General features: G+C 66.1%; 40 protein-coding genes (1 of these 40 running past the window's edge). 27 read left to right on the top strand and 13 right to left on the bottom strand.

Translation table 11 applies throughout. From position 1 onward, the window contains the following. The first annotated feature begins 94 nt into the window (after positions 1-94). The 4 genes from ACTHNZ_RS12185 to aroG all read left to right on the top strand — a co-directional run bounded on the left by ACTHNZ_RS12185 (position 95) and on the right by aroG (position 8,142). Positions 95-4,342, top strand: a complete 4,248-nt coding sequence (locus ACTHNZ_RS12185; RefSeq protein ID WP_440542739.1) for a YhdP family phospholipid transporter — start codon at positions 95-97, stop codon at positions 4,340-4,342. A 55-nt stretch (positions 4,343-4,397) separates the two neighbouring features. Beyond that, positions 4,398-5,234, top strand: a complete 837-nt coding sequence (locus ACTHNZ_RS12180) for a carbon-nitrogen hydrolase family protein (protein ID WP_440542738.1) — start codon at positions 4,398-4,400, stop codon at positions 5,232-5,234. A gap of 37 nt (positions 5,235-5,271) precedes the next feature. After that, positions 5,272-6,738 carry a metalloprotease TldD gene (tldD, locus tag ACTHNZ_RS12175; protein ID WP_440542737.1) on the top strand — a complete coding sequence of 489 codons (1,467 nt, stop codon included), beginning with the start codon at positions 5,272-5,274 and terminating at the stop codon, positions 6,736-6,738. Between the two features lie 330 nt (positions 6,739-7,068). After that, positions 7,069-8,142, top strand: coding sequence for a 3-deoxy-7-phosphoheptulonate synthase AroG (gene aroG, locus ACTHNZ_RS12170; protein WP_440542736.1), 1,074 nt, complete (start codon positions 7,069-7,071; stop codon positions 8,140-8,142). Positions 8,143-8,309: 167 nt separating this feature from the next. Here the strand turns inward: aroG and hmpA are convergent, their stop codons facing one another. Beyond that, positions 8,310-9,518, bottom strand: coding sequence for an NO-inducible flavohemoprotein (hmpA, locus tag ACTHNZ_RS12165; RefSeq protein ID WP_440542735.1), 1,209 nt, complete (start codon positions 9,516-9,518; stop codon positions 8,310-8,312). A gap of 169 nt (positions 9,519-9,687) precedes the next feature. Continuing rightward, positions 9,688-10,242, bottom strand: a complete 555-nt coding sequence (locus ACTHNZ_RS12160; RefSeq protein ID WP_440542734.1) for a cob(I)yrinic acid a,c-diamide adenosyltransferase — start codon at positions 10,240-10,242, stop codon at positions 9,688-9,690. Between the two features lie 303 nt (positions 10,243-10,545). Here ACTHNZ_RS12160 and ACTHNZ_RS12155 point away from each other — a divergent pair, with 303 nt between their 5' ends. From ACTHNZ_RS12155 to proC, 6 genes are all read left to right on the top strand, one after another. Beyond that, complete coding sequence (locus ACTHNZ_RS12155; RefSeq protein WP_440542733.1) at positions 10,546-11,967, top strand: FAD-binding oxidoreductase; 1,422 nt, start codon at positions 10,546-10,548, stop codon at positions 11,965-11,967. 21 nt (positions 11,968-11,988) lie between these two features. Then, the gene (locus ACTHNZ_RS12150) at positions 11,989-13,482 is read left to right on the top strand and encodes an FAD-linked oxidase C-terminal domain-containing protein (protein ID WP_440542732.1); all 1,494 of its coding nucleotides are present in this window, start codon (positions 11,989-11,991) and stop codon (positions 13,480-13,482) included. Positions 13,483-13,646: 164 nt separating this feature from the next. Then, positions 13,647-14,735, top strand: coding sequence for a glycolate oxidase subunit GlcE (glcE, locus tag ACTHNZ_RS12145; protein ID WP_440542751.1), 1,089 nt, complete (start codon positions 13,647-13,649; stop codon positions 14,733-14,735). 81 nt (positions 14,736-14,816) lie between these two features. Continuing rightward, the gene (gene glcF / locus ACTHNZ_RS12140; protein ID WP_440542731.1) at positions 14,817-16,088 is read left to right on the top strand and encodes a glycolate oxidase subunit GlcF; all 1,272 of its coding nucleotides are present in this window, start codon (positions 14,817-14,819) and stop codon (positions 16,086-16,088) included. A 35-nt stretch (positions 16,089-16,123) separates the two neighbouring features. After that, positions 16,124-16,834 carry a YggS family pyridoxal phosphate-dependent enzyme gene (locus ACTHNZ_RS12135; RefSeq protein WP_440542730.1) on the top strand — a complete coding sequence of 237 codons (711 nt, stop codon included), beginning with the start codon at positions 16,124-16,126 and terminating at the stop codon, positions 16,832-16,834. A gap of 83 nt (positions 16,835-16,917) precedes the next feature. Then, positions 16,918-17,730, top strand: coding sequence for a pyrroline-5-carboxylate reductase (gene proC / locus ACTHNZ_RS12130; protein WP_440542729.1), 813 nt, complete (start codon positions 16,918-16,920; stop codon positions 17,728-17,730). A gap of 102 nt (positions 17,731-17,832) precedes the next feature. Here the strand turns inward: proC and ubiA are convergent, their stop codons facing one another. From ubiA to recG, 4 genes are all read right to left on the bottom strand, one after another. Next, positions 17,833-18,696: a 4-hydroxybenzoate octaprenyltransferase gene (ubiA, locus tag ACTHNZ_RS12125; protein ID WP_440542750.1), complete on the bottom strand. Its 864-nt coding sequence runs from the start codon at positions 18,694-18,696 to the stop codon at positions 17,833-17,835. A gap of 195 nt (positions 18,697-18,891) precedes the next feature. Continuing rightward, on the bottom strand, positions 18,892-19,380 hold the full coding sequence (locus ACTHNZ_RS12120; RefSeq protein ID WP_440542728.1) for a Dps family protein: 489 nt from the start codon (positions 19,378-19,380) through the stop codon (positions 18,892-18,894). A 35-nt stretch (positions 19,381-19,415) separates the two neighbouring features. Continuing rightward, positions 19,416-20,375, bottom strand: coding sequence for a LysR substrate-binding domain-containing protein (locus ACTHNZ_RS12115; protein ID WP_440542727.1), 960 nt, complete (start codon positions 20,373-20,375; stop codon positions 19,416-19,418). Between the two features lie 133 nt (positions 20,376-20,508). Continuing rightward, on the bottom strand, positions 20,509-22,803 hold the full coding sequence (gene recG / locus ACTHNZ_RS12110) for an ATP-dependent DNA helicase RecG (protein ID WP_440542726.1): 2,295 nt from the start codon (positions 22,801-22,803) through the stop codon (positions 20,509-20,511). 127 nt (positions 22,804-22,930) lie between these two features. Here recG and queA point away from each other — a divergent pair, with 127 nt between their 5' ends. From queA to secF, 5 genes are all read left to right on the top strand, one after another. Beyond that, a complete protein-coding gene (gene queA, locus ACTHNZ_RS12105; protein WP_440542725.1) occupies positions 22,931-23,980 on the top strand; it encodes a tRNA preQ1(34) S-adenosylmethionine ribosyltransferase-isomerase QueA in 1,050 nt (349 codons plus the stop codon). 189 nt (positions 23,981-24,169) lie between these two features. Beyond that, the gene (tgt, locus tag ACTHNZ_RS12100; protein ID WP_440542724.1) at positions 24,170-25,354 is read left to right on the top strand and encodes a tRNA guanosine(34) transglycosylase Tgt; all 1,185 of its coding nucleotides are present in this window, start codon (positions 24,170-24,172) and stop codon (positions 25,352-25,354) included. A 177-nt stretch (positions 25,355-25,531) separates the two neighbouring features. Further along, positions 25,532-25,861, top strand: coding sequence for a preprotein translocase subunit YajC (gene yajC, locus ACTHNZ_RS12095; RefSeq protein ID WP_440542723.1), 330 nt, complete (start codon positions 25,532-25,534; stop codon positions 25,859-25,861). Between the two features lie 121 nt (positions 25,862-25,982). Further along, entirely contained in the window at positions 25,983-28,019 is a 2,037-nt protein-coding gene (gene secD, locus ACTHNZ_RS12090; RefSeq protein WP_440542722.1) for a protein translocase subunit SecD, read from the top strand. Positions 28,020-28,061: 42 nt separating this feature from the next. Further along, the gene (secF, locus tag ACTHNZ_RS12085) at positions 28,062-29,012 is read left to right on the top strand and encodes a protein translocase subunit SecF (RefSeq protein ID WP_440542721.1); all 951 of its coding nucleotides are present in this window, start codon (positions 28,062-28,064) and stop codon (positions 29,010-29,012) included. Positions 29,013-29,199: 187 nt separating this feature from the next. Here the strand turns inward: secF and ACTHNZ_RS12080 are convergent, their stop codons facing one another. From ACTHNZ_RS12080 to ACTHNZ_RS12070, 3 genes are read right to left on the bottom strand one after another with little or no spacing between them, the layout of a single operon-like run. Continuing rightward, positions 29,200-29,784 (bottom strand): YceI family protein, encoded by a 585-nt coding sequence (locus ACTHNZ_RS12080; protein ID WP_440542720.1) that lies wholly within the window; start codon positions 29,782-29,784, stop codon positions 29,200-29,202. A 25-nt stretch (positions 29,785-29,809) separates the two neighbouring features. Then, entirely contained in the window at positions 29,810-30,376 is a 567-nt protein-coding gene (locus tag ACTHNZ_RS12075; protein WP_440542719.1) for a YceI family protein, read from the bottom strand. A 32-nt stretch (positions 30,377-30,408) separates the two neighbouring features. Further along, on the bottom strand, positions 30,409-31,014 hold the full coding sequence (locus ACTHNZ_RS12070) for a cytochrome b (RefSeq protein WP_440542718.1): 606 nt from the start codon (positions 31,012-31,014) through the stop codon (positions 30,409-30,411). A gap of 277 nt (positions 31,015-31,291) precedes the next feature. On the opposite strand from ACTHNZ_RS12070, the gene ACTHNZ_RS12065 reads away from it, so the two are divergent. The 9 genes from ACTHNZ_RS12065 (at position 31,292) to ACTHNZ_RS12025 (ending at position 38,448) form a co-directional block, all read left to right on the top strand. Next, positions 31,292-31,969 carry a paraquat-inducible protein A gene (locus ACTHNZ_RS12065; RefSeq protein ID WP_440542717.1) on the top strand — a complete coding sequence of 226 codons (678 nt, stop codon included), beginning with the start codon at positions 31,292-31,294 and terminating at the stop codon, positions 31,967-31,969. Next, positions 31,966-32,649 carry a paraquat-inducible protein A gene (locus ACTHNZ_RS12060; RefSeq protein WP_440542716.1) on the top strand — a complete coding sequence of 228 codons (684 nt, stop codon included), beginning with the start codon at positions 31,966-31,968 and terminating at the stop codon, positions 32,647-32,649. The genes ACTHNZ_RS12065 and ACTHNZ_RS12060 overlap by 4 nt, the downstream gene beginning before the upstream one ends. Next, on the top strand, positions 32,642-34,306 hold the full coding sequence (locus ACTHNZ_RS12055; RefSeq protein ID WP_440542715.1) for a PqiB family protein: 1,665 nt from the start codon (positions 32,642-32,644) through the stop codon (positions 34,304-34,306). The genes ACTHNZ_RS12060 and ACTHNZ_RS12055 overlap by 8 nt, the downstream gene beginning before the upstream one ends. Continuing rightward, positions 34,303-35,016, top strand: a complete 714-nt coding sequence (locus tag ACTHNZ_RS12050) for a PqiC family protein (RefSeq protein WP_440542714.1) — start codon at positions 34,303-34,305, stop codon at positions 35,014-35,016. Before ACTHNZ_RS12055 ends, ACTHNZ_RS12050 begins: the two co-directional genes overlap by 4 nt. Positions 35,017-35,072: 56 nt before the next feature. Then, a complete protein-coding gene (locus ACTHNZ_RS12045; RefSeq protein ID WP_440542713.1) occupies positions 35,073-36,386 on the top strand; it encodes a THUMP domain-containing class I SAM-dependent RNA methyltransferase in 1,314 nt (437 codons plus the stop codon). Between the two features lie 237 nt (positions 36,387-36,623). Then, positions 36,624-37,025, top strand: a complete 402-nt coding sequence (locus tag ACTHNZ_RS12040) for a VOC family protein (RefSeq protein ID WP_440542712.1) — start codon at positions 36,624-36,626, stop codon at positions 37,023-37,025. A gap of 12 nt (positions 37,026-37,037) precedes the next feature. After that, positions 37,038-37,748 (top strand): helix-turn-helix transcriptional regulator, encoded by a 711-nt coding sequence (locus ACTHNZ_RS12035; protein WP_440542711.1) that lies wholly within the window; start codon positions 37,038-37,040, stop codon positions 37,746-37,748. 107 nt (positions 37,749-37,855) lie between these two features. After that, a complete protein-coding gene (locus ACTHNZ_RS12030) occupies positions 37,856-38,179 on the top strand; it encodes a transcriptional regulator (RefSeq protein ID WP_440542749.1) in 324 nt (107 codons plus the stop codon). Then, positions 38,164-38,448, top strand: coding sequence for a helix-turn-helix domain-containing protein (locus tag ACTHNZ_RS12025; protein WP_440542710.1), 285 nt, complete (start codon positions 38,164-38,166; stop codon positions 38,446-38,448). The genes ACTHNZ_RS12030 and ACTHNZ_RS12025 overlap by 16 nt, the downstream gene beginning before the upstream one ends. Positions 38,449-38,528: 80 nt before the next feature. On the opposite strand, the gene ACTHNZ_RS12020 is transcribed toward ACTHNZ_RS12025, so the two are convergent. The 3 genes from ACTHNZ_RS12020 to ACTHNZ_RS12010 are packed head-to-tail and all read right to left on the bottom strand — an operon-like array spanning position 38,529 to position 41,476. After that, positions 38,529-39,983, bottom strand: a complete 1,455-nt coding sequence (locus tag ACTHNZ_RS12020) for an NAD(P)(+) transhydrogenase (Re/Si-specific) subunit beta (protein ID WP_440542709.1) — start codon at positions 39,981-39,983, stop codon at positions 38,529-38,531. Next, positions 39,984-40,304: a proton-translocating transhydrogenase family protein gene (locus ACTHNZ_RS12015; protein ID WP_440542708.1), complete on the bottom strand. Its 321-nt coding sequence runs from the start codon at positions 40,302-40,304 to the stop codon at positions 39,984-39,986. Positions 40,305-40,321: 17 nt separating this feature from the next. Beyond that, positions 40,322-41,476, bottom strand: coding sequence for a Re/Si-specific NAD(P)(+) transhydrogenase subunit alpha (locus ACTHNZ_RS12010; RefSeq protein WP_440542707.1), 1,155 nt, complete (start codon positions 41,474-41,476; stop codon positions 40,322-40,324). Positions 41,477-41,823: 347 nt separating this feature from the next. On the opposite strand from ACTHNZ_RS12010, the gene ACTHNZ_RS12005 reads away from it, so the two are divergent. From ACTHNZ_RS12005 to ACTHNZ_RS11995, 3 genes are all read left to right on the top strand, one after another. Continuing rightward, positions 41,824-42,315, top strand: a complete 492-nt coding sequence (locus tag ACTHNZ_RS12005; protein ID WP_440542706.1) for an NUDIX hydrolase — start codon at positions 41,824-41,826, stop codon at positions 42,313-42,315. A 22-nt stretch (positions 42,316-42,337) separates the two neighbouring features. Continuing rightward, complete coding sequence (mnmA, locus tag ACTHNZ_RS12000; RefSeq protein ID WP_440542705.1) at positions 42,338-43,519, top strand: tRNA 2-thiouridine(34) synthase MnmA; 1,182 nt, start codon at positions 42,338-42,340, stop codon at positions 43,517-43,519. Between the two features lie 69 nt (positions 43,520-43,588). Continuing rightward, positions 43,589-45,205, top strand: coding sequence for an FMN-binding glutamate synthase family protein (locus ACTHNZ_RS11995; protein ID WP_440542704.1), 1,617 nt, complete (start codon positions 43,589-43,591; stop codon positions 45,203-45,205). Positions 45,206-45,265: 60 nt separating this feature from the next. Here ACTHNZ_RS11995 and ACTHNZ_RS11990 read toward each other — a convergent pair whose 3' ends face one another. Then, positions 45,266-45,795, bottom strand: partial view of a glutathione S-transferase C-terminal domain-containing protein gene (locus ACTHNZ_RS11990; protein WP_440542703.1) — the 3' portion only. The gene runs 82 nt beyond the window's last position; only the last 530 of its 612 coding nucleotides appear in the window; the start codon falls outside the window, past its right edge; its stop codon occupies positions 45,266-45,268.

Raw genomic sequence — 45,795 nt, 5'->3', positions numbered from 1 at the left:
TCTCGCGCGCGGGAGCGTTCGGCCGCCGTGATACCGCTGTGATACATTTCGTCGTCCGAGACGCCAAACTACCACATCCCCGATTCGCCGCAGTATGTCCGACAGCAAGGAATCCGCCGAAACCGCCGTTGCCGGACACGCGCGTCACGACCATCGGCGGCTGCGCCGCATTCTGAAATTCGCGCTCGCCGTCGCGTTCTTCGTCTACCTGGCGGCTGCCGCCCTGTTCATCGGGTTTCGCTACGTCCTGCTGCCCCGAATCGACGATTTTCGTCCGCGCATCGAGGCGCTCGCCGCACAGCGGCTGCATGCGGACGTCCGAATCGGCAAGCTGGCGCCCTACTGGTCCGGCCTCGAGCCCGGGGTGGACGTGACGGGGCTCGTCATCCGCGACGAGCAAGGCAACCCTGTGCTGTCGGTCCCGCATGCCACGGCCAACTTGTCGTGGGGCTCCCTGCTGCGCGGCAAGCCGGCCCTCTCGAGCCTCGTCATCGAGCAACCCGACGTGGTCGCCGCCCGCAAGCGCGACGGCTCGCTGTGGATCGGCGGCGTGCAAGTGCCCACGACCCATACGGGCAACGACACGTTCTCGAGCTGGCTTCTTTCGCAGCAGGCGATCGTCCTGCGCGGCGGCACGCTGCACTGGCGCGATGGCTTGCGCAACGCGCCCGAACTCGCGCTGCACGACGTGCGCCTCGCCATCTTGAACGACGGCCTCGTCCACCGCGTCGCACTGCAGGCCCCAGCCGACGGCACGCTGCTGAAGGGTCCACTCGATTTCCGCGCGCGTTTTCGCCATACCCCGCTGATGTCCGTCGGCAAGCCGCAGAATTGGACCGGCAACGCGTACCTATCGACGGGCCTCGTCGAGTTGCCGATGCTCGCGCGCTACGTCAAGCTGCCTCTCGCCACCTACGCGGGCCGCGTCGAGAACGCGATCTGGGCGCATTTCACCGGCGGACACATCCGCTCGGCGCACGGCACGCTCGATGGCGCGGACATCGCGCTGCGCGTACGTCCGACGCAGCCGCAGCTCGACATGCCCGTCGCCCGCTTCGGCTGGACCCTCGACATCGACCCGCAGCGCGACTACCGCTTGCAGCTCACGAATCTGCGCGCCGAGCTCGGCCAGCCGCCGCTCGCTGACGGCACCCCCGTTTCGCGCACGCTGACGCTTTCGACGCTCACGGGCCGCTACCGCGTGCCAACCGTCGAACACGGGCAATTGATGAGCGTGACAGGCGATCGCGTCGATCTGGGCATCCTCGCCGAATTCACGCGTGCGCTGCCCGTGCCGCGCCGCTTCCTCGACGAACTCGTGCGCTTCGACCCGCGCGGCATGGTCACGAACTACACGATCGCCATCGAGCGCGCCCGTCCGACGTCCGCCCTCGCCGCGAGCGAGGAGCGCGTCGGCGGCACGGCACCGATCGTGCGCTACCGCTTCAAGGCCGATCTGGAAGGCATCAGCTTGGCCGCGCAGGAACCGCCGCCCGGCCTGTCCGCGGCCGGCCATCCGCGGGCCGGTTTGCCGGGGTTCGAGAATCTCTGGGGCAGCATCGATGCCGACGAGCGCCACGGCTCGCTCGCGCTCGACACCGTCAACGCGGCCGTCACGATCCCCGGCGAATTCGACGATCCGCGGCTCACTTTCGACCGCCTGCGCATGCGCGGAAGTTGGACGGTCAGCGCGACGCGCGCGCCGGGCGATGCGCACAAGGCGTTCTCGGTCTCCGTGCCCGAGCTCAGCCTCGCCAATGCCGACACGGCCGGCTCGCTCGCGGCGACCTATACGAATCCGGGCCACGGGCGCGGCGCGCTCGACCTCGAAGCGAAGATCGCACGTGTCAAGGTGCCGTCGATCCCGCGCTATCTGCCGACGAGCATCGGCGAGCATCTGCGCCACTATTTGGGCCATGGCCTGCAGGACGGCATCGCGCGCGACGCGACGATCGAGGTGCACGGCGGCCTCGATAAATTCCCCTACTCGCGCGAGCCCAATGCCGGCATTTTCCGCATCGTCGCACCGTTCACGGGCGGCAAGTACGATCCTTCGCCGTACCCGCCGCGGACGCTGAAGAACGGCACGCCGGACGTCTGGCCGGCACTCGAGGGCATCGACGGCGTCTTCACGCTGAAGGAAAACGTGCTGCGCTTCGACATCGCGCGCGCTCACTACAAACGCGTCGCGCTGGCCCATGTCGCGGGACGCATCGACGACCTCGGCAACCACGGCTCGCCGCTCGTCGTCGACGGCGAAGCGCGGGGCCCGCTCGCCGATCTGCTCGATTACGTCAACCGAAGCGCCATCGCCGGCGCGACGGGGCATGCGGGCGACGCACTGCGCGCGAGCGGCCCCGCCGGACTCGCGCTGACGCTGACGGTGCCGCGCACGCACGAGCCGCAAGTCGGCGTCGCAGGCACGGTCTCGCTCGAAGGCAACACGTTGTCCGCGCCGCAGTTGCCGCCGCTCGAAGCGCTCGCAGGCCAGGTGCATTTCACGAAAAGCTCGCTGTCCCTCGAGCGCGTCGCGGGGCGCTGGCTCGGCGGCGACGTGCGTGCCGAGGGCGCGCTGCAGGAAAACGGCAGCTACGCGTTCGGCGTCAGCGGGCGCGTCGCGGCCGACAGCGCGCGCCGGCTCGATCTCGAGGGGCCGGCCGCCAAAGTGCTCGGCCACCTATCCGGCGACGCACCGTATTCGGTCCGCGTGCGCGGCAAGAAGGGGGGGTGGCCGACGATCTCGGCGACCTCGGATCTGACCGGTCTCGCCCTCGATCTGCCCGCGCCGCTCGGCAAACCGCTCGGCACCCCCATGCCGTTTTCGCTCGAGCTGCGGCCGCTCGCATCGAGCGAACGGTCGGGCGCGGCCGAGAACGAAGGCACGCGGGCGCGCGCCGACGTGCGGCTCGGCCCGCTGCAAGCCGCCTATGTCGTCGAGCGCGGCAGCAGCCCTGCGGATGACGGCGCCTTGTCCGTCGTGCGCGGGGCGATCGGCTTGAACGAACCCGCGCAGCTTCCGCAGCAAGGCGTCACCGCGAGCGTGAGCGCGGACGCGTTCGACGCCGATGCTTGGCGCGCGCTCGCCGGCGAGCTGCGCCAGCCGCCACAGCCGCCACAGCAGACGCAACGCGGGGCAGGCGCGCCGGGGCAGTCGCGGCCGGACTCGAATCCGCCCTCGCAGGCCATGCAGTTTTTGCCGAGCCGTATTGCCGCACGGTTCCGAACGCTGACGCTCATGAATCGCCAGTGGTCGAACGTCGTTCTCGACGTGACTCACGAGGCACCGAACTGGCACGCCGACGTCGGCTCGGACGAAGTAGCGGGCAACCTGTCCTGGCAGCCCGGCACGGCGGCAACGCCCGGCGGTCAGTTGCGCGCACGGCTGACGAAGGCGTCGATTCCGGTGGCCGTCGGCCACGATCTGCTCGGGCAGCTCACGCCGAACGAGAACGCGCCGATGCCAGCCATCGATCTCGTCATCGACGATTTGACGATGCGCGGGCACGACGTCGGCCGCCTCGCCGTCAATGCCCGCAATTTCGAGGAAGACGGCGTGCCGGTCTGGCAGGTCGACAAGCTCGAGGTCACGAATCCGGCCGCGCACCTCGTCGCGACAGCCAATTGGCGGACTTCGCGCCGTCTGGGCAGCGCGGCCGACGCCGGTACGCCGCGCCGCACTATCGTCGATTTCACGCTCGACGTCACCGATGCGGGCGCCCTGCTCGATCGCTTCGGCCTGCCGCGTACCGTGAAGGGCGGATCGGGCTCGCTCGCGGGCAAGGCCGTCTGGCTCGGCGGCCCAACCGCCATCGACTATCCGACGCTCGACGGCCATCTGACGATGGATCTGCATCACGGCCAAATCCTGAAAGTCGATCCGGCCGTCGCCAAACTGCTCGGCGTGCTGAGCCTGCAGAGCATCACGCGCGTGCTCGCGCTGAACTTTCGAGACGTCATCGGCGGCGAAGGGCTGCCGTTCAAGAGCGTGACGGGCACCGCGCGCGTGCGTAGCGGCATTGCCCGCACCGACGATTTCAGGGTCGTGACGGCGCCGATGCGGGCCGACTTGTCGGGCAGCGTCGACCTCGCGCACGAGACGCAGGATCTCCACGTGGTGCTCACGCCGACGCTCTCCGCGGGCTCGGCCGTGATCGCTGCCACGGTCGTCAATCCGCTGCTCGGCCTCGGCGCCCTCGTCGCGAACGTGGCCCTCTCGCAATCGATCTCGCGCGCCTTCGCGCACGACTACGCGGTGACGGGATCGTGGGCGCATCCGCTCGTCGAGCGGGTCGCGTCCGATCGGGGTAAGATGGCTGCTCCAGCCGAGGCAACCGACAAGTAGCCCGGGCTGGGCCCAGCGCCCGGCTAGGCACTCGGCAGCATCCGACACCGAATTCATGAGCGATCGACCTGCCCACACGACGCCGTTTCGCGTCGCCGCGCTTCAGATGGTCAGCACGCCCGAGCGCGAACGCAACCTCGCTGAGGCCGAGCGGCTCATCGGCGAAGCCGCGGCCGACGGCGCGCAACTCGTCCTGCTACCCGAGTATTTTTGCTTCATGGGCTACAAGGACGCGGATAAGCTCACCGTTCGCGAAGCCTATGGCGACGGCCCGATTCAGCGGTTTCTGGCCGATAGCGCGCGCCGTTACGGGGTCTGGGTAATCGGCGGCACGTTGCCTTTGGCCGTGACCGATCCCGCGGATGGGGCGCGCGTGCTCAACACGACGCTCGTGTTCGACCCGAGCGGCGCCGAGCGAGCGCGCTACGACAAAATCCACCTGTTCAATTTCGAAAAGGGTGCCGAATCGTTCGACGAGGCGCGCACGATCCGTCCGGGCAGCGAGGTCCGCACGTTCGATGCGCCGTTCGGCCGCGTGGGCCTGTCCGTCTGCTACGATTTGCGCTTCCCGGAGCTGTACCGGCGCATGGGCGATTGCGCGTTGATCGTCGTGCCGTCGGCGTTCACGTACACGACGGGCCGCGCGCATTGGGAGATGCTGCTGCGTGCCCGCGCCGTCGAAAATCAATGCTACGTGCTGGCCGCGGCGCAAGGCGGCTCGCACGAAAACGGCCGCCGCACGTGGGGCCACAGTATGCTGATCGACCCGTGGGGCGAGATCGTGGCCGTGCTGGACGAGGGCCCCGGCGTCGTCGCCGGCGACATCGACCGCGCGCGCATCGACGAAGTGCGGCGCAGCCTGCCGGCGTGGCGCCACCGCGTGCTTGCGTAATGTCCGTTTAACCCTTTTGCATCGAAGAACCGACCGCATGAATCTGATCGAACCTGGCATCCGCAATCTCGCGACCGCGAAAGACGTCCTGCTCACGCCCTACGGGCTCGACGAAGCGCGCTTGACCCGCACGCTCGCCGACATCTTCACGCATCGCGTCGACTACGCGGATCTGTACTTTCAAGCGACGCGCAGCGAAGCGTGGAGCCTCGAGGAAGGCATCGTGAAGTCGGGCAGCTTCAGCATCGACAAGGGTGTCGGCGTCCGTGCGGGCGCCGGCGACCGCACGGCCTTCGCCTATTCCGACGACCTCTCCGTCGAAGCGCTGACGCAAGCCGCGCAAGCCACGCGCTCGATCGCGAAGGCGGGCGGCGGCAAGCAAAAGATCAAGGTGGCCAGCGCACTGAAAGGCGTGGCGGGACGCGATCTCTATCTGGCCGCCGATCCGCTGGCCTCGCTCGACGCCACGGAAAAGGTCAAGCTGCTCGAGCGCATCGAGCAGATGGCGCGCAGCCGCGACACGCGCATCACCCAGGTCATGGCCGGGCTCGCGGGCGAATACGACGTCGTGCTCGTTGCCCGCAGCGACGGCGTACTCGCGGCGGACGTTCGCCCGCTCGTGCGCGTCTCGGTCACGGTCATCGCCGAGCAAGGCGGCCGGCGCGAGATCGGCAGCGGCGGCGGCGGCGGACGTTTCGATTACGGCTACTTCACCGACGACATCTTGGCCCGCTACGTGGACGATGCCGTCAAGGCGGCGCTCGTCAACCTCGAAGCGCGGCCCGCGCCCGCTGGTGCAATGACGGTCGTGCTCGGCCCGGGCTGGCCCGGCGTGCTGCTGCACGAAGCGATCGGGCATGGGCTCGAAGGCGACTTCAACCGCAAGGGATCATCGGCGTTCGCGGGCCGCATGGGCGAGCGCGTCGCGGCCAAGGGCGTGACCGTGGTGGACGACGGCACGCTGCCGAACCGACGCGGTTCGCTGAACATCGACGACGAAGGCAACCCGACCCAATGCACGACGCTGATCGAGGACGGCGTGCTCAAGGGCTACATTCAGGACACGCTGAACGCGCGGCTGATGAAGATGCCCGTCACGGGCAACGCACGACGCGAGTCGTACGCGGCCCTGCCGATGCCGCGCATGACGAACACCTACATGCTCGCCGGCGACAAGGCCCCGCAGGAAATCATCGAATCGGTCAAGCACGGCCTTTACGCCGTCAACTTCGGCGGCGGCCAAGTCGACATCACGAACGGCAAGTTCGTGTTCTCGGCGTCCGAGGCCTACATGATCGAGAACGGCAAGGTGACCTACCCGGTCAAGGGCGCCACGCTGATCGGCAGCGGCCCCGAGTCGCTGAAGTACGTCAGCATGATCGGCAACGACATGGCGCTCGATACGGGTGTGGGCGTATGCGGCAAGGAAGGCCAGAGCGTGCCGGTCGGCGTCGGCCAGCCGACGCTGCGCATCGATAATTTGACCGTTGGCGGAACGGTCTGATCGGCGAGTTGATGCAGTTTTTCTGCACGGATCATCGGTTCGGCGCGGATTGTCCGCATTGTAAAGGCGCCTCGCTTGCGGGCCGCGCTTAACCGGCGTATAAAGTGGAACGCACTTTTTTGACGAGCCTCACCCCGATCATGTCGACGAAGTTTTACTTTTACTTCTTTTGGCATCTCAGTCCGCTGGCGGATCGAGAGGGGTGTTAGCGCGCAAGCGAACCCGAATTCCCGAAAAACCGCCGGCTAGCCTGGCGGTTTTTTTTCGCCTCGGCCACCGCAAGTCGATCGTTCGCCGGCGAGACCCGTACCCGATGAGGAGAAGCGCAACATGCCCCCGCACAATACCGATGACGTCCGTATCCGCGAGTTGAAGGAACTCACGCCGCCCGCGCACTTGATTCGCGAATTCGCCTGCAGCGAAGCAGCGTCCGATCTGATCTTCCGCACGCGCAGCGCGCTGCATCGGATTCTGCACGGCATGGACGATCGCCTCATCGTCATCATCGGCCCCTGCTCGATTCACGACCCGAAGGCTGCGCTCGAATATGCGGGCCGGCTCCTCGAACAACGCAAGCGCTTCGCCGGCGAGCTCGAGATCGTCATGCGCGTCTATTTCGAAAAGCCGCGGACGACCGTGGGCTGGAAGGGACTCATCAACGATCCGTATCTCGACAACAGCTTCAAGATCAACGATGGCCTGCGCGCCGCACGCGAGCTGCTCGTCGGCATCAATGAGCTCGGCCTGCCGGCCGGCACCGAATACCTCGACATGATCAGCCCGCAGTACATCGCGGATCTCGTCTCGTGGGGCGCGATCGGCGCGCGCACGACCGAATCGCAGGTGCACCGTGAGCTGGCCTCGGGGCTGTCGTGCCCCGTGGGCTTCAAGAACGGCACCGACGGCAACGTCAAGATCGCCGTCGATGCGATCAAGGCCGCCTCGCAACCGCACCACTTCCTCTCGGTCACGAAGGGCGGCCACTCGGCCATCGTCTCGACGGCCGGCAACGAGGATTGCCACGTCATCCTGCGCGGCGGCAAGACGCCGAACTACGATGCGGCGAGCGTCGATGCGGCCTGCGCGGACATCGGCCGCGCAGGCCTCGCCGCACGGCTGATGATCGACGCGAGCCACGCGAACAGTTCGAAGAAGCACGAGAACCAGATTCCCGTCTGCGCGGACATCGGCCGTCAAGTGGCCGGCGGCGACGAGCGCATCGTCGGCGTCATGGTCGAATCGCATCTCGTCGCGGGCCGCCAAGACCTGCAACCCGGATGCGCGCTCACATACGGCCAAAGCATCACGGACGCATGCATCGGCTGGGACGAAAGCATTGCCGTTCTCGAAGGGCTGGCCGAGAGCGTCAAGCAGCGGCGCATTGCACGCGGCAGCGGTAATTGAGCGTGTAGGCGATCGGTGCCGGCGGCCGCTGCAAGTCGGCTGCCGCACGGCGGCCTACGCAGCGGCTCCCCGCGTAGCCGCAAGAACGAACGAAAACGGGCCGCCCGGCCTCGGAGCATCGCTTCCGAGGCCGGGCGGCCCGTTGCGGCTTGCGCGCAGGTAGCGGGTTACGCCAACGCGCCCGTTCCGAATACTTCGCTGTGAATACGCGCCGGGGCCACGCCGAGCGCCACGAGTGCGTCGCGCTGCGCTTGCATGAAGGCCATCGGCCCGCACAGGTAGTAGTCGGCATCGGGCAGCACGGCTTGCTCGGCGATACGCGAGAAATCGATGCGGCCTTCGAAATCGTAATCGACGCCTTGCCGGTCGGCCGCGCCCACTTCTTCGTAGAACACCGCACGCGACACGTTGGCGTGCGTCGCCACCGTTTCGGCGAGCCATTCCTTGAACGCGTGCACGTTGCCGTTGCGGCAGGCGTGGACGAACGCGACGCGACGCGCGCTGCCTTCGGCGGCCAACGTCGAGAGCATCGAGACCATCGGCGTGATGCCCACGCCGCCCGACACGAGCACGACCGGCGAAGACTTCGTTCGATCAAGGCGGAAATCGCCCATCGGCGCGGTCACTTCGACGACGACGCCCTCTTCCACGCCATCGTGCAACAGCGTCGAGAGGCGTCCCGCGGGCACTGCCTCGTTCCCGCCTTCGCGCTTGACCGAGATGCGCAGCCATTGGCCGTGCGGCGCGTCCGACATGCTGTACTGCCGCGGCTGATCGACCCCGAGTTCGCCGACGTAGCGCTTCACCGTGACGAACTGGCCCGGCTCGAACGCGGCGACCGACGCACCGTCGGCCGGCGTCAGGTAGAACGAAGTGATTTCATCGCTTTCGATGACTTTGCGCGAGACGATGAAGGGGCGATAGCCGCTCCACGCCGCGCCGTCATAGAGCTTCGCTTCCGCGCCGATCATGATCTGCGCGAGTTGCGCATAGGCCGCGCGCCAGGCCTCGAGCGTCGCCTCGTCGACGGCATCGCCGAGCACTTCGACCACCGAAGCAAGCAGGTTTTCGCCGACGATCGGGTAGTGCTCGGGGCGAATGTTCAAACTCGCGTGCTTGTGAGAAATCCGGCCGACCGCCGAGCCGAGCGCACCCAGATTGTCGATATTGGCGGCGTAGGCATAAACGGCACGTGCGAGGACGTCCGCTTGGCTACCGCTCGTCTGGTGCGTCTGGTTGAAGAGGTTCTTCAACTCGGGACGATTGGCGAACATCCGGCGGTAAAAATGCTTCGTAATCGTCGCACCATGCTGAGCAAACACAGGAGCGGTCGCTTTGACTCGGGAAATTTGGTCGGGCGTGAGAGCGGAGGTCATCGTTTTTGCGTTCCTCGTTAAGATGCATAAAGAATACATGTTAACGGGATGCGCATTCCATACGGCAATTTGTCGCATGGCAACATGACGGAAAAGCGCGAGTTCCCTTCGGTTCAGCGCCTAACGGGGCCGCCTGCATGCTGCGGCTGCGCGAGCGATGCGTCAGCCGCTATTCGACGCGGCGACGCGGCTGCCAGAGGACGTCGTTGCCGCCGCCGGCCCGGTTGAGCACCCGTGCAAGCACGAACAAAAGATCGGACAGACGGTTGACGTATCGCCGGGGCGCATCGGCGAGGACTTGCCCGGCGCCGAGCGTGACGATTGCGCGCTCGGCACGCCGGCAAACGGTGCGACCCACGTGCGCGAGCGCCGCCGCGCGCGTGCCGCCGGGCAGGATGAATTCCTTGAGGGGCGGCAGATCGGCGTTGTAGCGCGTAAGCCAGCCGTCGAGCCGCGCCAGATGTGCATCGCCGATCACGCTGTGCCCCGGGATGCAGATTTCGCCGCCAAGATCGAACAAGTCGTGCTGAATGGCCGTCAGCGCTTCCTGAACGTCCGCCGGCAGCGATTCGGCGAGCAGCAGGCCGATCTGCGAATTCAGTTCGTCGACGTCGCCCATCGCGGCGATGCGCGCGTCGTCCTTGCGCACGCGGCTGCCGTCGCCGAGGCCCGTCGTGCCGTCGTCGCCCGTGCGCGTGGCGATCTTGCTCAATCGATGGCCCATCTTTGCTGCTCCTTTCCTCGTTGGCGGCGCTCGACTGCAGGGTACTGGCCTTGACCTGCCGAGCCGCTCGCGCGTGCCGGGCCGAAACGCGAGCCAGCCCATTATAGGCGGGCCTGCCGCCCTCGCCGCACGGCCCAGGGGTCGGCCTTGCCGCCGATGCTGGCGGCCCGGCGATCGGCGTAGAATGAGGCGACCTATGAACTGAACGTTGCGTGCCGCAGCCGCCGAGCGGTCAACGCGCCCGTTCGATCACACGGACGCGCAGTGCCCGCCGAGGCGATTCGCGCGCCAGGAGACGAATTCGTGAACCATCCCGCGCCCCCGGCCGCCCTGCAACCGCGCCGGCCGTTCCCGGCCGATCTGCTCGGTGCGCTGCAAGCCGAGTTCGGCGAACGCGTATCGACGTCGGAGGCCGTACGTACGCACCATGGCCGCGACGAGTCCCCGTTCGATCCGCAATTGCCCGATGCCGTCGTCTTCGCGCAAAGCACCGAAGAAGTCCGTACGGCCGTCGAGTTGTGCGCCCGCTACGACGTGCCGATCATTCCCTATGGCACCGGTTCGTCGCTCGAGGGCCAACTGCTCGCGGTCGAAGGCGGCGTCAGCATCGATTTGTCGGGCATGGACCGCATCGTTTCGATCGCGGCCGAGGACATGACGGCCACGGTGCAGGCCGGCGTGTCGCGCAAGACCTTGAACGAAGCGCTGCGCGACACGGGGCTCTTTTTCCCGATCGACCCGGGCGCCGATGCCAGCCTCGGCGGCATGTCGGCCACGAGAGCCTCCGGCACGAACGCCGTGCGCTACGGCACGATGCGCGAGAACGTGCTCGGCCTCACCGTCGTGCTGGCCGACGGCCGCATCATCAAAACTGGCACGCGGGCGCGCAAATCGTCGGCCGGTTACGATCTGACGCGGCTCTTCGTCGGTTCCGAAGGCACGCTCGGCGTCATCACCGAGGTCACGGTGCGGCTCTATCCGCAGCCCGAGGCCGTTTCGGCGGCCGTCTGCGCCTTTCCGTCGATGGGCGAAGCCGTGCGCACCGTCATCGAAACGATTCAGCTCGGCGTGCCGATCGCGCGCGTCGAATTCGTCGACAAGCTGGCCATTCGAGCGATCAACCGGCATTCGAATCTCACGCTGACCGAATCGCCGACGCTGTTCTTCGAATTCCACGGGACCGAGGCGAGCGTCAAGGAACAGGCCGAGCGTGTCGAAAGCCTCGCCGCGGAACACGGTGGCAGCGGCTTTGCCTGGGCCACGCGGCCCGAGGAGCGCAGCCGCCTCTGGAACGCGCGCCACACGGCGTATTTCGCGATGCTGCAACTGAAGCCCGGATGCCGCGCGGTGACGACCGACGTCTGCGTCCCGATCTCGAGGCTGGCCGATTGCGTCGTCGAAACCGAGCAGGACCTCGCCGGCACGCCGCTGCCGTGCCCGATCGTCGGCCATGTAGGCGACGGCAATTTTCACGTGGCGATGCTGATCGACCCCGGCAAGCCGGAGGAGCTCGCCGAGGCCGAGCGGCTGAACCGGCGCGTCGTTGCGCGTGCGCTTGCGATGGGCGGCACCTGCACGGGCGAACATGGCATCGGCCTGCATAAGATGGACTTCCTGCTCGAGGAGCACGGCCTTGCGGCCGTCGATGCGATGCGCGCGATCAAGCATGCATTCGATCCGCGCAATCTCATGAACCCGGGCAAGATTTTTTCATATACGGCCTGAAGCGGCCGACGGGGGGAACCTATGGAAGCCGTTGCCTTGCCGGCAGCCGAAATGCGGGCCGAGCGCCAGCGCGAAGTCGTGCAAGCGCTGATGGCCACGCTGCCCGCGCACTGCCTGCTCTATCGCGACGAGGACACCGCGCCGTATGAATGCGATGGCCTGAGCGTCTATCGCCAATTGCCGCTTGCCGTCGCGCTGCCGGAAACCGAGGCGCAGGTGCAGCGCGTCCTGCAGATCTGCCGGCGGCTCGGCGCGCCCGTCGTGCCGCGCGGGGCAGGCACGGGCCTATCGGGCGGCGCCACGCCGATCGCTCACGGCGTCGTGCTGTCGCTCTCGCGCTTCACGAAAATCATCGAGGTCGATCCGTACGCGCGCACGGCCACGGTGCAGCCCGGGGTGCGCAACCTCGCCGTGTCCGAGGCCGCCGCGCCGTACGGCCTTTATTACGCCCCCGATCCCTCCTCGCAGATCGCCTGCACGATCGGCGGCAACGTCAGCGAGAACTCGGGCGGCGTCCATTGCCTGAAATACGGACTGACCGTCCATAACGTGCTGCGCGTGCGCGCCGTGACGATGGACGGCGAAATCATCGAGCTCGGTTCGCTCGCACCCGATGCGCCGGGGCTCGACCTGCTCGCCGTCATGATCGGCAGCGAAGGGATGTTCGCCGTCGTGACGGAAGTGACGGTCAAGCTCATTCCCAAGCCGCAAACGGCGCAAGTCGTCATGGCGAGCTTCGACGACGTCGTCAAGGGCGGCGAGGCCGTTGCGGCGATCATCGCGGCGGGCATCATCCCGGCCGGCCTCGAAATGATGGACAAGCCCGCGACGCGTGCCGTGGAAGGGTTCGTCGGCGCCGGATACGACCTCGATGCCGCCGCGATCCTGCTGTGCGAATCGGACGGCACGCCCGAGGAAGTGGCCGACGAAGTCGTCCGGATGACGGCCGTGCTGCGCGAGCATGGCGCGACTCGCTTGCAGATCTCGCGCACGGAGGCCGAACGGCTGCGCTTCTGGTCGGGCCGCAAGAACGCGTTTCCGGCGGCGGGCCGCATCTCGCCCGATTACTACTGCATGGACGGCACCGTCCCCCGCCGCAGCATCGGACCGCTGCTCGCCCGCATCGAGGCCATGGAGGACAAATACGGGCTGCGCTGCATCAACGTCTTCCATGCGGGCGACGGCAACATGCATCCGCTGATCCTATTCAACGGCAACGATTCCGACGAGTTGCGCCGTGCCGAGGCATACGGCGCGGAGATCCTCGAAACCTGCGTCGAGTTCGGCGGCACGATCACGGGGGAGCATGGTGTCGGCCTCGAGAAGATCAACTCGATGTGCGTACAGTTTTCCGCGGCGGAACGCGACGCCTTCTTCGCCGTCAAGCGCGCGTTCGATCCGGCCACGCTGCTGAACCCGACGAAAGGCATCCCTACCCGCGCGCGCTGCGCAGAATACGGCAAGATGCACGTGCGCGGCGGCTTGCTGCCCCACCCGGAGCTGCCGCGGTTTTGAGGCGTCGACGCGGCACTATCCCACGGCGCTGCCGGGGCACGCGGAATTACCCCTAGGCGAGGCCGCCGCGGCTTGTCTCGCGGCGCTCGGCCGGTACAATCTGGAACGAATGCAACCACGGCATGACTTGCCACCGGATGAACGACACGACGAAGCGGGAAGCCATGCAGGAAGAGGAGCTCGTGGCCTACTGGTCCGACCGGATCAGGCAGGCCACGGCCGACGCGCGCCCGCTGCGTTTGCGCGGCGCCGGCACGAAGGACTGGTACGGCCAGCAGTTGCAAGGCGAAATCCTCGATACGCGCGCGTACCGCGGCATCCTCTCGTACGATCCCGCGGAGCTCGTCATCACCGCGCGCTGCGGCACGCCGCTCGCGGAAATCGAAGCCGCGCTCGCCGAGCGCGATCAGATGCTGCCGTTCGAACCGCCCCACTTCGGCCGCGCCTCGACGCTCGGCGGCTGCATCGCGGCCGGCATTTCGGGGCCGCGCCGGGCGCAAGCGGGCGCGGCGCGCGACTTCATCCTCGGCGTCACGCTGATGAACGGCGCGGGCGAGGTCCTGCGCTTCGGCGGCCAGGTCGTCAAGAACGTCGCCGGCTACGACGTCGCTCGGCTCATGGCCGGCTCGCTGGGCACACTGGGCCTGATGCTCGATCTGTCGATCAAGGTGCTGCCCCGGCCGCCCGTCGAGGCAACGCTGAAGTTCGACATGAACGGGACCGACGCGGTGCGCAAGCTCAACGAATGGGGCGGACGCCCGTTGCCGATCACGGCCAGCGCCTGGCGCAACGGCACGCTCGCCGTTCGCCTGTCGGGGGCGGAAACCGCCGTGAAGACGGCCCGCAATACGATCGGCGGCGAAGTCGTCGATGCCGTGGAGGCCGAGCGGTTCTGGGAAGGGCTGCGCGAACAGACGGACCCGTTCTTCGCTTCGATTCCGCCCGACGCGGCGCTATGGCGCCTCGCGTTGCCCTCGATCACCGAGCCGCTGCAACTGCCGGGCGCTCAACTGATGGAATGGGGCGGCGCGCAGCGGTGGTGGATCACCGATACCGATGCACAGACGGTGCGCATCAGCGCGAAGCAAGCAGGCGGGCACGCGACGATCTTTCGCGCGGGCCGGAATTTCGACCGCAGCGTGGGCGTTTTCACGCTGCTGCCGATGCCGCTCATGAAGATCCATCGCGGCTTGAAAGCGGCATTCGATCCGGCGCGCATCTTCAACCGCGCGCGCATGTATCCCGATTTCTGACGCAGGCATCGATGTCACGAACGAACGCACTGCCATTGCAACCAAGAATCACGCGACCGGGCAAGCAATAAAGGCGACGCGATGCAGACCCAACTCGCAGACTTCATCCGCAATACGGCCGATGGCGAAGAGGCCGATGCGATCTTGCGCAAATGCGTGCATTGCGGCTTTTGCACGGCTACCTGCCCCACCTATCAATTGCTCGGAGACGAGTTGGACGGCCCGCGCGGACGCATCTATCTGATCAAGCAGATGCTCGAAGGCGGCAGCGTCACGCGCAGCACGCAAGTGCATCTCGACCGCTGCCTGACGTGCCGCAGTTGCGAGACGACGTGCCCCTCTGGCGTGCAATACGGGCGGCTCGTGGAGATCGGACGCCAGCATGTCGAAGCGACGGTGCCTCGGCCGCTGCGTCAGCAACTGCTGCGCAGAGTGCTGGCAAGCGTGCTGCCGAACATCGCGGTGTTCGCGCCCGCGATGCGCCTCGGCCAACTCGTTCGGCCGTTCCTGCCGCGCCGGCTGCGCGACAAGATCCCGCCGCGCCAACGCCTGCTCGAATGGCCGACGCAACCGGCGCAACCGGCATTGGCCGAAGGAGCGGCCGGCGCCCCCCCCGCCGCGGTGCGCCGCATGTTGCTGCTGGCGGGCTGCGTGCAACCGGCGATGCTGCCGAACATCAACATCGCCACGGCACGCGTGCTGCATGCGCTCGGCATCGAGACGCTGATCGCACCCGAGGCCGGCTGCTGCGGAGCCATTCGCTTGCACCTCGGCTACCGCGACGAAGCGCTCGACGACGTCCGGCGCAACATCGATGCGTGGTGGCCGCACGTCGAGGCGGGCGTCGAAGCCATCGTCATCAACGCCTCGGGCTGCGGTGCGACGGTGAAGGAATACGGCCATCTGTTGCGCAACGATCCCGTCTACGCCGAGAAGGCACAGCGGATCGCCGATCTATCGCGCGACGTCGCTCAAGTGCTGGAGGGCTTCGAAGCGGAGCTGGTCGGCCTCGCGCGCCGGCGCGGCGTGCACACGGTCGCCTATCATCCGCCCTGCACGCTGCAGCATGGGCAGCAGATTCGCGGGGTGGTCGAGCATCTGCTCGGCTCGCTCGGCGTCGAAGTGCGGCTGCCGGCCGACAGCCATTTATGTTGCGGCTCGGCGGGAACGTATTCGGTCACGCAACCGTCGATGTCCTACACGCTGCGCGATCGAAAGGTGAAGAACCTCGAAGCGCTCGAGCCGCAGATGGTCGTCTCGGCCAACGTCGGCTGCATCGCTCACCTGCAAAGCGGCACGTCGATACCGGTCGCCCATTGGGTGGAACTAGTCGAGCATTTGATTTATGGGTAGGCTAGAGCGCTCGGCTTGCCCTCTCACGCACACCCATGTCTCACATCGTCGACAACCTGGCAGCAGTCCACGCCCGCATCGCTGAAGCAGCCCGCAGCGCGGGGCGCGCGCCCGACTCGGTCCGCCTGCTCGCCGTCTCCAAGACCTTCCCCGCCGAAGACGTCCGCGCCGCGTTCGCCGCGGGTCAACGCGCCTTCGGCGAAAACTACGTGCAGGAATCGCTCTCGAAGATCGAAGCGCTGGCGGATCTGCGTAGCGCGCTCGAATGGCATTTCATCGGGCCGCTGCAATCGAACAAGACCCGGCCCGTGGCCGAGCATTTCGATTGGGTTCACTCGGTCGATCGGCTGAAAATTGCACAGCGTCTGTCCGAGCAGCGGCCCGATGGGCTGCCGCCACTGAACGTCTGCCTGCAGATCAACGTGAGCGGCGAAGCCTCGAAAAGCGGTGTCGCCCCAGCCGAGGCGCCGGCCCTCGCCCGCGCGATCGCCGCGCTGCCGAGGCTGCGCCTGCGCGGCCTCATGTCCATCCCCGAACCGGCAGGCGACTTGCAAGCGCAACGCGCACCGCATCGCACGCTGCGGACGCTGTTCGAGACGCTCGTGGCCGAGGGCCTCGATGAGGGCGTCGAACTGGATACGCTGTCGATGGGCATGTCGAGCGATCTCGAAGCGGCCGTGCTGGAAGGCGCGACGATCGTGCGCATCGGCACGGCCATCTTCGGCAAACGCGATTACTCGCATTAACGGAAGCGCAACGGCCGAGCCTCGCTGAACCGCCCGAGGGCAGCGGTCTATAATCAGCCGCTGCTCCCACTCGCACATTCATCATGAAGATCGCATTCATCGGCGGCGGCAACATGGCCGCGGCCTTGATCGGCGGCTTGATCAAGCGCGGCGTCGCACCCGCCGATCTTTTCGCCATCGACGTCAACGAAGACGCCCGCGCTCGCACGCACGCGCAGTTCGGCATCGCCACGGCCGCCGCGGCCGACGAAGCCCTGCGCGGCTATGACGCCGTTGTCCTCGCCGTGAAGCCGCAAGTGCTCAAAGCCGTATCGGCATCGCTCGCGCCGTATTTGTCGACACAGCTCGTCGTCAGCATCGCGGCCGGCATTCGCGGTCGGGACTTGTCGCGCTGGCTAGGCGGCTACACGCGCGTCGTGCGCGCGATGCCGAACACGCCGGCACTGATCGGGCAAGGCGTGACCGGACTCGTCGCACTCGGCGGCGTCGACGAGGCGGGCCGCACGCTTGCGTCAGACGTGCTCGGTGCCGTCGGCACCACGGTTTGGTTCGACGACGAAGCGAAGATCGACGCCGTCACGGCCATCTCGGGCAGCGGCCCGGCCTACATCTTCTATTTCATCGAAGCGATGCAAGAGGCCGCGCGCCGCCTCGGCTTGAGCGACGACGAAGCTCGTGCGCTCGCGCTAGGTACGTTCGCGGGCGCGGCGCAATTGGCCGTGCAATCGGACGAAAGCGCCTCGGTCTTGCGCGAACGCGTGACCTCGAAGGGCGGTACGACGGCGGCCGCGCTCGCGGCGTTCGATGCCCAAGGCATCAAGGAAGCGATCATCAAAGGTGTGCTCGCCGCCGATGCGCGCGCGAAGGAAATGGGCGACGAGCTCGGGAATCAGTGACGTTCGGCGTAAGGGAGGGCAGGAGGGCGCGACCTGGGCCGGCCAGGATGCCACGCGCAGCAGCGCTTCAACTCTGCCGTGCCGCGCGCAGGCGCATGGGCATCAAAGCCCCGCCACCGCGTAATGCGCGGCAATGCCGGCAAAGAGCGCGCCGCCGAGCCAGTTGTTGTGGAGGAATGCCTTGAAGCAAGGCATCCGCTCACGTCCGCGGATCAGCCCGTAGTGATAGAGCGCGCAGCCGAGCGCACCGGCCCAGCCGGCCCAGAACAGCCAGCCGAAGTGCAACGCTGCGCCCAGTACCGCGTATATGCCGAGCGTCGCCGCATAGCAAAGCATCACGGCCGCCACGTCGAAACGGCCGAACGTCAGCGCCGACGTGCGAATCCCGATCTTGACGTCGTCATCGCGATCGACCATCGCGTATTCCGTGTCGTATGCCACCGACCAAAACACGTTTGCCGCGAGCATCACCCAGGCAATCGTCGGTACGTGATCCTGCACGGCCGCGAATGCCATCGGAATGCCGAAACCGAACGCGATGCCGAGATAGGCTTGCGGGATCGCAAAGAAACGCTTCGTGAACGGATAGCTGCCTGCGACGAACAGCGCCACCACGGAGAGTTCCTTCGTCAGCTCATTGAGCGGCAGAATCAGGAGGAACGACACGATCGACAGCCCAGCGGCGATCGCGAGCGCTTCCCACGCGCGGATCTTGCCGGAGGTGATCGGCCGCGATTCGGTGCGCTTCACGTAGCGGTCGAAGTCACGGTCGGCATAGTCGTTGATCGCACAGCCCGCCGAGCGCATGAGAATCGTACCGATCACGAAGATGACGAGCAGCGACGGCGCCGGCCGCCCGTTCGACGCGATCCACAGCGCGTTCAGCGTAGGCCACAGCAGCAGCAGGCTGCCGATCGGCTTGTCCATGCGGATCAAGCGCAAATAAAGCGGAAGACGGGCGAACAAGGGCGCGTACATGGGAGAAGCGGCCGAAAGCAAAGAGAACGGCCGTATTGTAGAGCCGAAACGAGGAAGGCCTCCTCGATGCGGGTGCCCGAGCGGGCTGCCCTCATCGAGGAGGCCTTCGTCATGATCGAGCGCGCCTAACGCGCGGCGATGGCAGCTGCACGATGACCGCGCGATGACCGCACGATGCGCTCGTCAAGCCAGCATCGAGCGCAGCATCCAAGCGGTCTTTTCGTGCGTTTGCAAACGCTGGGTCAGCAGATCAGCCGTCGGCTGATCGTTGGCGGCATCGGCCGCCGTGAAGACGTCGCGCGCCGTCCGCGCAACGGCTTCCTGGCCTTGCACGAGCTGGCGAATCATCTCCTCCGCCGCGGGCACGCCGTCGGCCTCCGGAATCGACGACAGCTTCGCGAAGTCCTTGTAGCTGCCCGGCGCATGCACGCCGAGCGCGCGGATGCGTTCGGCGATCGCATCGACGGCCAGCGCGAGTTCGTTGTACTGGCCTTCGAACATCAGGTGCAGCGTGTTGAACATCGGGCCCGTCACGTTCCAGTGGAAGTTGTGGGTCTTCAAGTAGAGCGTGTAGGTGTCGGCCAGCAGCCGCGACAAACCGTCCGCGATCTTCTTGCGGTCTTTGTCGCTGATGCCGATGTCGATTTGCGTTGCGGTGTTTTTCTTTGCCATGGCGATTCCTTGCAGGGATGAAGCGAAAAAGTCCTTCAGTTCAACACGGCCGGCATATCGAGCTTGCTGACGCCCGGCAGCTCGCATGACGAAATGGCCTCGCTGATCGCGTCGATGGCCGGCATCCGCGTAAAGCTCTTGCGCCAGGCAAGCACGACGCGCCGGTCGGGCACCGGATCCTCGAACGGCACGTAGCTTAGCAGCCCCGCGTCGGGCCCGCCCGCATGAGCCCTGACTTCCGGCACGGACATGCGCGGCAGCACCGTGATGCCGACGCCGCTCGCGACCATATGGCGAATCGTCTCGAGCGACGAGCCTTCGAACGTCTTTTGGATGCCGTCCGCCGTCTGCGAAAAGCGCATGAGCTCGGGGCACACGCCGAGCACGTGATCGCGGAAGCAATGGCCGTTGCCGAGCAGCAGCATCGTTTCCTGCTTCAGATCGTTCGCATCGATCTTCTTGCGCGCCTCCCACGCGTGGCCCGCGGGCAACGCGACGACGAACGGCTCGTCGTAGAGCGGGCGCACCATGAGGCCCGTTTCGGGAAACGGCAACGCCATGATCGCGACGTCGATCTCGCCTTGCTTGAGCAACTCGATCAGCTTGAGCGTGTAATTCTCTTGCAGCATCAAGGGCATCTGCGGCACGCCCTTGATCATCTGCTTCACGAGCGTGGGCAGCAAATACGGGCCGATCGTATAGATGACGCCAAGGCGCAAAGGCCCGACGAGCGGGTCCTTGCCCTGCTTCGCGATTTCCTTGATGGCGAGCGTCTGCTCGAGCACGCGCTGCGCCTGCGTGACGATCTGCTCGCCGATCGGCGTCACGCTGACCTCGCTCGTGCCGCGCTCGAAGATCTGGACGTTCAGTTCGTCCTCCAACTTCTTGATGGCGACCGACAGCGTGGGCTGGCTGACGAAGCACGCCTCGGCGGCGCGGCCGAAATGCCGCTCGCGCGCCACCGCCACGATGTATTTCAGTTCAGTGAGCGTCATTGGGGGACCAATCAGGACGTTAAAGTCGATAGGTTTATCTTATACACCGGCTGCGGCGATTCGCCAACAGGGCAGGACCCTCTCGGCCGGACGGCGCCGTCGGCCATGGCCCCGTTTTTACGCCTTCAAGCCTTCAAGCCTTCAAGAATTGCTCGCGCCCGCCGAGCCAGCGCGCCAGATGTTGCAGGACCACGTCGGGATGCTCGGCGATGAGCCGTGCCGCGGCTTCGCGCGCCGGCTCGATGAGCCAGGCGTCGTTCTCGAGGCTCGCGAAGCGCAGCATCGCCGCACCCGACTGACGCGCGCCGAGGAACTCGCCGGGGCCGCGGATTTCCAGATCGCGCCGGGCGATCTCGAAGCCGTCGGTCGTCTCGCGCATCGTCCTCAAGCGTTCGCGCGCCGTCAGCGAGAGCGGGTTGCCGTAGAGCAGCACGCAGATGGAAGCCGCGCTGCCGCGCCCCACCCGGCCGCGCAGCTGGTGCAGCTGTGCGAGGCCGAAGCGCTCGGCATGCTCGATCACCATCAGCGAGGCGTTCGGCACGTCCACGCCGACCTCGATGACGGTCGTAGCGACGAGCAGTTGAACCTCGTTGCGCGAGAAGGCATCCATGACTGCGGCTTTTTCGGCCGTCGGCAACCGCCCGTGCACGAGGCCGACGCGCAACTCGGGCAACGCTTGCACGAGCGTTTCGTAGGTTTCGATCGCCGTCTGCAATTGCAGCGTCTCGCTTTCTTCGATGAGCGGACAGACCCAATAGACCTGCCGTCCCTTCAACGCGGCATCGCGCACGCGGGCGATCACTTCGTCGCGCCGCGCGTCGGAGATCAGTTTCGTGACGATCGGCGTGCGCCCCGGGGGCAGCTCGTCGATCGTCGAGACGTCCAGATCGGCGTAGTACGTCATGGCGAGCGTGCGCGGGATCGGCGTGGCCGACATCATCAGCTGGTGCGGCTGAAACGCCGCCCCGCCCGCCTCGGTGCGGTCGGCCTTGGCACGCAGCGCGAGCCGCTGCGCGACGCCGAATCGGTGCTGCTCGTCGACGATGACGAGCCCGAGCCGCGCGAACCGCACCGTGTCCTGGATGATCGCGTGCGTGCCGATGACGAGCTGCGCCGCGCCCGAGGCCGCCGCCTCGACGGCCGCGCGTTTTTCCTTCGCCTTCAGGCTGCCCGCGAGCCAGGCCACGGTGACGCCGAGCGGCTCGAGCCAGCCGCGCAGCTTGCGCGCGTGCTGCTCCGCCAATATTTCGGTCGGAGCCATGAGCGCCGCCTGGTAGCCGCAATCGATCGCCTGAGCGGCCGCGAGCGCGGCAACGACCGTTTTGCCGCTGCCGACGTCGCCTTGCAAGAGCCGCTGCATCGGATGCGGCGCGCTCAAATCGGCGGCAATCTCGGCGACGACGCGCGTTTGCGCGCCCGTGAGCCGAAACGGCAACGCGGCCGAAAGCTTGGTCAAGAGCGTGTCGGCACCGCCATGGCGTGGCATGCTGGGCGCCAAGCGGGCGCGCCTTTCCTCGTGTGCGCGCTTGAGCGAAAGCTGCTGCGCGAGCAGTTCGTCGAATTTGATGCGCGTCCAGGCGGGATGCGTGCCGTCGATCAGCGACGTTTCGTCGGCGCCGGCATCGGGGTGGTGAAGCACGCGCACGGCCTGGGCGAGCGGCGGCAGCGAAAGGGGCCTGCAATACTGATCGGCCACGCGCTCGGGCAGGATCTCCGGCAGCGGCGTACGCGCGAGGGCGTTGTCGATCGCCTTGCGCAAATACGCCTGCGAGACCCCGGCCGTGCTCGGGTAGACGGGCGTGAGCGCCTGCGGCAACGGGGTGTCTTCGTCGACGGGGCGCACCGTCGGGTGCACCATCTCGAGCCCGAAGAAGCCGCCGCGGACGTCGCCGCGCACGCGCAGCCGCACGCCGGGCGCCATCTGCTTGACCTGCGAGCCGTAGAAGTTCAGGAATCGCAGCGAGAGCTCGCTGCCTTCGGCGTCGCGCAGCTTGACGACGAGCTGCCGCCGCGGCCGGTAGGCGATCTCGTTGTCGACGACCACCCCTTCCGTCTGCGCCGTCTCGCCGGGCAGCAACTCGCCGATGGGGGTGAGCGTCGTCTCGTCCTCGTAGCGCATCGGCAGATGCAAGACGAGATCGATGTCGCGCGCGAGGCCGAGCTTGGCGAGCTTGTCGGCCGTCTTCGCGGGCTTGGCCGCGGGTTTGCTCGCCGGTTTGGCCGCCGGTTTCCGGGCCGCCTTGGCCGCGGGCTTGGCGCGCTCGTCCACGGCGCCGCCGAGCGGCTCGGCCGGTGCGCCGCCCGCCGCTGGCGTGCCGGCCGAGCTTTGCGCGAGCGCCTCAGGCGCGGCACGGCGCCGCTTCGCGGCAGGCGCGGGCGGCGTCGCCTCGTCGGCGGAATCGGTCGGACGCAATCGGGACAACGGCATGAGTCTGCTGGCAAGTACAATAGCGGTTTATTCAGAACGAACGGCAGCGCGGCCGCACGAGCATCGCGCTTCGCGATCATAACGGCTCGCGAGCCGTCTCGCCGCGCCCGCCGTCGATCAACGCAGCATGTTCACGCTTTCCGATTTCGATTTCAATCTACCGCCCGAGCTGATCGCGCAAACGGCGCTGCCCGAGCGTAGTGCCAGCCGCCTGCTGGACGTAGACACCGCGGCCGCGCCCGCACGCCTCGTCGACCGGCGCTTCGCCGAGCTCCCCGAGTGCCTGGCACCGGGCGATCTGCTCGTCTTCAACGATACCAAAGTGCTCAAGGCCCGCTTCTTCGGCCAAAAGGCCAGCGGCGGCAGGATCGAGGTGCTGATCGAGCGGCTGACCGGCGAGCGCACCGCCCTCGCGCAGATACGGGCGAGCAAGAGCCCCGCGCCGGGCACGGCATTGCGGCTGGCCGATGCATTCGACGTCACGGTCGGCGAGCGCGTCGAGCCGTTCTACACGCTGCACTTTCCCGACGACTGCCTCGCGCTGATCGAGCGCTACGGCCGCCTGCCGCTCCCGCCTTATATCGAGCACGACCCCGATGCGAGCGACGAAACGCGCTATCAGACGGTCTTCGCGCAAAATCCAGGTGCGGTGGCGGCGCCGACGGCCGGCTTGCATTTCGATGAAGCGCTGCTCGCACGGCTCGAGGCGCGCGGCATCGAACGCGCCACCCTCACGTTGCACGTCGGCGCGGGCACGTTCCAGCCCGTGCGCGTCGAGAACATCGCCGAGCACAAGATGCATAGCGAGTGGTATCAGCTGCCGCAAGCGCTCGTCGGCCAAATCGCCGCCGCGCGCGCGCGGGGCGGCCGTGTCGTCGCGGTCGGCACGACATCGATGCGCGCGCTCGAAGCGGCCGCGCGCGATGCCGAGGCCGCGGGACGGCCGCTCGCCGCCACGTCCGCCGAAACCGATATCTTCATCACGCCGGGCTACCGTTTTCGCGTCGTCGATCGGCTCGTGACCAATTTCCATCTGCCGAAGTCGACGCTGCTCATGCTCGTCAGCGCGTTCGCCGGCGTGGAGACGATCCGCGAGGCTTATCGGCATGCGATCGACGCGCGCTACCGCTTCTTCAGCTACGGTGACGCCATGTTGCTGACTAGAAGCGAGCGCTAGGGCGGTGTTCGGGCGCGGCAACGCGGTCTCGGTCCAGCGCGCCCGAATCTCGATTACACGGCCCGGCCGATCCGGGCGCCGTTTCTTCCCCTGCGCCGGCGTTGCTTGCGATCCACGCCCGCAGTTGGCGCTTTCCCGCTTACTGTGGTCTCATGCAGAGCTTTCTCCGGTGGCACTAGGAGCCTATCGATGACCGAAGGTCATACTCCCGACCAACCGCTTGCACCCGTGCCGGGTGGACGCGGCCTCAAATTCGAGCTGCTCAAGACCGACGGCCGCGCCCGGCGCGGCCGCCTGACGCTCAATCACGGCGTCGTCGAAACGCCGATCTTCATGCCGGTCGGCACCTACGGCACGGTCAAGGCGATCCAGCCGCGCGAGCTCGAGGAGATTCGCGCGCAGATCATCCTCGGCAATACGTTTCACCTATGGCTGCGCCCGGGGCTCGAGACCGTCGCCGCGCACGGGGGCCTGCACGGCTTCATGGGCTGGCGGCGGCCGATCCTGACCGACTCGGGCGGCTTCCAAGTCTTTTCGCTCGGCGATCTGCGCAAGATCACCGAGGACGGCGTCACGTTCGCTTCACCCGTGAACGGCGACAAGCTCTTCCTCTCGCCCGAAGTCTCGATGCAGATTCAGAAGGTGCTGAACTCCGACATCGTCATGCAATTCGACGAGTGCACGCCCTACGCGACCGACGGCGTGCCCACGTCGCACGAGGACGCCGCCGCCTCGATGCGCATGTCGCTGCGCTGGGCCAAGCGCTCGATCGCCGAATTCGACCGGCTCGGCAATCCGAACGCGCTGTTCGGCATCGTCCAAGGCGGGATGTTCGAGGATCTGCGCGACGAATCGCTGGCGGCCCTCGCCGACCTCGGGTTTCACGGTTTGGCCGTGGGCGGGCTGTCCGTCGGCGAGCCGAAGGAAGAGATGATGCGCGTGCTCGAGCACGTCGGGCCCAAGCTGCCGCCCGACAAGCCGCACTACCTGATGGGCGTCGGCACGCCCGAGGACCTCGTGGCCGGCGTGGCCGCGGGCATCGACATGTTCGACTGCGTCATGCCGACGCGCAATGCGCGCAACGGCTGGCTCTTCACGCGCTTCGGCGACGTCAAGATCCGCAACGCGACGCACAAGAACTCTCTGCGCCCGCTCGACGAATCGTGCGGCTGCTATACCTGCCGCCATTTCACGCGCGGCTATCTGCATCACTTGCACCGCGTGGGCGAAATTCTCGGCGCCCAGCTCAACACGATCCACAACCTGCATTACTACCTGGAGCTGATGAGCGAGATCCGCGAAGCCATCGAAACGGGCACGTTCGAGGCATTTCGTCTGCGTTTTCGAGACGAGCGAGCGCGCGGCGTCGATTAGCGCACGCTGCTCCGCCGCCTGCTCGGCACCACCGGCGCGGGTCGCGGCGCGCGGCAACCGGCAGGTGAGGAAACCACCCAGCCGGCGCGCGATGCGCCGGTGGTAAAATACACGGCTATTTTTCGATCGCCTGCGATCTTCACGGTCTTTACGATCGTCATTTACGGAGAAACCAACGTGTCGCTGATTTCCAACGCATTCGCACAAGGCGCAGCCGGCGGCGGCGCCGAGTCGAATCTGATGAGCTTCTTGCCGCTCATCCTCATGTTCGCGGTGCTGTATTTCATCATGATTCGTCCGCAAATGAAGCGTCAGAAGGAGCATCGCAACATGCTCTCCGCGATGGCCAAGGGCGATGAAGTCGTGACGAACGGCGGCATGGTCGGCAAGATCACGAAGGTCGGCGAAGCGTATGTCGGCATCGAAATCGCCGAGGGCACGGAAATCACCGTGCAGAAGGGCTCGGTCACGACGATCCTCCCGAAAGGCACGATCAAATCGCTCTGACGCGGCCCGCCCGGCCGCACCCGGCTCGTGGCGGCGCGCCTGACGCGCGGCGCCACACCGGCCGCCCGGCAGGCAAGCGCACGGCACCGCCCCCACGCCAACCCACCCGTTCGGCTCCCCCATGAATCGCTACCCCCTTTGGAAATATGTCGTGATGGCCGTGGCGCTCGCCATCGGCCTTCTGTACACATTGCCCAACTTCTACGGCGAAGCGCCGGCCGTGCAGGTGCTGAGCGGCAAGGCCACGGTCAAGCTCGACGAGTCGACGCTCTCGCAAGTCGAGTCCACGCTCGCCGCGAACCAGATCAAGCCCGACGACGTGACGTTCGACAACGCCACGACCAACGCCAACATCCGTGTCCGCGTGAAGGACACCGATACGCAGCTGCACGTCAAGGACCTGCTGCAAAAGGCGCTGAATCCCGATCCGAACGATCCCCAATACGTCGTCGCGCTCAATCTCGAAAGCGCGTCGCCGCGCTGGCTCACCGCCCTGCACGCGTTGCCGATGTATCTCGGCCTCGACTTGCGCGGCGGCGTCCACTTCCTGATGCAGATCGACATGGCGGGCGCGCTGAGCAAGCGCCTCGATTCCGATGCTTCCGATGCGCGCACGTTCTTGCGCGACAACGAAATCCGCGAAGGCGGCGTCAACCGCGTCGGCCAATCGGTCGTCATCGATTTCGCCGATCAAGCGACGGCCGACAAAGCGCGCACGCAGCTCTCGCGCAGCGTCACCGAACTGCAATGGGCCACGCGGGCCGCGCCCACGGGCGGCGTGCAGGTGGTAGGCACGTTCGCACCCGCGCAGCTGAGCGCGGTCGAGGAAGCCGCCGTCAAGCAGAACATCCAAACGCTGCACAACCGCGTGAACGAACTCGGCGTGAGCGAGCCCGTGATCCAGCAGCAAGGCGCCGATCGCATCGTCGTCGAGCTCCCGGGCGTGCAGGATACGGCCAAGGCGAAGGAAATCATCGGCCGCACGGCCACGCTGGAAGCGCGCCTGGCCGACCCGGTCAACACGCATCCGGCGCCCGGCGAACCCGTGCCGCCCGGCGACGAGCTCTTCACCGAAGGCAACCAGACGCCGGTGCTGCTGCGCAAGCAGGTGATCTTCACGGGCGACAGCATCATCGATGCCTCGGCCGGCTTCGACGAGCACCAGCGCCCGTCCGTCAACATTCGCTTGAACTCGTCGGCCGGCCGCGCCGTGGCCAGCGTCTCGCGCGACAACATCGGCAAGCCGATGGCGATGGTGCTGTTCGAGAAGGGCAAGGGGCAGGTGCTGACGGTCGCGACGATCCAGTCCGAGCTCGGCGATCGCTTCCAGATCACGGGCCAGCCGACGCCGCAAGCGGCTTCCGATCTCGCGCTGCTGCTGCGCGCGGGCTCGCTGGCCGCGCCGATGGAAATCATCGAAGAGCGCACGATCGGCCCGAGCCTGGGTGCCGACAACATCAAGAAGGGCTTCGATTCGGTCATCTACGGCTTTGCCGCGATCACCGTGTTCATGATCGCCTACTACCTACTGTTCGGCCTCGTCTCGGTCATCGGGCTCTCCGTCAACCTGCTGCTGCTCATTGCCGTGCTGTCGATGCTGCAGGCCACGCTGACGCTGCCCGGCATCGCCGCCATCGCGCTGGCGCTCGGCATGGCGATCGACTCGAACGTGCTGATCAACGAGCGCGTGCGAGAGGAACTGCGCCACGGCGCGCCGCCTCAGCTCGCGATCCAGAACGGGTATGCGCATGCCTGGGCGACGATTCTCGACTCGAACGTGACGACCCTGATCGCCGGCCTGGCACTGCTCGCCTTTGGTTCGGGCCCCGTGCGCGGCTTCGCGATCGTTCACTGTATCGGCATCTTGACCTCGATGTTCTCGGCCGTGTTCTTCTCACGCGGCATCGTCAACGCGTGGTACGGCGGCAAGAAGAAGCTCAAGACGCTCGCGATCGGCCAAGTCTGGCGCCCGCAAGCGGCCGAAGGCGTCGCGTATCAGCAAGTCGCGAGCGATGCCGACGAAAGCACGGACACGATGCGCGCGGCCAAGGCCATCAGCGCGCCGCCGAAGGGCAAGGGCGGACACGGCGGCGCAAAGCCGGTTCTACGCAACCGCGCGCGCGAAGGCGCCGCGGCGCGCAAACCAGGCTCGCGCTAGGCGCCCCCGCTAATCGGTTCGCGAGAACCCGGAGACCAATCCATGGAATTTTTCCGCATCCGCAAGGACATTCCGTTCATGCAGCGCGCGTTGATCTTCAACGCGATCTCGTTCTTGACGTTCTTCGCGGCGGTGTTCTTCCTAATCCACCGCGGGCTGCACCTGTCGGTGGAATTCACGGGCGGCACCGTCATCGAAGTGCAGTATCCGCAGGCCGTCCAGCTCGACCCGGTGCGCACGACGCTCGACAAGCTAGGCTACGGCGACGCTCAGGTGCAGACGTTCGGCACCTCGCGCGACGTCATGATCCGGCTGCCGCTGAAGCAAGGGCTTTCGTCGTCGCAGCAGAGCGAGCAGGTGATGGCGGGCCTGAAGCAGCAGGACGCCGGCGCGCAACTGCAGCGCGTCGAGTTCGTCGGGCCGCAGGTGGGCAAGGAGCTGGCCACGAACGGCCTGCTGGCGCTCGCGTGCGTCGTCGCGGGCATCGTCATCTATCTGTCGTTCCGCTTCGAGTGGAAATACGCCGTCGCCGGCATCATCGCGAACTTGCACGACGTCGTGATCATTCTCGGCTTCTTCGCGTTCTTCCAGTGGGAGTTCTCGCTGTCGGTGCTCGCCGCCGTGCTGGCCGTCCTCGGCTACTCGGTGAACGAATCGGTGGTCATCTTCGACCGGATTCGCGAGACGTTCCGCCGCGAGCGCAAGATGACGGTGATGGAAGTCATCAACCACGCGATCACTAGCACGATGTCGCGCACGATCATCACGCACGGCTGTACGCAGATGATGGTGCTCTCGATGTTCATCTTCGGCGGGCCGACGCTGCACTACTTCGCCCTCGCACTGACGATCGGCATCTGCTTCGGTATCTACTCGTCGGTGTTCGTCGCGGCTGCGTTGGCGATGTGGCTCGGCGTGAAGCGAGAAGATCTGCTCAAGGACAAGAAGGCGAAACACGATCCGAGCGATCCGAACGCAGGCGCACAAGTTTGACCGGTTCGTTGCTCGAGAGAGGCTCCGAACGGTTAGGCGCAGTTAGCGGCGACTAGGAACGATTCAACCGTCCGAACGACGGCGCGCATGCGGGTGAGCCCGCTGCGCGCCGTTTTTGTTTGCCGTCCGCCGCATCGGCGCGCGGGCGGTTTCTACGAGGCTGCACGGAGCAGCCGGCGGGGAACGCTTACTGCTTGATGCCTTCGGCCTGAATTTCGAGCTTCGTGTCCATGTTGAAGCCGTACGTCTTGCCGAAGTCGAGACCGAATTCGTCGCGCGGGAAATCGGCATCCGCCTCGACGCCGCACACTTCGCGCTTCAGCATCGGGTGGGGCATGCACTTGAACGATTTGATCTTCAGATCGACGGGCTTGGTCACGCCATGCAGCGTCAACGTGCCGATCACCTCGACGGGCTTATCGCCGTCGAATTTGATCTGCGTGCCTTTGTAGGTGGCCGTCGGATATTTCGACACGTCGAAGAATTTGTCGTCTTTCAGATGGTCGTTGAGTGTGGCATTGCCCGTATCGATCGAAGCCGGATCGATCGTCACGTCGACCGTGCCGGTCTTGTTCTGACGGTCGAGCGTCACGGTGCCCGTCGTCTTCGTGAACTTGCCCCGCCATACCGAGAGGCCGCCGAAGTGATCGGCAGCGAAGCTCGGATACGTATGGTTCGGATCGAGTTGATACGTGTCGGCCGCGAACGCCGGCGTGAGCGAAACGATCGATGCGGCCGCGACGGCGGCGGCAATGAGAGTGCGCGTCTTCAATGGATTCTCCTTGTATCTTCGAAGATTACGATTTCTTCGGAACGACGATGTGGAATTTGATCGTGACTTCATCGGCGACCGTCGACGTGTCCTTCCACTCGCCGGTACCGATGTCGAATTTCAGGCGGCTGATCGGCAAGCTACCGTCGAACGTCTGTTCCGCGCCTTGCTGGCCCACCGTCATCGGGAACGAGACGGTCTGCGCCTTGCCCTTGATGGTCAGCGTGCCCGTCACGGTGTACTTGCCGGCACCCGCCGGCGCGATCGCCGACGAAATGAAAGTGGCTTTCGGATAGGTCTTGGTGTCGAACCATTCCTTGCCGCGTACCTGCTCGTTGTAGCTGTCGTCGCCGAGGTCGTAGCTACCGACGTCGACGGTCAATTGCGCGCTGCCGGCGGACGGCTTGGCCGGATCGAAGCTCACTTTGGCGTCGAATTTCTTGAACTTGCCCTCGACCGGCACGTTCATTTGCTTGGAGGTGGCGGTCACCATGCTCTTCGCCGCATCGACTTGCGCGAAGGCGATGCCCGACGCTGCCATCGAGGCCGCCGTGAACGCGGCGAGCATGTAACGATAAAACGATGCTTTCATTTCGATCCTTCCTGGTTGACGTCTTTCATCTTTCACTTCTCTTCCAATTGCCGCAAACCGGGCTTTTTTCGTTTCCGCTTCAGCCACGGGATCATGCGGGCGAGCACGCCGTCGCGGTCGATCCACTGATGCTTGAGCACGGCGCCGACGTGGGCCAGCACGAGCGCGGCCAAGCCCCAATTGAGGACGAGGTGGGCCGTCTTGAAGACGACCTTGAGCGTCGGGTCCGGCGCGATCAGCCGCGGCAGCGGCACGATGCCCAGGTAGACGACGGGGACGTTCGATGCCGAGCTGAATAGGTATCCGGTGATGGGGATCGCAATCATCGCCACGTACAAAAGCGCATGCACGAGATGCGCGCCGGCACGCTGCCAAGCGGGCATGCCCGCCGGCAACGGCGGTGCGCGATGCGTCGCGCGCCAAAGAATGCGCAGCGTCGCGAGCGCGAACACCGTCACGCCGATCCACTTGTGCCAGGACACATAGCGCAGCTTGGCCGGCGTGAACCCCGGGATGCTCGTCATCACCCAACCGAGCGAAAAGCCGCACACCATCAATGCGGCAATCAGCCAATGCAGGCCGATCGCCGTGGATGTGTAAGCCTCGTCGGAAACGGAAAACGAATTGCGCTTTGTCATGGCCGTGCTGCAAAAATGGATCGACGCAATGCTAACCCAAGCCGCTTTTCCATGTGGCCCCCGATTCGACGCCGCCCACCACTGGTGCGGCCCGGCGGCGTGGCGCGAAAGTTGCCGTACCCAGTCGCCGCACGGCGCTTCGGGCGTACGTCCGGTTGCGTCGATCGATGAGCGCGGAGCGTCCTTTTGGTAAGATGGGCGCGGGTTTGCGAGGCATCGGCCGTCATTTTCGCACCGGCTCGTCCGCCCTGCTCAACGGAGTCGACACGCAACGCCTATGAACGGAAACGACCTTATTGCATGTCATGACTGCGACGCACTGTTGCGAAAACCGCGTCATTCCGTGAAGGGCAGCGCACGGTGCCCGCGCTGCGGTGCGATGCTCCATCGCACGAGCGCGGTGCAACTCGAGCGGATCACCGCGCTCACGCTCGGCGCGCTCTTCACGTTTCTCATCGCACAAGCGTTTCCGATCGTCGAGCTCGAGATCAACGGCGTGACGTCGCAAACGACGCTGATCGGCGCACTCGTCGCGCTGTGGAACGAAGGGATGCAACTCGTCGCCATCGCCGTCTTTTGCTCGACGTTCCTGTTTCCGCTGATCGAGCTGCTCGCCCTGCTCTACGTGCTCGTGCCGATCCGTGCCGGCACCGTGCCGCCAGGCTTCAACCTCGTGCTGCGCGCGATCCAATTCGTGCGGCCTTGGGGCATGATCGAAGTCCTCATGCTAGGCATCCTCGTTACGATCGTCAAAATGACGAGCCTCGCGCGCGTGGTTCCCGAAGCCGCCCTGTTCGCGTTCGGCGCCTTGACGCTGATGCTGGCCGTCGTCGTCCTGTTCGACCCACGCGCGCTGTGGGACATCGCCGACGCGATCAGGGCACGACGCACGCGCGGCAAGCGCGCCCGGCAACCGGCTCCGCCAGCCTCGGGCGGTAGCGCGCATATTCGATGAAATACCTCAGCGCCGCCCGCGCGGGCCTGATCGGTTGTCACGCCTGCGGACACGTGCAGGCACGCGCCGCGTCCACGTCGCCTCATCGCAGTGCCGCCCCCGCGCGGCCACGGCACTGCGAACGCTGCGGCGCAACGCTCCATCTGCGCACCCCTGACAGCATCTCGCGGACGTGGGCGCTCCTGATCGCGGCCGCCATTCTCTACATCCCGGCCAATCTGCTGCCCGTACTGCACACCACCTCCTTGTTCGGCAACGAGGACGACACCATCATGAGCGGCGTCGTCTATTTCTGGGTATCCGGCGACTGGCCGCTAGCCGTGATCGTCTTCGTCGCCAGCATCCTCGTGCCGATGCTCAAACTGAGCGTCCTCGCGCTACTCGCCTGGACGACGCAGCGGCGCTCCGACTGGCGGCCGCTCGAGCGCACCAAGCTCTACCGCATCGTCGAGCGCATCGGCCGATGGTCGATGCTCGACGTCTTCGTGATCACCTTGACCGTCGCGCTCGTGCGCTTCAAGTCCCTGGCCGTCATCACGGCCGGCTGGGGCGCGCTCGCGTTCGCCTGCGTCGTCGTGCTGACGATGCTCGCGGCCCTTCAATTCGATCCGCGCCTGATTTGGGACTGCGCGGACGCCCGTGCCCCACGCGCGCCAAACTCCGGACGACACCATGACTAGCCCGCAAGGACAGCCTCCCTCCTCGAACGGCGGCCCGCCGCCGGACCCGGAACTGCCGCCCGACCTGCCCGAGCTCGAGCAAGTGCGCCGCGCGGGCTGGCTGCCTTCGCTCGTCTGGCTCGTGCCGCTCATCGCCGCACTCGTCGGCATCGCGCTCGTCGCCAAGTCGGTCATCGATCGCGGGCCGCTCATCACGATCAGCTTCTCGACGGCCGAGGGGCTCGAGCCCGGCAAAACGAAGGTCAAGTACAAGGACGTCGACATCGGCGCGGTGAAGACGATCCGGCTCTCGCGCGATCACTCGCGCGTCATCGTATCGGTCCAACTCACGAAGGAAGCCCGCGACTTCGCCGTCGACGACACGCGCTTTTGGATCGTGCGCCCTCGCATCGGCACGACGGGCGTGACCGGGCTCGGCACGCTGCTCTCGGGTTCGTACATCGGCGTCGATGCCGGCCGCTCGCATGAATCGCAAACGGACTTCGTCGGACTCGAGAAGCCGCCGGCCGTCACCGGGGATCAGAAGGGGCGGCGCTTCTCGCTGCACGGCACCTCGCTCGGCTCGATCGACATCGGCTCGCCGATCTACTACCGGCGCGTGCAAGTGGGGCAAGTGGTCGGCTTTTCGCTCGATCGCGACGGCACCGGCGTGTCGATCGACGTCTTCATCGATGCCCCCTACGATCAGTACGTCGGCCTGAACTCGCGCTGGTGGCATGCGAGCGGCGTCGATCTGCGCATCGACTCGGGCGGGCTGAAGCTGAACACGCAGTCGCTCGCGACCGTCATCGTCGGCGGGCTCGCGTTCCAGTCCCCGCCCGGCGAAGCAGTCGGCGCCGAGGCGCCCGACGACACGGTCTTCAACCTGGCGGCGAATGAGAGCGACGCGATGCGCGCGCCCGACGGCCCGCCGATCACCGTCGTCATGAACTTCAATCAGTCACTGCGCGGGCTGTCCGTCGGCGCGACCGTCGATTTCCGCGGCATCGAACTCGGGGAAGTCACCGGGATCGGCATTCAGTACGACCCGAAGGCGCGCGACTTCACGATGCCGGTCACGATGAACCTCTACCCCGACCGCCTCGGCCGGCGATTCCGCGAGTCGATCGAGCAAGGCGGCGAATCGGCGGGCAAGCAATTATTGCGCACGCTCGTCAAGCATGGGCTGCGCGGCCAACTGCGCACGGGCAACTTGCTGACGAACCAGTTGTATGTGGCGCTCGATATGTTCCCGAAGGCCGCGCCGGTCTCGTTCGACGAGAACCGCACGCCGCTCGAGCTGCCGACCGTGCCGAACGCGCTCGAGGAGCTGCAGGTGCAGGTGGCCGACATCGCGCGCAAGGTCGATCAGATTCCGTTCGACAAGATCAGCAAGAACCTGAACGGCACGCTCGAAAGCGCGAACGGGCTCTTCAAGCAATTGGACACGCAGCTCGCGCCGCAGGCGCGCGATACGCTCGCCGCGGCGCAGCGCACGTTCGGCGCGGCGCAATCGACGCTGCAGCAGGACTCGCCGCTGCAATCGGACATGCATCAGGCGCTTACCCAGCTCACGCAGACGCTGCAAACGCTCAATGCACTCGCCGACTACCTCGAGCGACACCCCGAATCGCTCTTGCGCGGCAAAGCCAAGGACAACGACGGGACGAAACCATGAAGCGTGAACGATTCGATCGCCACGGGCGGGTGCCGCGCCTGCTCGCCGCCTTTACCGTGCTAGTGGGCGCAGCCGTGCTCTCCGGCTGCGCCTCGTCGCCGCCCGCCCGTTTCTACACGCTCGGCGGCGAGAGCCCTTCCGGCCAGGCAGGGGCCGCCGGCGCGGCCAAGTCGCCCCCGTTCCTCATCGAAGTGCCGACGCTCGACGTGCCTTCGCAAGTCGCGCGCAATCAGATCGTCGTGCGCGACAGCGCGACGCGCGTGACCGTGCTCGAGCAGGAGCGCTGGGCGTCGCCTCCGGCCGATGAACTGCGCCGCGCGCTCTCGGGCGACCTCGCGTCCAAGCTCGGCACGTTCGACGTCTACGGCTCGCCGCATCCCGAGAACGTGCCCGTCTATCGCATCGCCGTGAACGTGCGCCGGTTCGAGTCATGGCCCGGCTCGCGCGCCGTGCTCGATGCGGTATGGAGCGTGCGTGCGCTGCGCGCCCAGACCGTCGTGACGTGCCGAACCGTCGAAACCGAAGCAGTCGGGCCGGGCTTCGATGCGCTCGTGGACGGCCACCGGCGCGCCGTCGGCGCGTTGTCGGACACGATCGCGTCGGTCGTGCAGGCGATGGCGTCCGCCGCACGCCCGTCCGCGCTGCACGTCGACGCCGGCGATTGCACGACCGGCAGCACGGACAGCGCTCGCGGCACCGGCGCGCCATGACGGGCTGACCTTCGCACCCGCGTACAATGACGCCTTTGCACGCTCGGTCGTCCTCCATGTCTTCGCCCACGCCGTTCGAATTTTTTGCCCCTTGCCCGCGCGGGCTCGAAGCCGCGCTCGCCGCCGAGCTCGCCGAGATCGCTCAACGCCTGCCGAGTACCGCGCCCGCCGCGCCGTTCGAGGCGGGCGCCCAAGTACCGGGCGGCGTCCATTTCCGCGGCGGCTGGGCAGCGGGCATGGCGGCGAACCTGCATTCGCGCATCGCGAGCCGCGTGCTCCTCAAGATCGCCGAGCGCCCCTACCGCGGCGAACAGGACATCTACGCCCTGGCCGCCGAGCAGCAATGGGAACGCTGGTTTTCGGCGAACGAAACGCTGCGCGTCGACCTCACCGCGATCAAATCACCGCTGCGCAGCCTGGAGTTCGCCACGCTGCGCGTGAAGGACGCCGTCTGCGATCGGCTGCGCAGCGTGAGCGGCGCTCGCCCGAGCGTCGATACGGCCCAGCCGGACGTGCGCGTGTTCGCGTTCCTGACGGCGACGGTCTGCACGCTCTACCTCGATACGTCGGGCGAGCCGCTGTTCAAGCGCGGCTGGCGCCTCGACAAGGGCGCCGCGCCGCTGCGCGAGAACCTCGCGGCGGGCATTCTGCGCCTGGCGGGATGGACGCCCGGCACGCCCATTTACGACCCGATGTGCGGCAGCGGCACGTTCATCGCCGAAGCCGCCCAGATTTCGCTGGGCATCGCACCCGGCGTCGAGCGGCGCTTCGGCTTCGAAAAGCTCAAGCAATACGACGTGTCGGCCTGGCAAACGATGAAGGTCGCAGCCCTCGACGCCAAGCGCGCAGCCGGCGCCAAGAAAGCCGATTTGCCGATCTTCGCCAGCGACATTTCGGGCGACATGCTCGAGAAGGCCCGCGCGAACCTGGCACGTGCGGGCGTGCCCTCTGTGTGGCTCAAGCAACTCGACGCACGCGCGATCGTGCCGCCGATCGAGCAGCCGGGGATCATCATCGCGAACCCGCCGTATGGCGAACGGATCGCCGTGCGCGGCCGCGGCCCGCGCGGCGAAGTGCGCGAGCCGCGCCACGCGAGCCGCGACGACGGTGCCGAGGCGTTCAGCCGTGCTCAGCCCGATGCGGCCGACGCTGAGTTCTTCCGCGCCTTCGGCGATGCGCTCAAGCAGCGTTTCACCGGCTGGCGCGCATTCGTCCTAACAGCCGACCGCTCACTGCCAGGGCAAATGCGCTTGCGCGAATCGGCGAAAACGCCGCTGTTCAACGGGGCGCTCGAATGCCGGCTGTTCCGCTTCGATTTGGTTGCGGGCAGCGTGAAATCGCGGCCGGGGTCGTCCGCACCCTGCGGCTGAATTCGCCCTCTTTCCCCTCTTCGCTTACTTCTCCGTCGAAAGGCCAGGCTCCGTCGGCTCGCAGCCGAACGGGCCTCAGCGCCATCCTCCGCCGCCCCGGGTCTCGGCGTGCCGGCCATCCCTCGAAATGGGGACAACCTGCTGACAGAACGGTGTCAGCAGCGCTGTCGCACACTCTGTCTCACGCGCTATCCGGCGCCTTACCCAGCCTGCCTGCCCACCTCGACGGAGACTGTCATGACCGCTACTGCCACTGCCACGCGCACGATTTCCTGGTTCGAAATTCCCGCCATCGATTTCGAGCGTGCCGTGCGCTTCTACGAAGCCGCGTTCGACCAGCCGATGCGCCGCGAAGTCTTCGGCGGCGTCCCGATGGCCGTCTTCTCGCATGAGGAAGAGGCGACCGGCGGGGCCATCGTCTGCAATCCGCGCGACATGCGGCCGTCGGTGACGGGCGACGGCGTCACCGTCTACCTCGCCGCCGAACCGACGTTGCAGGCCACGCTCGACCGAGTCGCGCCGGCCGGCGGCAAGATCGACGGCTCGATCGTCGAACTGCCGAACGACATCGGCTACATCGCCTTCTTCATCGACCCGGAAGGCAATCGCATCGGCCTGCATTCGCGCCATCTGCGTTGATACACTTCGGCCATGACCCGACGTGCGGACCGCCTCTTTCAGATTGCCGAACTGCTGCGCGGCCGGCGGCTGACCACCGCGCAGCAGTTGGCCGAGTGGCTGCACGTCTCGCAGCGCACGGTCTATCGCGACGTGCGCGATCTGCAGCTGTCGGGCGTGCCGATCGAAGGTGAAGCCGGCATCGGTTATCGGCTGAGCCGCTCGGCGAGCCTGCCGCCGCTGACGTTCACGGCCGAAGAATTGGCGGCACTCGCGGCCGGCGCCAGAATGATCGAAACCTGGGGCGGCGCCGCGCTCGCCGGCGGCGCCCGCAGCGCATTGGCGAAAGTGGCCTCGGCGATGCCGGCCGACAAACGTGCGACGCTCGAGCGGCTGGCCGTCTTCGCGCCTTCGTTTCATATCGACCGGGCGTTTTCGGAAAAGGTGGATACGCTGCACCGGGCCGTCGATACGCGCCACGTCGTGAGCTTCGCATACCGCGATCGCCTGGGCGCGCAAACCGAGCGGCGCATCTGGCCGCTGAGCCTCGTCTACTGGGGCGGGCGCTGGACCGTCGGTGCCTGGTGCGAACTGCGCGGCGATTTCCGCAACTTCGACATCGCGAACATGACGAACGTAGCCGAGCACGAGCCCTTTCCCGATATGGAAGGGCGGCGCCTCGCCGATTACTTGCGCCGCGTCGAAGCCCCCTCCGATCGAAAGACCCCGGCCGCTGGCCGATAGGTCACGCTTCTCTTAGTCTGGTTTTTAAGCCATCCGATCCGCTCGCAAATGAACGGCGGTACGCTGGATCTCCCTGGACTACTATACGGCGAAGCCGTATGCTGTCGATGTATACCGTTGTCGAAACTGAGACGTTCGTGCAATACACAGATGGCATGTGGCGCGAAAACGAACGTGAAGCATTGATATCGTGGCTCGCACGCAATCCACTCGCGGGCGACGTCATCCCTGGCAGCGGCGGCTTGCGCAAGCTTCGATGGAGTCGCAACAGTCTGGGCAAGCGCGGCGGTGCCCGCGTCATTTATTACAACGTGCTGGAAGACGGGCGAGTATGGCTGTTGATCGCTTATACGAAATCGAAGTTCGATTATTTGCCCAATGCATTCCTGCGCACGCTACGTGAAGAGGTCGAAAGATGGACACGGAACTAGAGCAATTTCAAGCCGACCTTCTGAAGTCGGTTCGCGACATGAAAGCGGGCCGCGCCGCCCGCTCCACCCAGGTCGAGCCTACGGTGGCAGCACTGGCTCGTGCGAAAGTGGGGCTTTCCCAGAGCGCATTCGCTGCCATGCTGGGCGTATCGGTAAGAACGTTGCAAGATTGGGAGCAAGGCCGCCGCGAACCCACGGGAGCGGCCCGCACGCTTCTGCGCGTGGCGGTCACCCATCCGGACGCGTTGCGCGACTTGCAAACGGCTTGACGGCGCCAATAGCGCAACCGAGCCACCACGCCACCACACTGAAGCAGGCTGCTGCCCCGTCGGCAGCAGCCTGTTACCCATCACTCCACGGCCTTCACCATATCCTCGATCACCTTCTTCGCATCGCCGAACACCATCATCGTCTTGTCCATGTAGAACAGTTCGTTGTCGAGCCCGGCATACCCGGCGGCCATCGATCGCTTGTTGACGATGATCGTGCGCGCCTTGTAGGCCTCGATGATCGGCATCCCCGCGATCGGCGATTTCGGATCGTTCTTCGCCGCAGGGTTCACCACGTCGTTCGCGCCGAGTACGAGCACGACGTCCGTTTGCCCGAACTCGTTGTTGATGTCCTCCATTTCGTAGACGAGGTCGTACGGCACCTCGGCCTCCGCGAGCAACACGTTCATATGCCCCGGCATCCGCCCTGCCACGGGGTGAATCGCGTAGCGCACGTCCACGCCTTTTTCGATGAGCTTATCGGTCAGCTCCTTCAATGCATGCTGCGCGCGCGCCACGGCCAAGCCGTAGCCCGGGACGATCACGACCGATTCCGCATTGCCGAGCATGAACGAAGCGTCGTCGGCCGAGCCCGACTTCACGGGCCGCTGCTCCGCGGCTCCGCCCGCCGCTGCCGCACCGGGCTCCGCGCCGAACCCGCCCAGCAGCACGTTGAAGAACGAGCGGTTCATCGCATGGCACATGATGTACGACAGGATTGCACCGGAAGAGCCAACCAATGAGCCGGCAATGATCAGCATCGCGTTGTTCAGCGAAAAGCCGATGCCGGCCGCCGCCCAGCCCGAATACGAGTTCAGCATCGAGACGACGACGGGCATGTCGGCCCCGCCGATCGGAATGATGATCAGCACCCCGAGCGCAAACGCGATGACGGTCATGATGATGAACGGCAGCCACGATTGCGTCAGGAAAAAGATGATCCCGAAGCCGATCATGCCCAGCGCCAGCATCAGATTGATCAGGTGTTGCCCCGGATAAACGACCGGTGCGCCCTGAAACAGCCGGAACTTGTACTTGCCCGATAGTTTGCCGAAGGCGATCACCGAACCGCTGAACGTGATGGCGCCAACGAACGTGCCGATGAACAGCTCGATCCGATTGCCGTAGGGCAGGAACCCGGCATCGGGTGCGTCCGGGGGCACGAGGCCGAATGCCGCCGGCTCGCTGACCACCGCATAAGCGATCGCCACGGCCGCGAGACCGATCAGCGAGTGCATCGCCGCAACGAGCTCGGGCATCTTCGTCATCTCGACGCGAGCGGCGACATACGCCCCGATAGCCCCACCCACGACGAGCGCCCCGAACAGCAGAGCGAGCCCGAGGGCGAGGTTCGAGCCGAGCAGCGCCGCTTGCTTGACGATCAGCGCGACCGTGGTGAGGATCGCGATCGCCATCCCTACCATGCCGAACACGTTGCCGGCACGCGCGCTTTTGGGATTCGAGAGCCCCTTGAGCGCCTGAATGAAGCAAACCGAGGCCAGGAGATAAAGCAGCGTAACGACATTCATGCTCATTTACGCACCCTCCTTCTTCGCCGCTTTCTTGGGTTCCTTCTTCTTGAACATCTCCAGCATGCGCCGCGTCACGAGAAAGCCACCGAACACGTTCACCGCCGCCAGCAGCACCGCGAAGGTGCCGAAGAACTTGCCCGGCGTGCCCACGGTCAGGCCCGCCGCGAGCATCGCGCCCACGATGACGATGGCAGAGATGGCATTGGTCACGGCCATCAGCGGGGTATGCAGCGCCGGCGTGACGTTCCAAACGACGTGGTAGCCGACGTACACGGCCAGCACGAAGATGATCAGATTGATGACGGTGTGATTGATGATTTCCATCGCCTCGCTCCTGTTCGTTATGCCGCCTTGCGGGCGACGGCGCCGTCGCGGGCAAGCAGCGTTTGCGCGACGATGTCGTCGTTCATGTCGATGTTGAGCGCCCCTTCCTTCGTGACGATCAGCTTCAGGAAGTCGAACAGGTTGCGCGCATAGAGTGAGGAAGCATCGGCGGCGACCATCGCGGGCAGATTCGTATGGCCTACGATCGTCACGCCGTGCTTGGTCACGACCTTGTCCGGTTCGGTCAGCGGGCAATTGCCGCCGCGCACGCCGGGCAGCCCCGCGAGTTCGGGCCCGCGCCCCGCGGCCAGATCGACGATGACCGAGCCGGGCCGCATCGCCTGGACCGTCTCGGCGGATAGCAGCGTCGGCGCATCGCGGCCGGGGATCAAGGCCGTGGTGATGACGATGTCGGCGGCCTTGGCGCGCTCGTGCACGGCAGCCGCTTGACGAGCGAGCCACGAAGGCGGCATCGGACGCGCATAGCCGCCGACACCCTCCGCCGCGTCGCGCTCCTCTTGCGTTTCGTAGGGCACGTCGAGGAACTTCGCGCCGAGCGATTCGATCTGCTCTTTCACCGCGGGGCGAACATCGGACGCTTCGATCACCGCACCGAGACGCTTCCCCGTGGCAATGGCCTGCAAGCCGGCGACGCCCGCGCCGAGAATCAGCACGCGCGCGGCCTTGACCGTGCCGGCCGCCGTCATCAGCATCGGCATGAAGCGGGGGTACAGATCGGCGGCGAGCAATACGGCCTTGTAGCCGGCGATGTTCGCCTGCGAGGAGAGCACATCCAAGCTTTGCGCGCGCGTGGTACGCGGTGCGGCTTCGAGCGCGAAAGCGGTGACGCCCGTATCGGCGAGGCGCGCCGCGTTCTGCGCGTTGAACGGCTCGAGCATGCCCACGAGGACGGCGCCGCGCTTGATCAGCGCGAGCTCGGTCTCGCTCGGCGATTGCACCTTCAGGACGAGATCGGCGGAAAACGCCGCGTCGGCCTCGGCAAGCTCTGCTCCGACGGCGGCATAGGCATCGTCCGTGAAACTCGCGGCCGCGCCCGCGCCGCGCTCGATCGTAACGCGATGCCCCGCTTGGACGTACTTCTTCACCGTCTCGGGCGTCGCGGCGACGCGCGCTTCGTGCGCGCGCGTCTCGGCTGGCACTCCGATGTGCATCGTCAAATCCTCCTCTCCTGCTCGTCATGACACGAAGACGGACCCGACGACGCTGCGCCGGCTCCATCGTTTGAATACGTTGACACGGCTCAATCGGTGCTGCGGCTGCGCAGGCGCGCGAAATCGACTCACGAGGCGGCGCCGAGTGCCACTTTAACCGAAGTCCGCTCCGATCGAGAAAAATCGGTGCCATACGGGAACAGAAGAGAACAGAAGCGAAGAAGAGAAGCGGCGGCTCTCTTCGAGGACGAGGCGCAACGCCGCCGCGCCTTCCCGGCTGTATCCCGGGCGGGGCGGCGCGAGCACGCCGTCGGCATCGAGCGCCGCCCACCGGTAAAATGGCGGCCATGAAAGAGGAACAGGAACGCTGGACGCCCCGCGTCACCGTGGCCGCCGTCGTCGAGCACGAGGGCCGCTTTCTGCTCGTCGAGGAGCAAACGTCGGAAGGTTTGCGGATCAATCAGCCCGCCGGGCACTTGGAATCGGGCGAGACGCTCGTGGACGCCGTCGTGCGCGAAACGCTCGAAGAGACGGCGCTCGCATTCGTGCCGGACGCGCTCGTCGGCGTCTACATGACGCACATCGATCGCCCGGACGGCCAAGCCGCCACGTTTTTGCGGTTTACGTTCCGCGGCCGGCACGAGGCGCTGGACGCGCCGCGCGCGCTCGATACGGGCATCGTCCGCACGCTGTGGCTGACGCCCGGCGAGTTGCGTTCCTGCCGCGCGCGCCATCGCACGCCGCTCGTCATGCGCTCGGTCGAGGATTACCTTGCGGGCCGGCGCTTCCCGCTCGACGTCGTGCACACGCACTCGGTCGGGCCCCGTAACGGCAAGTAAAAGCAGTCGGTCATTGGCACACATGGGTAAGCAAAGAGTCGTGGTGGGGATGTCGGGCGGCGTCGATTCGTCGGTGACGGCATGGCTCCTCAAGGAAGCGGGTTACGACGTCGTCGGCCTGTTCATGAAGAATTGGGAAGACGACGACGACATCGAGTACTGCTCGACGCGGCAGGACTGGATCGACGTCGTTTCCGTGGCCGATCTGATCGGCATCGACGTCGAAGCCGTGAATTTCGCCGCCGAGTACAAAGAGCGCGTGTTCGCCGAATTCCTGCGGGAATACTCCGCAGGCCGCACGCCGAACCCCGACGTCCTGTGCAACGCCGAAATCAAGTTCAAGGCGTTCCTCGATCATGCGATGGCACTGGGCGCCGGGACGATCGCCACCGGTCATTACGCGCGCGTGCGCGAGACCGACGGCCGCTTCGAATTGCTCAAAGCCAAGGATTCCACGAAAGACCAATCGTATTTCCTGCACCGGCTCAATCAGGCGCAATTGTCGAAGACGCTGTTTCCGCTCGGGGAAATTCCGAAGACGGAGGTGCGCGCCATCGCCGCATCGATCGGCCTGCCCAACGCAAAGAAGAAAGATTCGACCGGCATTTGCTTCATCGGCGAACGGCCGTTCCGTGAATTCCTCAATCGTTACTTGCCGACCAAGCCGGGGCCGATGAAGACGCCGGACGGCAAGGTCGTGGGGGAGCACGTCGGGCTCGCGTTCTACACGCTCGGACAGCGCAAAGGGATCGGCATCGGCGGCAGCAAGTCGGGCAGCGGCGAGCCCTGGTTCGTCGCGAGCAAGGACATGGCGGCGAACACGCTTTATGTCGTGCAAGGGCACGACCACGCTTGGCTGCTCTCGCGCACGCTCGTCGCCGGCAACACGAGCTGGGTGGCAGGGGCCGCGCCCGAGCCGGGCGCGCGGTTCGGGGCAAAAACCCGCTACCGGCAGGCCGACGCGGCTTGCGCGTTCGGCGCGTTCGGCGCGCTCGGCGCGCTCGGCACTCGCGATGCCGGTGCCGACCGCGAACGCTTCACGCTCACGTTCGACGCGCCGCAATGGGCCGTGACACCGGGGCAATCGGCGGTGCTTTACGACGGTGACGTCTGCCTTGGCGGCGGCATCATCGAATCGGCTCATGCTCACGATTTGCCGATGGAGCAGCCGGTGCCCGCTCCGCTGCCGATCGTTCCCGATTAAACTGGCGCATCTTTTCGGTCACGGCAGCGGCTGCCCAGCGGCGGCGTTCGCCGTTCAGGAGCTTGCCCCATGTTTTCCCGACGGTATTTCGCGATCTGGTGCGCCTGGCTCGCCGCGGCCGCCTGCGCCGCGCTCGCAGCACGACACGCGCTTTCCTGGCTATGGCTGCTCGTGCCGGCGGTCCTGATCGCCGTCGGCGTTTTCGATCTGCGCCAAGCCCGGCACAGCATTTTGCGCAACTACCCCATCGTCGGCCATCTGCGGTTCTTCTTCGAATTCATTCGCCCGGAAATCCGCCAATACTTCGTCGAAGACGACACCGAGGAAAAACCGTTCTCGCGCGCTCAGCGCAGCATCGTCTATCAACGCGCCAAGAACGAGCCCGATAGCCGCCCTTACGGCACCGAACTCGACGTCAAAGCGGTAGCCCACGAATGGATCAGCCATTCGCTCGCCCCCACCAAGCTCGCCTCGCACGATTTTCGTATCGTCGTCGGGCCGGATCGCGCACAGCCGTATTCGATGTCGATCTTCAATATTTCGGCGATGAGCTTCGGCTCGCTGTCGGCGAATGCGATCCGCGCCCTTAACCTCGGTGCGAAGCGAGGCGGGTTCGCGCACGACACGGGCGAAGGCTCGCTCTCGAAGTACCACCGGGAGCACGGCGGCGACATCATCTGGGAAATCGCCTCGGGCTACTTCGGCTGCCGCAACGACGACGGCACGTTCAGCGCGGAGAAGTTCGCTCGCCAGGCGATCGATCCGCAAGTCAAGATGATCGAAGTCAAGCTGTCGCAAGGCGCAAAGCCCGGACACGGCGGCGTGCTACCGGCGGCCAAGATCACGCCGGAAATCTCGGAGGCGCGCGGCGTGCCGATGGGCCGGGACTGCATCTCGCCGGCCACGCACAGCCAGTTCTCGACACCGCGCGGCCTGCTCGAATTCGTCGACCGGCTGCGCACGCTGTCCGGCGGCAAGCCGACCGGCTTCAAGCTTTGCATCGGCCATCCATGGGAGTTTTTCGGGATCGCGAAAGCAATGCTCGAGACGGGCATCGTGCCCGACTTCATCGTCGTCGACGGTGCCGAGGGCGGCACCGGTGCCGCTCCGCTCGAGTTCACCGATCATATCGGTGTGCCGCTGCAAGAAGGGCTGCTGCTCGTGCACAACACGCTGGTGGGCATCGGCTTGCGCGAGAAGATCCGTCTCGGCGCGAGCGGCAAGATGATCACCGCATTCGACATCGCGCGCACGCTAGCGATCGGCGCCGATTGGGTCAACTCGGCGCGCGGCTTCATGTTCGCGGTCGGCTGCATTCAAGCGCAAACGTGCCACACGGGCCGCTGCCCCACGGGTGTCGCGACCCAGGATCCCGTGCGCCAGCGCGCGCTCGTCGTGCCCGACAAATCGGACCGCGTCTTCAATTTCCATCGCAACACGCTGCACGCGCTGCAAGAGATCGTTCAGGCCGCGGGGCTCGAGCATCCGTCGCAACTGCGGGCCCACCATATCGTGCGCCGCGTTTCGTCGCACGAGGTGCGGCTGATGTCGGAACTGCTCAAGTATCTCGAGCCGAACGACTTGGTCAACGGCAACTACCGCTATTCGCTCTACGAAAAATGGTGGCCCCTCGCCGATAGCGAATCGTTCTCGCCGAAGCTGCTCGCGCCGCTGGCGACGGCTTGAGCGAGGCGGCACGCCCGGCTCTCGAGCGCCTTCATCGAATGCCTCGAGCCGGGTGGCCCATCAACTGGGGAGGGTGTCGACGAACGACTGGCGCTGCGACAGCTTGGCGAAATGCTTCTCCAGATTCGGATATTTCTCGCGCCAATTGAGATCCGGCATCCGGAAATCGAGGTAGCCGAGCGCGCAGCCGACGGCGACGTCCGCCAGGGTGTAATGATTGTTTGCGCACCAGGGCTTGCCGGCCAAGCCCTGCGACATCGCCACGAGCCCCTCGTCGATCTTGCGCCGCTGGCGCGCAAGCCAGCCCTCGCTGCGCTGCGCCTCGTCGCGCTGCGTCGCCTCGAGGCGGATCAGCACGGCCGCATCGAGCATGCCGTCCGCGAGCGCTTCCCAGCAGCGCACTTCGACCCGCTCGCGGCCCGACTGCGGAATCAGTTTGCCGACCGGGGAAAGCGTATCGACATACTCGCAAATGACACGAGAATCGAATACGGCCTCCCCGTCCTCCATGACGAGGCACGGCACCTTGCCGATCGGATTGAAGGTATGAATGGTCGTATCGGGCGACCAGACGTCTTCGAGCACGAATT

This window comes from Trinickia sp. (assembly GCF_051953955.1).
In the GTDB taxonomy this organism is placed as follows: Bacteria; Pseudomonadota; Gammaproteobacteria; order Burkholderiales; family Burkholderiaceae; genus Trinickia.
This window is presented reverse-complemented; position numbering and strand designations above follow the sequence as displayed.

What these genes read in the sequence shown, in the direction of transcription:
- ACTHNZ_RS12185 (WP_440542739.1), top strand. Translation starts at nt 95, where the DNA reads ATGTCCGACAGCAAGGAATCCGCCGAAACCGCCGTTGCCGGACACGCG.
- ACTHNZ_RS12180 (WP_440542738.1), top strand. Translation starts at nt 4,398, where the DNA reads ATGAGCGATCGACCTGCCCACACGACGCCGTTTCGCGTCGCCGCGCTT.
- tldD (WP_440542737.1), top strand. Translation starts at nt 5,272, where the DNA reads ATGAATCTGATCGAACCTGGCATCCGCAATCTCGCGACCGCGAAAGAC.
- aroG (WP_440542736.1), top strand. Translation starts at nt 7,069, where the DNA reads ATGCCCCCGCACAATACCGATGACGTCCGTATCCGCGAGTTGAAGGAA.
- hmpA (WP_440542735.1), bottom strand. Translation starts at nt 9,518, where the DNA reads ATGACCTCCGCTCTCACGCCCGACCAAATTTCCCGAGTCAAAGCGACC.
- ACTHNZ_RS12160 (WP_440542734.1), bottom strand. Translation starts at nt 10,242, where the DNA reads ATGGGCCATCGATTGAGCAAGATCGCCACGCGCACGGGCGACGACGGC.
- ACTHNZ_RS12150 (WP_440542732.1), top strand. Translation starts at nt 11,989, where the DNA reads ATGGAAGCCGTTGCCTTGCCGGCAGCCGAAATGCGGGCCGAGCGCCAG.
- glcE (WP_440542751.1), top strand. Translation starts at nt 13,647, where the DNA reads ATGCAGGAAGAGGAGCTCGTGGCCTACTGGTCCGACCGGATCAGGCAG.
- glcF (WP_440542731.1), top strand. Translation starts at nt 14,817, where the DNA reads ATGCAGACCCAACTCGCAGACTTCATCCGCAATACGGCCGATGGCGAA.
- ACTHNZ_RS12135 (WP_440542730.1), top strand. Translation starts at nt 16,124, where the DNA reads ATGTCTCACATCGTCGACAACCTGGCAGCAGTCCACGCCCGCATCGCT.
- proC (WP_440542729.1), top strand. Translation starts at nt 16,918, where the DNA reads ATGAAGATCGCATTCATCGGCGGCGGCAACATGGCCGCGGCCTTGATC.
- ACTHNZ_RS12120 (WP_440542728.1), bottom strand. Translation starts at nt 19,380, where the DNA reads ATGGCAAAGAAAAACACCGCAACGCAAATCGACATCGGCATCAGCGAC.
- ACTHNZ_RS12115 (WP_440542727.1), bottom strand. Translation starts at nt 20,375, where the DNA reads ATGACGCTCACTGAACTGAAATACATCGTGGCGGTGGCGCGCGAGCGG.
- recG (WP_440542726.1), bottom strand. Translation starts at nt 22,803, where the DNA reads ATGCCGTTGTCCCGATTGCGTCCGACCGATTCCGCCGACGAGGCGACG.
- queA (WP_440542725.1), top strand. Translation starts at nt 22,931, where the DNA reads ATGTTCACGCTTTCCGATTTCGATTTCAATCTACCGCCCGAGCTGATC.
- tgt (WP_440542724.1), top strand. Translation starts at nt 24,170, where the DNA reads ATGACCGAAGGTCATACTCCCGACCAACCGCTTGCACCCGTGCCGGGT.
- secD (WP_440542722.1), top strand. Translation starts at nt 25,983, where the DNA reads ATGAATCGCTACCCCCTTTGGAAATATGTCGTGATGGCCGTGGCGCTC.
- secF (WP_440542721.1), top strand. Translation starts at nt 28,062, where the DNA reads ATGGAATTTTTCCGCATCCGCAAGGACATTCCGTTCATGCAGCGCGCG.
- ACTHNZ_RS12075 (WP_440542719.1), bottom strand. Translation starts at nt 30,376, where the DNA reads ATGAAAGCATCGTTTTATCGTTACATGCTCGCCGCGTTCACGGCGGCC.
- ACTHNZ_RS12070 (WP_440542718.1), bottom strand. Translation starts at nt 31,014, where the DNA reads ATGACAAAGCGCAATTCGTTTTCCGTTTCCGACGAGGCTTACACATCC.
- ACTHNZ_RS12065 (WP_440542717.1), top strand. Translation starts at nt 31,292, where the DNA reads ATGAACGGAAACGACCTTATTGCATGTCATGACTGCGACGCACTGTTG.
- ACTHNZ_RS12060 (WP_440542716.1), top strand. Translation starts at nt 31,966, where the DNA reads ATGAAATACCTCAGCGCCGCCCGCGCGGGCCTGATCGGTTGTCACGCC.
- ACTHNZ_RS12055 (WP_440542715.1), top strand. Translation starts at nt 32,642, where the DNA reads ATGACTAGCCCGCAAGGACAGCCTCCCTCCTCGAACGGCGGCCCGCCG.
- ACTHNZ_RS12050 (WP_440542714.1), top strand. Translation starts at nt 34,303, where the DNA reads ATGAAGCGTGAACGATTCGATCGCCACGGGCGGGTGCCGCGCCTGCTC.
- ACTHNZ_RS12045 (WP_440542713.1), top strand. Translation starts at nt 35,073, where the DNA reads ATGTCTTCGCCCACGCCGTTCGAATTTTTTGCCCCTTGCCCGCGCGGG.
- ACTHNZ_RS12040 (WP_440542712.1), top strand. Translation starts at nt 36,624, where the DNA reads ATGACCGCTACTGCCACTGCCACGCGCACGATTTCCTGGTTCGAAATT.
- ACTHNZ_RS12035 (WP_440542711.1), top strand. Translation starts at nt 37,038, where the DNA reads ATGACCCGACGTGCGGACCGCCTCTTTCAGATTGCCGAACTGCTGCGC.
- ACTHNZ_RS12030 (WP_440542749.1), top strand. Translation starts at nt 37,856, where the DNA reads ATGTATACCGTTGTCGAAACTGAGACGTTCGTGCAATACACAGATGGC.
- ACTHNZ_RS12025 (WP_440542710.1), top strand. Translation starts at nt 38,164, where the DNA reads ATGGACACGGAACTAGAGCAATTTCAAGCCGACCTTCTGAAGTCGGTT.
- ACTHNZ_RS12020 (WP_440542709.1), bottom strand. Translation starts at nt 39,983, where the DNA reads ATGAGCATGAATGTCGTTACGCTGCTTTATCTCCTGGCCTCGGTTTGC.
- ACTHNZ_RS12015 (WP_440542708.1), bottom strand. Translation starts at nt 40,304, where the DNA reads ATGGAAATCATCAATCACACCGTCATCAATCTGATCATCTTCGTGCTG.
- ACTHNZ_RS12010 (WP_440542707.1), bottom strand. Translation starts at nt 41,476, where the DNA reads ATGCACATCGGAGTGCCAGCCGAGACGCGCGCGCACGAAGCGCGCGTC.
- ACTHNZ_RS12005 (WP_440542706.1), top strand. Translation starts at nt 41,824, where the DNA reads ATGAAAGAGGAACAGGAACGCTGGACGCCCCGCGTCACCGTGGCCGCC.
- mnmA (WP_440542705.1), top strand. Translation starts at nt 42,338, where the DNA reads ATGGGTAAGCAAAGAGTCGTGGTGGGGATGTCGGGCGGCGTCGATTCG.
- ACTHNZ_RS11995 (WP_440542704.1), top strand. Translation starts at nt 43,589, where the DNA reads ATGTTTTCCCGACGGTATTTCGCGATCTGGTGCGCCTGGCTCGCCGCG.